Below are 53,556 nucleotides of genomic sequence, written 5' to 3'. Positions count from 1 at the left end.
AAGAATAAAAGCGAGAAGCCGCATGTGTTTCAAACACATGCGGCTTCTCGGCGGTATAGAGGATCCAGAACCTACTGTGCCGACGCCTCAGCAGAACCTGCAGCAGTCGCCTCCGCAGGCGCAGCAGCCTCAGCAGAAGCGCTCGGGCTCAGTGACGGAACCGGTGAAGCAGAAGCAGTACCCGGAGCACGACGCACCATACGCCAAGTGCCGTCCTGGTAGTGCGCCACAATCTGGCCAGTTACCGGCTTACCCGGGTACTTGAACACCTCGGTCAGCGGCTGTACACGATCATTGGTCTTGCTGTACACACCAGCCCCCTCAGCACTATCAATCACCATCTCAGTTGCCCAAGAGTAGTAGCCGGTGCGGGTGTCCTTAGTCGGGCGGTCAGTAGTCAACGACAGAATCACCGGACGCTCCGAACCGATAACCCAGCCGCTCTCCGAAGCGTACATGCTCTGGAAGAACTCAGCCACGGTTGAGTAGTCGCCGGTATGGTCAATGTTCGTGAAGCGTGCACCGTCACCGGTCAGCAGCAGGTAGTTCAGGGTAGCCTGCCAGTACGCAATGAACGCGTGTAGACCCTCAACACTGTTCTCACGCAGCTTCGCCGGCTCTACCGGAATCGCAACGTTGACAGCCTTGTGTTCCTTGGTGCCGGGCTCAAAAGTGCCGGTGGAGGAGTAGTCAGCAAGAACGACCTCACCCTTCATGCTGGGACCAGCCTCAACGGTGGTGGTTACCTCCGCAGTGGGAGAGACGGATGCGGTAGCGCTCGCGGTCGAAGACTCGGTAGCGGATGCGCTCGTGGTCGCCGAAGATTCGGAGGACTTCGAGGAGCATGCGGCAAGAAGCGCTGCGGTGCCCAGACCTAGAGCGGTCAGGGCGGTGCGGCGAGTGTACATGGTAGACATGGGGCTCTTTCTGAGGTGAATAAAGTATGTGGCGGAAATGAACTAATTCCAGGGTATCGCAGGGGAGCGGTCAGCCCAATGTTGTGTGTGCCTCCATCGCGGTAAAAGTGGCGGTAGATGACGAAAAACACGGGGCCCAAGGCTTCTCATACGACTGCGATATGACCGAGGTCCTAAACGGAGGCGCCGGATCTGCTCACGCTTGAAGTGGGTGAGCATGTTGTAAGTTTGGCTGGTTCATTTCTAACCGTCCAGGCACCATCCTGATACTTCAAGATAAAGAAAAATTCATAAAATCACCGGGGGCTGCTACTCAATGAGGCCATGGTGAGTTCCCCACTATCTGTATAGTGGATTTTTGCTTCCTTGCTGTAACGGCCAACACCCAGCCAGCGGTACTGTTGTTCGTCAACCTTCTGTGGGGTCTCCTCGGACAGATCAGCTATGAGTGGCGTCTCGGTGCCGTATATCCACTCCTCATCCTTTGCGTATAACTCTACGTATGCTTCCATTTTCTGCACGTAGATGGTGTCCAGGTTCACGACCTTGAGCGGTTTAGCGTCACCGGTGATCACCATATAATTCAGGGATGCGACCCAGTAGCCTATAGCAAGGTACATACCTGACCTCGTCTTACGCTCCATGCCATCGGGAGGGGCGGGCATGGGCGGGTTTTCTACTTTCTTCGTGGAGCTTGCGGGGCGGTACGTTCCGGTGGACTTGTAGCTATTGAACTTCAATTCGCCCTTGTGGGGGAGCAGCGGGTCAACTACGCTCGGATCATCCAGCGGGCGAATATTGCTTGCGCACGCAGTCAGAGCCGCATGAATACCGGTCGCACCAACTCCAGAAGAGTACGTCGAGTGAAGAAGATAGTCATCAGAAGCTCTTCGTTGGATCCAATACAGAACAAATAACGACGCCGTGCACCAGAGCAGACGTAAACGCCCTGTAAAGACTTATCAGTACGTCAATGTATATACGTTAAGCGCACCCAAGCGCCGCTCCTCCTACCCCGAATATCCGTAGGGTTTTCCCCTGGGTGTTCCCTGAGACTCCGCAGAGTTACGGCAGAGATTCGGCACAAAGAAACCCCGCCCACGGTGCATTACCGCAGGCGGGGGAGAAGCCTACCTCAAGCTGTTATGTCTTAACTCAGTAGGATGAGAGTCTTAGACAGCAGAAGAGCTAGAGGAAGAACCGGAAGCCGACGAAGGAGAATCTTCGTCGCCGGTGAGCATAATCCACTTACCGTCCTTGTACTCCACGGCAACCTTCATTAGCTTGCCATTCGGGCTAGAAGCGGTCATAAAGGGCTGGTCAGACGTATCCTCACGATGAATCTTCGCATCGGCGCTGTAGTTCATGTATGCCGGCCAGGTGTAACGACGGGTACCCTTACCGGACGCCTTCTGTGGAGAACCACTAATGAGCTCAAGAGTAACCGGGGTATCCGTACCGTAGATCCAGCCCAGATCGCTCTCGTACATGAGCGTAAGTTCCTGCAGACTCCTCGCATACACATCTGCAGGGTCAGCCTTCTTCATCGGCTCAGTATCGCCGGTCATCAACGCATAGTTAAAGCTCGCCAGCCAGTAGCCAATGAACGCATACATGCCATCAACGTTATCTTCGTTCATGTTTGCCGGAACGAGAGGCTTGGGCACGTTCTGCGCCTTCTTTTCGGCAGTGGCGGGAACGTATTCCTCGTTCTTCTCGAAGTTATCGAACTTCACAAAGCCCTTATAGGACTTGTCCGAAGAAGCAGATGCGGAAGCAGTAGCCGAAGCGTTTCCGGAAGCACTCGCGGAAGCGGAGCTAGATGCCGAACCTTCAGCCAGCGGGCGGATATCTCTAGCGCACGCAGTCAAGGCAGCCAGCACGCCGGCACCGGTCGCACCCAGTGCCACGCGGCGGGACATACCAGCAGAAGTGAGGGAAGGGCTCGTCATGATCAGCCTTTCATAGGAAGTCAACAAAGGAAATTGAGTGAGTTGACACCCCCATCATACCCGGCGTACCTTATAACAACCCCAAAACGCAGATGAACAACAAATAGCCGGGCGCATACGAAGACACCCCGTAGCTGCCACACAATAAAAGACAGCTACAGGGTGAACAACGGAATACACCTCGACTGATCCGGAAGCACCGGCTAACGGAGCAGATGCGCAAAATTACGGCGTGCCTGAGCCACCTTCGGGCTCACCACAAACGCACAATAACCTTGCGCCGGATTCAACGCGTAATAATTCTGGTGATACTCCTCAGCCTCATAGAACACGCCCAGGGGCTTAATCTCCGTAACAATGGGGGAGGGGTACAGTTGCTGAGCACGCGCCACCGCACGCTCAAACGCCTCACGCTGCTGCTCATCCGCGTAGAAAAGCACTGAACGGTACTGCGAACCGGTATCCGCGCCCTGACGATCCCAGCTCGTCGGATCGTGACTCGTGAAGAAAATATCCAACACCGTATCCAGGTCAATCACCTGCGGGTCAAAACTGAGCTTTACCGCCTCCTGATGCCCGGTCGTGCCCGAACACACCGAACGATAATTAGGGTCGGGAGTATCGCCGCCCGTGTAGCCGCAGACGCTCACCTCAACCCCGCAGAACTGGCGGTACACCGCATCCAGGCACCAGAAACAGCCGCCAGCAAGCACAACATCAGTCATGATTCCTCCTCAAATAGTGAGCCTCGAACTAACATTTAGAAATCCACACTACCTAAAGAACACCGCAGAGCCACAGAATATTCCTAAGCAGACGCATGCTTCGGCGTAAACCGCCACCTGCCACAATAGAGGTATGACTGAAAAACTAGAAACCCCCACCCTTGCAGAAGTCATCGACGCCTTCCACACGCTCTTCCCGCCGCAGCTCGCTGCCGGATGGGACGCATCCGGCCTCGTCGCCGGACGTGGCGCTGCTAAAGTGAGCACTGTTCTCTTCGCAGTAGACGCCCTCACCGCCACCGCCGAAGAAGCCGTAGCTGAAGGCGCGCAGCTACTCATCACCCACCACCCGCTGCTGCTGCGCGGCGCAAAGTTCATCCCCGACAGCGACTACAAGGGCAACATTCTGCACACCCTCATCGAGGGCGGATGCGGCCTGCTTGGCGCGCACACCAACGCAGATGCCGCCGTTGAAGGCGTGAATGAAGCACTCTGTGAGGCTATCGGCCTGATTGATTGTGAACCGCTTACCGAAGCACAAACCCAGGTACTCGACGAACAGGAACACACGGTAGGCACCGGTCGCCTCGGCACCCTACCCGAAGAAATCACCCTCAAGGAACTGGCAGAACGCCTCGCTGCGGTGCTGCCCGCAACCGCCGGTGGCCTGCGCATCGCCGGACGCGCCGACCAGCCAATCCGCCGCGTCGCCCTCTGCGGCGGTGCCGGTGACTCTCTCTTCGGCGCCGTGCGCGCCACCGACGCGCAGGTGTACATCACCGCCGACCTGCGCCACCACCCCGCCAGTGAATTCCGTGAAACTGCACGAGTTGACGGCAGCAACATCGCTCTGATTGATTGTTCCCACGCAGCCAGCGAATCCCTGTGGTTGCAGTCGGCGGCAAACCGCCTGCGCGCCCTGCTCGCTGAGCGCGGCTTCACCATCGAAACGAAGCTGTCCACGCTGAACACCGACCCGTGGGACTTCACCGTCTCCACTGGCGTGGCAACCGGTCAGGAGGCGCACTCGGCAAGCACCGAACCCGCTGTCACATGGACCAGCCTGACTGAACAGTAAACGCTCAAAGTAGCGGCTGAAGAGCTGCCAAGAGCCAAGAAATAGACACAGTAAAGCCCGGCCTGTACGCGTCCGACAGGAATCTTTCATCAAGGATTCTCAAAAGAACGTAAAGGCAGGGCATTACTTTTTTTTGGGGGGGGGGCACCCTGCGAACGCGAGCGGTCTAAACGACCTTACGTAGCGCGAGCCTGGAATGCGCCGATCAGAGTGACCAGCTCACCATGACTGACCATGTGCTGAGCATCGAAAGCGCCGCAAATGTGGGAAAGTGGTTTTACAGGGGGGGCGATACAGGCTTAAGCCCCTAGAAAATAGTTAAAAAATCTTCAATATGATGTAAAAAATAGGCGAAAACAAATAATTGGGCAACCTACTGCTCATGCACCAACAGAGTCAAAACACCCGCCTTACGCGCCGTCGGCAGAGTGCACTCCACCGACCAGTCCTCGCTGACCGCCTCCAAAAATTCGGCAATACCCGCTGTGGAACCACCAATAGGACGAGCCGCCAAACCCGGCTGAATCAGGTAGCGCGCAAACAGGCCACGGTAATGCTTCGCCATATGCGAGACGACCTTACGCGACCCATCAGCCGCCACACGCTCCACACGAACCGCCAGAGTCTGTGACGGGGAAGTCACCCACGACTTCGCGTAGGCTGCAGAACGGCAATCCAGAATCAGCTGGTCCTTCGCGGTCGCCTCCAGAGCGGTACCTAACGCGCCCTTCCAGAAGGAGGCAAGCGCACCCACCGAACCCAGCTTTACGCCCATCGACAGGCGGTAGGCGGGGATCGCGTCCTCGGGGCGCAGAATACCCCACAGCGCCGAAGAAATTAGTAGCGACCAGTGCGCGGCATCGCGTTCGGCGGGGGAGAAGCTTGCATAATCCAGTGCTTCAAAGAGCACGCCAGTGTAGGTGCGGATCGCGGGCTGTGCTGGTTCGGTCAGCAGGCGCGTATTGCGTTCCACCTCTGCTTTGAGAGAGGAACCCACCTTGAGCTCCGCCAGAGCGTCTACGCCGGCGCTTACCTGCGCCAGCTCCTCCAGAACGCTCTCACGCTCAGCCGTAAGCTCAGGGAACGAGAGGTCAGCAAAGCATACGGGCGCGTTACCAGTGGGGGCGGAGGTTTTACCTTCGGAGGGGGGAAGAAGAATCAGCATCTCTCCAGTGTACCCGCGAGACGCCGGTGTGCCCCCAACACGCCCCTGTGTACCCGTGAGGGAGTCCGGGACAAGCCACCTCCAAGGTTGTGCGTATAATGGGTTGGGTGAAACGGGCCGTCCGGGCAATCGCGAGGCATACGTGTTTCGAGGAAAGTCCGGGCTCCACAGCACAGGATGGTGGATAACATCCACTCGGGGTAACCCGCAGGCTAGTGCCACAGAAAGTAAACCGCCGCGGTTCGCCGCGGTAAGGGTGAAAGGGTGGTGTAAGAGACCACCAGCGGGCGCGGTGACGTGCCCGGCTAGGTAAACCCCATTCGGAGCAAGGTCAAACAGAATACGCCATGGTAGGGTAGTGCGCCCGATCCCCGTTAGCTTCCTTCATGGAGGTGGGGTGCGTATTCGGGTAGGCTGCTTGAGACGTACGGCAACGTACGTCCTAGATAGATGATTGCCTCGAAATGCCCCTTCGGGCGGCGTTTTAGACAGAACCCGGCTCATAGGATGACCCGTTTCACGTTGCTGTTGACTGATGAAAAACATCATCGACTGATCGAAAACGAAGACCGCGAATGCACGCTCAAGCGCATTCGCGGTCTTCGTTTAAAACTTCTCGAAAGGTCTCTGACCTCCAGAAGTGCTCGTGATTAGTGACCGAACGGATCCGGGTCTACGCCGGGCATCCAGGAGTTACCGTCGACGGTCCAGCCTTCCTTCTTCACGACCTTCTTCATCTTGCCGGTCCACTTCTTGTTCAGGCGGTTCACGTACAGCTTGCCGTCCAGGTGATCGGTTTCATGCTGCATGCAGCGTGCAAACCACCCGGTTGCCTCAAACTGGACGGGGTTGCCGTGCTCGTCAAGACCGTTCACGGTCACCCACTCGGCACGCTTGAGGGGGAAGCCGTAACCGGGGAAGGACAGGCAACCCTCTTCCTCCTCGTAGGGGTCCGGGTCAGCGGTAGAAATCTTGCCCAAGGTCAATACCGGGTTGATGATGCAGCCGCGCGGGGGAACGCCGTCCTCATTCTCCATCTTGTAGGTGAAGATGCGCAGGCCCACACCAATCTGCGGTGCCGCTAGACCCACACCGTTGGATGCGTCCATAGTCTCGTACATGTCAGCCACGAGCTCCTTGAGCTCATCATTAAACTCGGTGACGGGTGCCGCTGGGCGGTGCAGAACGGGGTTGCCGTGAATAACGATGGGGCGAATAGCCACGGAATCATCCTTTGCTTGTGTTGAACGGGAACTGTTGGGTGGGAACTTAACGGATGCGCCTACCTCGTGAAGAATTACCTCGTGAAGATGTGGTGCGCCCTGTTCCCGCTCGCTAGTTTAAAGTGCGGGTGTAAAAGCTCTGTTCCGGTACACCGTGTGCGGGCAAACCGAATCGAGGGTAAACGAAAGGGCCGTTACGGATAACCATAACGACCCTTTCCATCGGGGTGATCGACGGGGGTTGAACCCGCGACCTCCTGGACCACAACCAGGCGCTCTGCCAACTGAGCTACGACCACCATGTGCTTCGCTTGGTTTCCCTTGCGATACGCAACGGATACTACTGTACAGGAGATTCAGAAACCTGCCAAATCAAAAAGCCGTGATGCTTGTTACAGTCCGTGCTTACGCCTTGGATGCCTCAGAAACGGACGCCTCAGCCTCGCACTCAGCCGCCTCACGTGTGGCTCGCTCAGTCTCCACCTCACGCGCAATCTGCGCCGAAGCAATCGCATCCGGGCCCTGCGGCACAAAAATAGTGCGGCGGTAATACTTCAACTCATCAATCGAGTCCTTGATATCACCCAGTGCGCGATGGTTACCGGTCTTCGCCGGGGCGCTGTGACGAGCCGCCGGGTACCAGCGCGACGCCAGCTCCTTAATGGTCGACACATCAATTACACGGTAGTGCAGGTGCGCCATGACCTCGGGCATGTAACGCTCCAGGAAACGCTTATCCATGCCCACCGAGTTGCCGCCCAGCTGCGCCTTGCCCGCCACCGGAACATACTTCTTGATGTAGCGAAGCACCTGCTCCTGCGCGTAATCCATTGACACACCGTGCTCAATATCGGGCAGTAGACCCGAGGCCTCATGCATCGAACGCACAAAGTCATTCATGCTCTCCAGCGCGCCGGCAGGAGACTCGTCACCGGGCTTAATGACGAACTCAACACCGGAACCCAGAATGTTCAAATCGGCATCCGTGACCAGAACGCCCACCTCGACGAGAGCATCATTCTCCACGTCCAAGCCGGTCATCTCACAGTCAATCCATACAATACGTTCACTAGAAATACTCACCCTCCCACTCTACCCCCAAACACCGCCGACCCGGTGGATAGCACATCACAAAAGGGTGCAAGAGGGCGCAAGAGGATGCACAAACGGCAGCATCGAGGGAGAACTGCGCCACTCTGCGTGCCCCTGAGGTATGTTCACAAGCTTCTTCATAACAGTGATTCTCACAAGTGCATCCAAGGGCTCCGGTATGATAAAAGCCAGAAGGACGATGCAGACAGAAAGGGAGTTATGCGCGCACTAAAGGAGCTAGCACACTGGCTCACCACCCCCAGCGCACACGACGCACCTCTCTCACCCAAACTCTTGGACTACGTCAATAATCATCGTCTGCGTACGCTGATTATCGGCACTATCGGCTCCATCATGGTCACCCTCGGCTCCTACGCCGTCGGTTGGCTCGCCGACAGCTCTAACTTCTGGCGCTACGACATTATCCGCGCCATCCGATTCGAAGCCGCATGGGTCATTACCGGTATTATTATGCTCGCCCTCGGCGCCATGATCATGTGCCGTGAATGGCTGCGCATCTACCAGAAAATGGGTGACTGGAACGAACCCAACACCATGCGTTGGATGATTGCCGTCATCACCAGCTGGTCTCTGCCGCAGGTCTTCGCCTTCACCATCTACAGCCGCGACATGTTCTCCTACTACGGGCAGGGCATGGTCATGGCGCACGGCCTCAACCCGTACAAGCACGGTGTCTCCGAGATCTCGAACTTCATGCAGAACGGTGCGGACCCCATGTGGGCGGAATCTCCACCCCCGTACGGACCGGTCTCACTCAAGCTCGAAGAGTGGATTGTGCACCTGGCGGGGGAGAACATCGACCTCTCCCTCTTCTACTTCCGCCTGCTTTCCGTGTTCGCGGTCATCGGCATCCTCTTCTACGTGGCAAAACTCGCTAAGGCACACGGCTTCAATCAGGTCCGCGCCCTCTGGCAGATCGGCCCGAACCCGCTGTTCATCGCATCGTTCATCGCCAGCGGCCACAACGACTCACTCATGACCATGTTCATGCTCGGCGGCCTCTACTACGCCAAGCGCTACCGCGACACCTGGTGGGGCGGCCCACTCGGCGTGACCTTCGTAGCCCTCGGCGTTGCTGTCAAGCCGCTTGCCCTCGTGGTGCTGCCCTTCGTGGGTCTGCTCTGGGCGGGTAAGAACGCCTCCTGGCCGCGCAAGTTCATCTTCTGGGCCCTCTCCGGCGTGCTACTGCTTGCTGAAATGACGCTCATGGGCTGGGTAACCGGACTGGAATTCGGCTGGATTAGGGCACTGTCTACCACCGGCGGCCAGTACATCTGGTACACCCCCTTCGGCCTGGTCATCGGCGCCGCCTCCCTGTTCGTTCAGGGCGACGCCTTCGAGGTCATACGCAAGCTCATCGAGACCGTCGGCAAGGGCATCGGCATGCTCGGCGCTATGGCAATGGCATTCGTTGGACGCGACCGCAACATCGTCCGCCATGCCGGCCTCGCAATCCTGTTCATGCTCCTGTGCAGCCCCATGATTCAGCCCTGGTACCTGCTCTGGGCAATCCCGATGCTCGCCGCAACCGGTCTGCGCTCGCACTTCCAGCTCATGTGGTACTTCATCACCACGCTGTTCTTCATGGCGTACGGTGTGAGCGACCAGCTGAACGTATCGCCCTACCTGCGTGACTTCAACCAGGACATGGGCCGACTCATCGCGACCGTCATCTGCCTGGGCTACATCATCTACCTGGTGGCCCTCGACCCGGCAACCCGCCGCCTGGTGTACGTGAGCCTGCACCCCACGCAGATTCGCCGCACCGCCATCCGCCTGTGGTGGCAGCTGTTCCCCGGCGCATCAAGCCGTCGTACCCGCCGCCGCGAGGTGAAAAAGGCAGAACGGGAAGCCGCCAAGATAGGCTCCTAGCGTGAATTCCCAGCGCGAACTCCCGGTGTAAATCCCGGTCGTGCTTACCGGATGTCGGGCCAGCCGGATGCGCTGCCCAGTGGACCGGCCCCCGCGTGAGAGGCGCGGTGCAGGAGAAGCATAAATTCTCATGTACCCTAGAGGAAGGCCTCAGTAGCTCAGAGGATAGAGCAGGAGCCTTCTAATCTCTTGGTCGGGGGTTCGATTCCCTCCTGGGGCGCCACATGCAGAAACCGCCCCGCACCCTAAACTCAGGGTGCGGGGCGGTTTTCTTTATAGTTTTTGCGTTGGTGTGCCGCGAGGTGCCGGGAGGCTATTTCTTGGCTGGGATTACTTCTTGGTTGGGTTGGTGCCCTTGCAGGAGTTAAGGACGCGCTCCATAACCTTCTTTTCCTCCGCGGTGACCCACAGTTTGTACTTCGCCTTCACGTGCACCTGGCGTGCCACGTAGGTGCAGCGGTAGGCGGTGTTGCTCGGCAGCCAATCGGAGGCGTCTGCATCGGACTTCTGCTGGTTTGCCGGGCCGTCTGCAGCGAGCAGGTTTTCTGGGTCGTTCGCCAGTTGGCGGCGCTGCTCTGCGGTCAGATCCTGCGCACCGGTCTGCCACGCGTTCGAAAGAGCCACCACATGATCAATCTGCACGGCTGCGGAGGTCTTCTTGCCGCGCTTGAACTCAATGGTCTTGCCGGTGTACGGGTCATTCAGAGTGCCGCTAATTACGGTGCATGCGTGGGTCCTGACCTTGAAACGAAGGTTGGTCAGATCGCGGCGCAGAATGTCGTCGCGAGTGTTGCACTTGTTACCGTCAACGTCATCCCAAGCGGGGCCGAACTGTTCACGAGAGTAGCCAGCCTTCGACGCGCGTTCCTTCACCTGCAGGGATACCAGCTCGCTCTTCGCGGTCGCCAGATCCGGTGCGAGCGCGGTCGCGAGATCAACCGCCTTGTACGGGTTCTTGACCTCGGCGAGGGTTTCTGTGGCAACGGTGGTTTCTCCCTCATCGGTGGCGGAGGTCGTCGCCTCCGAACCGAGCATGCCGTCCACACCGTTCTTACTCACGTAGACTAGGCCAATAATCAGCAAGATAACGGCAAACACAGCGAGCAGACCGTAAATGAGACGCTTTTTCTGTGGGTCCATCGAGTCGGGCAGCTTGGGCAGGTTGCGTTGAATCCGCTGAAGATCCTGTAGTGTGGGCAGGTCGTTGCTGTTGATGGGCTTTTTGCTCACGGAAACTCCAGGGGTAGATCGGGATGCGGCTGAGTGCACCGCATCATCAAGGATAGAGCGCGTGGGATAGAAATAGTTAACGTGAGGGCAAAAAAATAGCCGCCCCGACGCTGAAATGCCTATCATGATGCCGGGTGTGGTGGGGTTTTGTGGAGGTAGCTTTGGGGGCCGCGGGCGTGATGTCGGATGGGGAGTAGTCGTCATATTTCTGTGGGGAGTGCACTGCCTGCGGGTAGATTTTGAAAAAACGGGGTGAAAAGTTCAAAAACTCTATCCACAGGCGGTACCCAAAACCGTAAAACGTGAGGTTATCCACAGAAGCGGTAACCGCCAGGTGCAGAGTCGGGTCAATGCTGGCAGGGTGGAGGAACCCACCCACTAGTTTCTAAGGAGAAACCATGAGCGACACCATCCTGATCCGTGGATTCACCGCTTCCGACCCGACACTGAGCACCCTGCCCAATGGGGTGCCCGTCGTGAACTTTCGCCTCGCCAGCACCCCGCGTTGGCAAGACGCTACCGGCACCTGGAAAGAAGGCACCACCAACTGGTACACCGTGAAAGCCTACCGCCGCCTCGCCCAGAACATCGCCACCTCCATTGAGAAGGGGCAACCGCTGGTCGTGAGTGGCCGCCAGCGTATTAGCCGCTGGAACCGTGAAGACGGCACGCAGGGCACCACGGTAGAAGTGGATGCCCTCGGTATCGGTCACGACCTGAACTACGGTACGAGCACCTTCGCCCGCACCGTGGAGAAGCGTACGGTCAACGAGGGTTCCATGCAGGGGGTACCTCAGCAGGACACGACGCAGCAGGGTACGCCGCACTCGGGTGCACCATTGCAGGAGGCGCCTCAGTACACGCAACAGTATGCTCCTGTGCAGAACGGCGCATCCGAGGGTGGGGGAGTGCAGAGTGACGAACCCCCCTTCTAAAAGTGTTCCCCGGATGCTTGCATAAACGCGGGTGCATTGGGATAATGGAGCATTGTGTTGACATCGGGCACGCCCCTGCCGCAGGGGGAAGAGCGACCAACGATGTCAACCTTCGGGCACCAATCCTGTCCGAAGCATAAAGTTTTCTGTCCCGCAGTGGGGCAGAGCAATCTGAGTCTATTTGACCTGCGGCAGATGGCTCTGGAGATCTACAACTATGCAGACTCTTGACTTCCTCGACAAGAAGTCCCTCCGTGACGACATCCCCGCATTCGGCCCCGGTGACACCCTGAACGTTCACGTTAAAATCGTTGAAGGTAAGAACCACCGTATCCAGGTCTTCAAGGGCTTCGTCGTTGGCCGCCAGGGTGCAGGCGTTCGCGAGACCTTCACCGTCCGCAAGGTTTCCTTCGGCGTTGGTGTTGAGCGTACCTTCCCCGTTCACTCTCCCTCCATCGAGAAGATTGAAGTTGTGACCCGCGGTGACGTCCGTCGTGCAAAGCTGTACTACATGCGCGACCGCCACGGTAAGGCTGCTCGTATCCGCGAGAAGCGCGAGTTCTAATCTTTATAGATACAGAATTCTGTTGCAAACCGCTCCCCAACCGCATTCCGCGAGCAAGGAGCGGTTTTTGCATATTCTGAGAACCTTGCCGCTCTCAGAAAATAAAAGCCCAAGAGCGCAAGCACTCTCGATACAATAGCTAGGTACCGTTTCACCCGAGCTAGGTATCTCTCAAACGAAAGGCTCACTCCAGCATGGCAGACGACAAGAACACTGCGAACACCAGCCCCTTCCCTGAGGGATACCAGCCTCAAAGCCGCCGCGAGCGCCGAGAAATGGAAGAATACTTCACACGTCTCGCCGCTGAGAAGGCCACAGCTGAGAATGCAGCTACTGAGCAGAGCGCCGCAGAGAATGCGGACGCTACCGGGGCGACCGAATGTAATACCGAGAGCACTCGTGAGCTGGTAGCTAGCGCCGAGGCAAGCGCCGCCGTGACTTCTTCCTCCGTGAAGGAAGCGAAGAAGAACGCCGCGGTGAAGAATACCGAGCGTGAAGAAACCGGCGATGAGGAGACTACCGCAGATGTGGAAACTACCAAGGACTTCTCCGAAATGACCCCCAAGGAACGCCGCAAGGCAAAGCGCGCCGAACAAGCAGAGCTGACCTACTCCCAGGCGCAGGAAGAAGGCCGACTCGGCGAATGGCTCTGGGTACAGGCACGCGAGGGCGGCACTGTCATCCTCTACGCGCTGGTCATCGCATTCCTGGTCAAGACCTTCCTGCTGCGTGGCTTCTACATTCCCTCCGGCTCCATGGAGCAGACCCTGCAGGTGAACGACCGCGTGTTCATTAACGTGGCGGGCTCCTACTTTAGCAATCCCAAGCGCGGCGACGTCATTGTCTTCAAGGACTCTCAGGGTTGGATTCCCTCCACCCAAAAATCCAGCAACCCGCTCAAGGACGGCCTGTCCTTCATGGGTATTCTGCCGGATACCTCATCGAACTACCTAGTCAAGCGTGTTATTGGTACCCCCGGTGACGTGGTCGAAAGCGACGGAAACGGCAAGGTCAAGGTCAATGGTGTAGAAATTACCGAACCGTACCTGTACCCCGGCAACCAGCCCTCGGAGATCCCCTTCAAGGTGACCGTGCCCGCCGGCAAGTACTTCGTGATGGGTGACCACCGCAGCAACTCCGCCGACTCCCGCTACCACATTAGCGACGGCACCGCGTTCATCTCCAAGGACGACGTGCAGGGTAACGTATTCGTGGTGGCGTGGCCGCTGAACCACTTCGGTCTGCTACAGGATCAGAGCTCAGTGTTCTCCTCGATTCCCGAGCCGACCTCCACCCCGAGCGAGTAAGCGAGCTTGGGAATGATGGTGAGCGCTCAGAAGAGTGCAAGGAAACCCGCTCAATCTAAGCCTGCGAAGACAACACCGCCTGCCGCCGACCTCGAATACGAGCAGCAGCTCTTCGCCTCCGGCACCCGCACGGTTGCCGGAATCGACGAGGTGGGCCGCGGCTCCATGGCGGGCCCGGTCACCGTGGGCGTCGCAATCCTCACCCCGGACGCCACCCTCGAAGTGGGCGGGCTAATCGACTCCAAAGCACTCTCACCGGCACGCCGCGAATCCATGGTTCCCGAAATCCGCCAGTGGTGCGCCGTGGCAGTCGGCCACGTGGAACCGGCAGATATTGACCGGCTCGGCATGACCCTCTCGCTGAGACTTGCCGCTCAGCGTGCGCTCGCTGAGCTGGCGCGCCGCGGATACCGTGCCGACGCCGCCCTGCTGGATGGTAAGCACGGCTGGTTTACCCCTCCGCAGGAGGACCTGTTCAGTGCGCTGGCACCGGACCCGGCGCAGGCACACTATAACGCACTGCTCGCCCAGGCATGGGAGGGCGCAGGTGAGCCCGCGCAGATGCCGGTGACCATGGTCATTAAGGGCGACTACAAATGCGCCTCCATTGCCGCCGCATCGGTGGTTGCGAAGGTGGAACGTGACGAGCTGATGGTCCAGCTGGATGCCTGCTACCCGGGGTACGGCTGGGCAAACAACAAGGGCTACGGATCCGCCGCTCACCGCGAGGCGATTAGCGTGCAGGGCCCCAGCCCGCAGCATCGACTGTCATGGTCGCTTCCGGCGACCGCCGAGCAGATTAAGGCCGCCGCGACACAGCGCGGCTAGGGCGCGTGGCGTTCCTGAAGACCGCGCCTCGGAAGCTGGCGAAAGCCTAACGTGCCACCGCTGAATCAGTACTAAGAAAGCCCAGGAAAGGAAGAGTAATGAGCGCAGAAGACCTCGAAAACTACGAGACCGACGCCCAAATGGCGCTCTACCGCGAATACAAAGACGTCATGTCGCTCTTTAGCTACGCGGTAGAAACCGACCGACGCTTCTACCTGGCAAACCAGGTGGACGTCACCCCGCAGGTGCAGGACGGCACCCTCTACTTTGAGGTGAGCATGAGCGACGTGTGGGTGTGGGATGTATTCCGCTCCAACCGCTTTGTGAAGAAGGTGCACGCATACTCGGTGCGTGATGTGAACGTGGAGGAGCGCCTGCCCAACCAGGAGTTCACCGTGCCGGAAATGCCGGACTTTAACGCCTAGCTCAGGCCTGATTCACCGCCTTGCCGGAGGTAAGCGCACCAGTGCCGAGCTGCTGGGCGGCAGAACTTAGGTGATGAAACCGCGCGATGAAACTACGCGAATATGACGCGGTGAATTGGCACCCGAGCGGCGTTTTTGAAAAATATGCCCCAAAATTTCAAATAAATAGCTGTGGATAACCTCTAATTCCTTCTGAGAACTGAGGTTATCCACAGTTTTTCGTTAACCACGTTCGGGCACGCGCGCGGCGGGCACAGTAGAAGCACTACCGCTATCTACCGGGAGAGACCCATGACAACAGCCCGAATAACAGCCCACGCCACAACCCAAAACGCACCCAACAGACTCCGAATCCACCGAACCCCACCCCGCGCCCACAGCGTCGGTAGATGGGGCGAGGAACTGACCGCCCGCATCCTGGAGACGAATGGCTACCGGATTCTGGAGAGGAATTGGCGCCCGCCTGCCGGACTGGAATACGAACAAATCCGCGGTGAGCTCGACCTGATCGCCATTGACCCCGAGGACGAACTGGTTTTTATTGAGGTCAAGACCCGCAGCAGCGAAGATTTTGGGCACCCGTTCGCGTCTATTGACCGCGATAAGGCGCGCCGCACGCGCTCGCTGGCGATTCTTTGGTGCAGGCTGCGCGAGAACCTGGATTTTCCGCGCTTTCGCATTGACGCAATTGCGGTGACTGGATCCTGCGAAACCTTCACCTTCGAGCATCTGAAGGCGGTGGCGTAATGGGATTCGCACGCACCTATTCCGTGGCGCTCGTGGGCTTGCGTGGGCACATTGTTGACGTCGAGGCTGATATTTCACAGGGCCTGCCCGGCTTCGTGCTACTGGGCCTGCCCGATACCGCCCTTAACGAGTCGAAAGAGCGTGTACGCTCCGCCGCGAAGAATACCGGCATCACCCTCACTCAGCACCGACTCACCGTGAACCTGACCCCGGCGACCCTACCCAAGCGCGGCTCTGCGTTTGATCTAGCCATTGTGGTTGCGGCGCTACAGGCGGAGAAGAAACTGCACCCCAGCGGCGATAGCGTTTTTTTGGGTGAGCTGGGACTGGACGGAACGCTACGCCCCGTGCCGGGCATCCTGCCGGCAGTCAAAGCTGCCGTGGATGCCGGACACCACCGCGTGATTGTGCCCGCCGAAAATGCTGAGGAGGCGGCGCTCATCCCCGGCGCGCAGGTGAGCGGTTTCCGCTGCTTGGCAGAGGTTTTTGCCGCTCTCGGCGCGGAGAGTCAGAAGCTGACCTACCCGCCCGCCCCGCAGACTGAGGCGAGCGTACCGGTAGTGAAACCGGCTGAAATTCCCTCGGATATGAGCGATGTCGCCGGTCAGTCACAGGGCCGTTTCGCCCTGGAAATTGCCGCTGCGGGTGGTCACCATATGCTGCTGACCGGACCGCCTGGTTCGGGTAAAACCATGCTGGCGGAGCGCCTGCCGAGCATCCTGCCGACCCTCGACAACGATGCCGCGATGGAGGTGACCGCGATTCGTTCCCTCTGCTCGGCGGGGGAGCACCTGAGCGAGCTGGTGCGTCAGCCGCCGTTTGAGGCGCCGCATCATAGCGCCTCCGCGCCAGCGATTTTGGGTGGCGGCAGCGGCATTCCCCGCCCAGGCTGCGTGTCTAAAGCGCACCGCGGCGTGCTCTTTCTCGATGAGGCGCCGGAGTTTAAACGCACGGTGCTCGATTCGCTCCGTCAACCCCTGGAGTCGGGGACCGTGACTCTGGACCGTTCGAGTGCATCGGCGACGTATCCGGCGCGTTTTCAGCTGATTCTGGCGGCGAACCCGTGCCCCTGTGGCATGAACGTGGGTACCGGTACGGAGTGCACGTGTGCTCCGCGTGAGCGTCGCGCCTATTTTGGGCGGCTGTCCGGCCCGCTGGTGGACCGTATTGACGTGAATGTGACGGTTCCGAAGGTGTCGTCCACGGAGCTTGCGGGCGGTCAGGTGAATGAGAGCTCGGCGCAGATTCGCGAGCGCGTTATGGCGGCGAGGCAGGCTCAGCGGGAGCGCCTGGAACCGTACGGGTTGAAAACGAATGCGGAGATGAACGGCAAAATTTTGCGAGGTCCGCTGCGTCTGGATGCGAAGCTCACCGGCGAGCTGAACGCCGCCGTGGATCGAGGAACGCTGACGGCTCGCGGCTATGACCGGGTGTTGCGTATCGCCTGGACCCTCGCTGATTTGGAAGGTGCCGCCTACCCGAGCCGGGAGCATCTGGATGTGGCGCTTTTCCTGCGGCAGCAGGGGCAGCTGAAATAGAGACAGTTGACATAGCGTGCTGGTTTATAGAAGGAATCACCCACGAGAGGAGAAGAACGTCATGAGTGAGAAGAAACTGAGAAAACGAGTTGAAGATACCGAATTGAAAGATTATGGGCTGAGAGAAACAGCACTGGAAGAGCAAGCGCCAGAAGAGAGCGCGGCTGAGGATTTTGTACAGGAGGTACTGCAAATCCGCCTGCCCAGTCGCACTCTGGATGTGCACGCCCTGGTGCGTGAGAGGGCGGCTCATATCCTGTCGCTGGGGCAGGAGCCTTCGCCGAGCCCATACAACGGGGCGCGGTTGCCGGGATTCCTCGCCTCCTGCCTGAACCCGGTGTATCTGGAAGAGATGAATCAGCAGAAACTGAGCCGGGAGGAACAGCCGGGAGAGGAGCTACAGGGTGAGGGGCTACAGAGCGAGCGCCCCGAACCGGCGGTGGGCACAGCCTCCAGCGGCTCTGATCCTGTACATCTGTTCACTCCTGAGCCCCTGTTCAATCCCGCCCTCAGCGCGCCGGAGCTTGAGGCGGCGTGTCGTGAGTACATCCGCTGCTGCACCGCTCAACTGATGCGCTACGCGGAGCCCGCCGATGAGCTCGTGGTCGAATCCCTCGCCAGCCTGGGTGCGCCGCTGACCCTGCACTACCTGTTGACCGGGCATATCCCGGATGAGTACACCTGGGAGAACGGCGAACCGGACGAACAGCTCAGTGAATTTCTGCACTCGGTGGGTGCGCCTGCGGCAGGGGAGTCCGCCCTGTTCTCCAGCGCGAATGGCTACTACACGCCGGGTGAGCATCAGATGAGCCGCGATAAGTTCGGCAAGTTGCTCGCGACCCGCCGCCTGCGCTGGAACCGCCGCATGGAACGCACCCTGTACGCGGAGGCGCATATGGCGGCAACCTGCGGGGCGTGGCTGGTCACTCCTGCTGATCCGCTGTGGCCGCCGCAGCTGAACGATTTGGGGCCTGCTCGACCATACGGGCTGTGGTGCCGAGGCGATTCGCGGCACCTGCTGGATTTGGCCTCTACCCCGAGCGTGGCGCTGGTCGGTTCGCGTGACCCGAGCATCTACGGTACGGAGGCGACTACCCACCTCACTGCTGAGCTGGCACGCCACGGGTACACGGTGATTTCTGGCGGTGCGATGGGTATTGATATTGCGGCGCATCGGGCGGCGCTGACCCAGCAGGGTAGCGACCTGCCGACCATCGCTTTCATGGCGGGTGGGTTGGACCGGCTGTACCCGGCGCAGAACTCGGATGCGCTGAACATGATTATTGACCGAGGGCTCATCATGAGCGAGGTAAGTGTGGGTAATACCCCCACGCGGTGGCGTTTTCTGGAGCGTAACCGACTGATTGCGGCGTTAGCGCGGCATACCATTGTGGTGGAGGCACGTTGGCGTTCCGGTGCGCTGAATACGGCTCGTCACGCAATGGAGATTGGGCGTACTCTCTGGGCGGTTCCGGGCCAGATTAACTCGCCGAATTCGGTGGGCACGAACCGTCTGCTACGTGATGGACTAGCGCAAACACTTACCGAGGCCGCCGACATTCTCGAATACGATGCCGCCGCGGGTTTCGAGCTGGGCACCGAGCACGAGAGCGAGTGGGATCAGGCTGCCTCCTCTAGCACGCTGGATGAGCTGACCGAACGGCAGAGCAGGGTCTGGGATGACTTGAGCCCGCGCTCCTACCGTGGCGTGGACGAGATTGCCGCAGCCCTTGGGTTGAGTGCTCGCGACGTGATGGCTGATCTGTTCCACCTGGAGCGCTGCGGCCTAGCGGAGAGTAGCGGAACAAGCTGGAGAAAGGTCCGCCCGGCTGTTGCAGCGTAGAAGAGCCCCTGAACACCCCTACTGAACACCTGAGGCAGTAGCGGGTTGTGAGAGCCGGTCATGACAGGGCGGCATGTAGAGGAGACTGAACCTCTCTACAATTGGGGTAGGCCTGCGCGTACTGGTGCGGAGCCTACCCCGCCGCCCTATCGGCAGATGCGTGGGGAATAGAAATACAACGTCGAGAAGCATCAATACCGCTAGACCCAGGAGCCGGAACCACGAAAGGAGGGACGCATGACCCCCGCCCGCCAGCACGAAAACTGGGCTGAAAACCGGAACGAGAACCCGGAAGAATACCGGGACGAGAACCGGGATGATGCTCCCTCTGCGACCCTGCCGGTGACCTATACCCGCAGCCTCGCCGCAGATAACCCACAGAGGCACGGTGAACGCCTGGATTCAGCCCTGCCCGGCTCCGCCTTACCTGAATCAGCGCTGGGTGTTTCTGGCGAAGTATTCCGCCCCGCCCTGGACCGTTTTGAGCGTTTTCTGCGTTATGAGAAGCACCGTTCTGAAGAGACGATTCGTTCCTATATTTCGGATTTGGAGGGCTTTTTCGGTTATATGGCGCGCCGCGGTGTGCGGCATCTGGAGAGTATTGATGCGTCCCTGATTCGTGAGTGGTTGGGTTCGCTACATCTGCGGCAGGCGGCTCGTTCTACGGTGGCTCGCCGCGGCTCGACCCTGCGTACGTTCTTCACCTGGGCTCAGGATGAGGAACTGGTGCACGCCAATCCCACGCGCGGTATGCGCACCCCCAAGCGGGAGAATCACCTGCCGCCGGTGCTGAGCCAGGAGCAGATGAACCAGTTACTGACTACTCTGCAGAAGCGCCGGGTGCAGGATCCTCGTGATGCGCGCCTGCTGCGCCTGGAAGCTGTGGTTGAGGTGCTGTACGCCTCGGGCATGCGTATCTCTGAGCTGACCGGCCTGGATTTGCAAAGTGTGGACCGGGCAAATAAGACGGTGCGCGTGCTGGGTAAGGGCAATAAGGAGCGAGTGGTGCCGTTGGGTACCCCGGCGCTCAAGGCGTTGAATCGTTGGGTTTCGTATGGTCGTCCGCAGTGGATTCCGGAGGGCGCTCAGGGCGTGACGGCTCTGTTTATTGGTCCTCGGGGTGGGCGTGCGAATGCCCGTCAGATTCGTGAGGATCTGACCCGCTTGCTGCGCACGGTGGAGAACACAACCGCCTCGGGTGCGCACGTTTTGCGTCATTCGGCGGCGACTCATCTGGTTGATGGTGGTGCCGATATTCGTTCGGTGCAGGAGCTATTGGGGCATTCGTCGTTGGCGACCACGCAGATTTACACGCACGTGTCGATGAAGCGTCTGGCGGAGACGTATGCTCGGGCGCATCCGCGAGCATAGGGGTGGAACCCGAAAGTTAGCTGTCTCTCTATTTGAATCTTGCCCGTGCGGGTTGTACGAATGGGTGAATTCAATCTAAGCTATACACTGTTCAATGTCTATCTGGATATCCTGTGCACCCTAAACTTTCTGCACAGCGATGTTTATGCAAAGCCGCTGAACAAGGTAGCATAGGTAACAGACTAACCGTGGTATCCGTCTCTACGGAGGCACCGCGTACGAGTATTAAAAACTAGAAAGGTCGCACCGCATGCGCGCACTCGTTTGCCCCGGACAGGGTTCTCAGAAGAAAGGCTTCCTGAGCCCCTGGCTCGAGATTGAAGGTGTGCGTGAGCACCTGGAACGACTCTCCGAAGCGGCAGGCATCGACCTAATTCACTACGGCACTGAAGCCGAAGAAGAAACCATCAAGGACACCGCAATCGCCCAGCCCCTCATCGTGGCTGCAGGCATCGTCACCGGTCGTCTCGCACTGCACGAACTGGACGGTGAAGAGCTCATCTTCGCGGGCCACTCCGTCGGCGAAATCACAGCAGCGGCACTTGCAGGCGTACTCAGCGACGAAGACGCAATGCGTTTCGTGCGCGTGCGCGCCAACGGCATGGCGGAGGCGGCAGCCGCCTCCCCGACCGGCATGGCTGCAGTACTCGGAGGCGTTGAAGAAAACGTCCGCGAAGCCATCGACGCAGCAGGCCTCGTCGCAGCAAACTCCAACGGCGGCGGCCAGATCGTAGCCGCAGGCCCCATCCCCGCCATTGAAGCATTCGCCGCGAACCCGCCCGCACGCGCACGCGTCATCCCTCTGAAGGTCGCTGGCGCATTCCACACCGAGGCAATGGCACCCGCCGTGCCCGCACTGGAAGAGTTCGCCGTAGCCCTGCAGGTATCCGACCCGACCTCCGCGCTGCTGACCAACCGCGATGGTTCCGCAGTGGCATCCGGTGAAGAGTTCGTCAAGACCCTCGTCTCCCAGGTGACCAGCCCCGTGCGCTGGGATTTGTGCATGGCAACCCTGGTTGAACGTGAAGTCACCAGCATTATCGAGATCGCCCCCGCAGGCACTCTGGTCGGCCTGGCAAAGCGCGCGATGCGTGGCGTGCCCGGCACCTCCATCAACGCTCCCGAGGACCTCGCCTCACTGAAGGGCTAAACGCCAGAGGAGAGAACCCAGCTCTCCCTGCGCTAGGAACCCTTCACACTAGACATGCACTTTAGACATGCGAGGCACACAGTGCCTTGCGAGCATCAGCACTAAGGATTGAATACGTGACTACCCTCAAGCAGTACGAAATCAACCGCTACTCCCGCATCCTCGGTTACGGCGCAGCCCGCGGTGAGGTCATCGTCCCCAACGATGACATCGTTGAGGCAATCGACTCCTCCGACGAGTGGATAAAGCAGCGCACTGGTATCGCAACTCGCCACCGCGCCAGCAAAAACCAGTCCGTAACTGACCTCGCCATCGGTGCCGCCAAGGACGCCCTGGCGGCATCCGGTGTAGCCGGTGAGGACATTGAGGCGGTCATCATCTCGACCATCTCGCACCCCTACGCAACCCCCTCCCTGGCAACCCTGGTCGCCGATGCAATCGGCTCCAAGTGCCCCGCATACGATATCTCCGCAGCGTGTGCAGGTTTCTGCTACGGCATCGCCCAGGCAGACGCCCTCGTCCGCGCAGGCACCGCAAAGCACGTGCTGGTCATCGGCGTTGAGAAGCTCTCCGACTTCATTGACAACACCGAACGCACCATCTCCTTCCTGCTCGGCGACGGCGCAGGCGCAGCAGTCGTGGGCGTTTCCGACGAACCCGGTATCGCTCCCACTGTATGGGGTTCGGACGGCTCCCGCTGGGGCACCGTTGGCATGGACCGCTCGATGCTAGACATTCGCAACCGCGACTTCGTAGCAAACCCCGTGCAGGAAGGCGAAAAGATCTGGCCCACCCTGCGCCAGGACGGCCCCTCCGTCTTCCGCTGGGCAGTATGGGAAATGGCAAAGGTCGCCAAGCAGGCACTCGAAACCGCCGGCATCACCCCCGACGAGCTTGGCGCGCTCATCCCGCACCAGGCAAACGCCCGCATCATTGACCAGATGGTCAAGACCCTCAAGCTTCCCGACACGGTGGCAGTGGCACGCGATATCGTTGATGCTGGTAACACCTCCGCCGCATCGGTTCCCCTCGCCGCACACCGCCTGCTTAAGGAGAACCCGGAACTCTCCGGCAAGTTCGCCCTGCAGATTGGCTTCGGTGCCGGCCTGGCATTCGCAGCTCAGGTAGTCGTCCTTCCCTAAGGAAAACCACAAGAGCCCGATGCTCACCGCCCCTCATAACCGGCACCACGCCGGTGTACGAGAAAGAAAATAAAGCGGGAAAGCATCCCCTAAACTCCGAGTTGCCGCATGCGTACACCACGTAGACACGATAAACTCGGTAATGCACACGTACCCCCACCCGGCGGGTGCGATGACCATCGAACAACAAAGGAGCCCCTGAATGGCTAACAAGGAAGAGATCCTCGCAGGTCTGGCAGAAATCGTTAACGAAGAGACCGGCGTTGAGGTTGAGGACGTTCAGCTAGACAAGTCCTTCACCGAGGACCTGGACATCGACTCCATCTCGATGATGACCATCGTCGTGAACGCTGAGGAGAAGTTCGAGGTGACCATCCCGGACGAAGAGGTCAAGAACCTCAAGACCGTTGGCGACGCAGTCGAGTTCATCGCGAACGCTGCCTAAGCTATCACCAATAACGATGCGGCGCGGGCTCTCACCGGCCCGCGCCGCATCGCTGTTTACCCAACTAACCCAATACACCCCGGGAATACAGCGAGGAACCCGCAGTGCGGACCCCACGCGGAACACACACGTATACCCCCCGGGACCTACAGGTTTTTATCCACACACCACCGGATAAACCACCAAATCGACCACCGAAGAGAAAGTGCCACAATGTCTCGAAAAGTGCTGGTGACCGGCCTCGGCGCGACCACCCCCATTGGCGGCGACGTCCCCACCACCTGGGAAAACGCAACCAAGGGCGTATCTGGTGTATCTACCCTTGATTACCCCTGGGTCAAGGAATACGACCTGCCCGTATACATTGCAGGCCAGCTCGCCGTGCCCGCCCTCGAATCCGGCCGCCTCACCAAGGTAGAAGCAAAGCGCCTGGATCCCTCGGGTCAGCTCGCCCTCATCGCCGCACGCGAAGCATGGGAAGACGCAGGCTTCACCGGCCCCGACGCCGACTCTGCAGAAGAAGTTGACCCCGAGCGCACCGGCGTAGCCTTCGGCACCGGCATTGGTGGCGTGTGGACCCTCCTCGACGCATGGGACACCCTCCGTGAGAAGGGTCCCCGCCGCGTCCTACCCATGACTGTTCCGATGCTCATGCCCAACGGTAACGCAGCAGCAGTCTCCATGAACCTCAAGGCACGTGCCGCAGCGCAGACCGTCGTCTCCGCATGTGCATCCTCCACCGAGGCCATGCAGCTGGGTGCCGAAATGATTCGTAGCGGCAAGGCTGACGTGGTCATCGTTGGTGGCGCTGAAGCAGCTATCCACCCGCTACCCATGGCAGCATTCGCCAAGATGCAGGCACTCTCCTCCCGCAACAACGAACCCGAAAAGGCATCCCGCCCCTACGACGTTGACCGCGATGGCTTCGTCATGGGTGAAGGTGCAGCAGCACTCATCCTCGAATCTGAAGAGCATGCCAAGGCACGCGGCGCACGCGTCTACGCGGAACTAGCAGGCACCGGCGTATCCGCCGACTCCTACCACATCACCGCACCGGACCCCGCAGCACTCGGCGCAACCCGCGCACTGCGTGAAGCCCTCGAAGATGGCAACATTGACCCGAAGACCGTCGTGCACATCAACGCGCACGCCACCAGTACCCCTGCCGGTGACCTGCCTGAAGCAACCGCAATGCACGAAACCTTCGGCGAGCACACCAAGAACATCGCCGTCTCCGCAACCAAGTCCATGACCGGCCACCTGCTCGGCGGTGCGGGTGCCCTTGAGGCTGTGCTGACCGTCCTGGCTCTGCACCACCGCATCGCACCCTGCACCATCAACCTGGACAACAAGGACCCCCAGATTGACCTGGATGTGGTGACCGAGGCTCGCGAGCTACCCGCCGGCGACATCGTGGCACTGTCGAACTCCTTCGGTTTCGGCGGTCACAATGCTGTTGTAGCGTTCCGCTCAGTAGAGGGCTAAAACTCTTCGACAGCCTCATAGAAAGGGCACGTCGGAAATGCTAGCGGGGGAGTGCCCTCTCTGCGGCGTCCCTAATCATCAATAACCCAGCCGCCTTGAGGATGGAGTCCCGTCGCATTCCCGAGAGGCACCCTCTGGAGGCTTGGCAATAAACAGGGGCGCCTGCGATAGATGTCTATCGTAGGCGCCCCTGTTTTCGTATGAAGTTTTACCTGCGGGTTAGTTGTTTGAGAAGTTATACCGTACACCGCTCGCGGGGGAGTGCCCCCACCTCGCGTGTCCGGTACACACTCTAGGTCGCCTGCTCCTCGGGGAAAGATATAAAGGGGTAGCTTCTCGGGGTAGTTTGCCTCAGTCCGGGGCATATGAGGTCGGTGTGGGGCTGAGTTTCGTGTGCAGCTCTCCTGAGTGTGGGTAGGCAGGGTTTTACACGTTATAAACGGGTGGCGTATTCGCTCCTGTACTGCGAATACGCCACCCAAACACACCACACTCCACAAGACAATGCAGAGCGCACGGGATCAACCATCCCGTAAGGTTCCCGTAACTCCCATCGCGCACCGCGGTAGGCGACGACAGAAGAATGGGAGTTTATGACCGGTTGACACACACAGAGCCCCATAGAAAGGTGGACGCTGTGCGTTCTTCTGGAAGTTTATCGGAAGAGCTCCCCTGCCGGTTCCGCTTTTCTAGCTTCAAATGGCAGAAGCTTAAGGGTTTGATGTGAGTGCTCGGATGGTCCGAATCATGTCGTTCCCAACGGAACCGGTTTATCGGTGATGGGCGCTCCTGTAGATAAGAATAACCTTAAACCACCCCTGAACTAATCCTTAAACCAATAATTTAACCTTATTTTATAATTCCTTGTCGTAAAGGTAGTGATGGGTGTTCAATATGCTCTGGGTAATCCGCTGGAAACCGCTGTAACTCCTTGGCCTGTTTAGCACTCTCCACCGTTATGAAACCGTGATAAATCATCCCCGAAAAGTTGAAGAACAGAACTCCTAAATGACTCCACAGGTGACTGTCGATAGAAGCAAGCTGATGGGTCTTGAAAACGTACTCGGAACGTGGTCACAAAACGTCATCTTGTCACGGAAGTTATCCCAGAGAAAACAAATTAAAACCCCGGCGTGCGCTGTGGCATAATCAGTATCAACATCGTGCTCCGGGGTCGGTGAAATTCCGAACCGGCGGTCACAGCCCGCGAACCACTCTCGCAGGCAGGCAAAGAATCATACGAATCTTCGCATCCGGGCAGGACGCCAAGACTCCGCTAGAGACGCCCGCTTGCAAGAGAGGCCGAACCGGTGAAAATCCGGTGCCGACAGTACAGTCTGGATGGAAGGTAGCACGAGCAGAAAAAGGCAGGAGCGCACTCCGCCGAGCCTCCCGAGAAACCTCGAGGTAGCGTGTAGGGTGCACCGAAGCAGTTATTTGAGAAAACTGTTGCTCGAGAAAAATACTTGAGAAAACCGTTGCCCAAGGGCACAGCGGTTTTCTGTATGACGGGGGAGAGGCACCTTTCGTAGGTGCCGGTACATTATTCCCCTCGACCGCAGTCACTGATTTCAGCCATGGTAGGCTGATTCGCCGCTCACGCCTCAGCACGGATACCGGGCACTCCCTAAGAAGCCCGCGTTAGCCGCGCCTTTTTCTGTTCCTCTCCCCGGAGCCGCCGCAGATGCGCACACAGCGCATCCGACACACGGTCCAACTCAGAGAGGAAAGAAACAATGGACATTGTGCGGTGGCTCTTCGACGCACAAATTCACGTGGGGGACCAGTCTCTCCTCGTGCGCGAAGTTCTCGGAAACGCATTCGGCTTGGCATCGGCGCTCGGTGGCATGCGACGCAAAGTATGGGCGTGGCCCGTCGGCATTCTCGGCAACCTACTGCTCCTCACCGTCTTCCTGGGCGCCCTCGTCGGCAGCCCGCACCCCGTGACCATGCTCGGCCAGGCAGGCCGACAGGTCATGTTTATTGCCGTGTCCATCTGGGGCTGGCACCGCTGGCGCGTAACCCGCGCCTCCGGCGGTGACGCCTCCGAAGGTGTCGCGGTAATCCCCAAGTGGGCTACCAACACCGAACGCACAGGCCTGGTCGTCGCTATGGTTGCAGGTACTCTGCTGCTCACCCCCATCTTCCGCGCCCTCGGCTCCTACGAACCGGTCTGGTCCGACGCCTGGATCTTCACCGGCTCACTGCTCGCCACTTACGGTATGGCGCGCGGTTGGGTTGAATTCTGGCTCATCTGGGTTGCCGTTGACCTGGTCGGTGTGCCGCTACTGTGGAACGCAGGCTACTACGCAACCTCCTTCATGTACGTGTTCTACGGATGCTTCACCCTGATTGGCTTCTTCGTCTGGTGGCGCACCCGCAACCTGGAGGCGCAGAAGACTCAGGTGCAGACCCAGTTCCCCGACGTGGCCGTTGAGGTAACCGATGTACAGAAGGGTCGTGCTTAAGATGTCGCAGAACCCCTCGCTGCAGGTGCTGGCGAGCGCACACCAGCCCGCAACTGTTGCCCCGAGTGTATCTTTGCCGCACAACGATTTGGACTACTCCGCCGCGGAGTACGGGCACCTTGCCGGGCTGGCCGCCGCACGCACTCTCCAGCTGCCCGGCCCCGAGCAGACTCTCAGCCACGCAGAAGCTATGACCCTGGCACTGCAGGCGGCACGCCAGGGTATCCGCGGCGCGAACCCGCTTGTCGGCGCCGTTATCACCGACGCGCACGGGCACGTGCTGCACGTGGGCTACCACCGAGGTGCAGGCACCCCGCACGCCGAAGCCGACGCTCTCGCCGCCGCCCGTGCTGCGGGAACTGACCTTACCGGCGCCCGCATGTACGTGAGTCTCGAGCCCTGCAACCATACCGGACGCACCGGCCCCTGCTCCCACGCCGTCGCCGAGGCGGGTATCAGCGAACTCTACTACGCCTACAGCGACGACACCGAAAATGCAGCGGGAGGCGCCGCCTACCTGCGCTCGCAGGGCGTCACCGTGCACGCCATGGAGGAATTCGCGAACGCATCCTACCTGCTGAATGAGCGCTGGTTTATTGCCGCCGCCGAACGCCGCCCTTTCATCACCGCAAAGAGCGCCTCCACCCTGGATGGGTTTATTGCGGCAGCTGACGGCACGAGCAAGTGGATTACCGGCCCCGCAGCGCGCATTGATGGGCATCTGATTCGTCACCGCTCCGACGCCGTTATGATCGGCACCCGAACAACTCTCATGGACGACCCGACCCTGGATGCGCGCGACGCCAACGGGGAACGCTTCAAGAAGCAGCCGCTGCGCGTGGTTATGGGCAAGACCGAGATTGCCGAGAACTACCGTGTGCGCGGTCTCAACCCGCCCGAAGGCGTGGAGGCGGACCCGCAGAACTTCCTGCAGGTCTTCACCCACGATCCTCGCGAACTGCTCGACGAGCTGTACGCCCGCGGGGTACGGCACCTCATGATTGAGGGCGGCCCCGGCATGGTCGGCCTCTTCGCCGGTGAAGACCTCATCGACGAGATGGTCTGGTACCGCGCTCCCATGATCATGGGGCAAGGTAAGAGCGCCGTGTACCGTCTGTTCGTGGACACCCTGGCGCAGGCACTGCGCATGAAGCTGGATGACCTGGGCATGTTCCCGGCGGTGCGCGTGCTCGGCAATGACACCGCAACGCACCTGGTGCCGGCACCTCGCGGAACTGCGCAGGACTCCGGGTAGCGGCGCACCCCGGCGAAGCTGGATGCCTGCCACGCGCCCGAACCGAGGCTGGACTAGTCGCGGCTGGACTAGCATCCGCCTGGGTTGAGCGCGGGCGGGGGAGTAGTACCTCAAGGAGAACCTCCGCCTGCGCCCGAATAGTTGGCGCTGGCTAGTTCATGCCAGCTGATTCATACCGGCTGGTTCGCATGCTGGCACAAAACCTCCCCGTCACGGGGAATATTCGAAAAATACGTATAGTTATACCGACGAACAAACCATCGCCGCCCGTCGCCCTCAACGACGACGCCCCGGCGGACACGGCGAGAAAAGGAAAGCACACATGTTTACCGGAATCATTGGCGCCCTCGGCACCGTAGAATCCATCACTCCCATCGAAGGTAGCGACGCAGCCTACCTGACCCTCAACGCCGGAGATGTCGTCGCCGACCTCGAACACGGCGGATCCCTCGCCGTCAACGGTGTATGCCTCACCGCTATCGACCTCGACCAGCTACAGCCCGGCCAGTTCCGCGCCTACGCCATGGGCGAGACGCTGCGCCGCACCAACCTCGGCAACCTGAACCCGGGTGACACCGTCAACCTGGAGCGCTGCCTGCCCGCCGGTGGCCGCTTCGACGGTCACGTCGTGCAGGGTCACGTGGATGCGGTGGGCACCCTCGCATCCGTTACTGCGCACGAGGCATGGAGTACCCTGCGCTTCAACTTGCCCGCCGACCTGGCACCCCTGCTCGCTGAGAAGGGATCCATCGCTGTTTCTGGAGTGTCTCTGACCGTCACCGCAGTATCTGAGCCCGGCGAAACCCCCGCGTGGTTCGAGGTTGGCCTGATTCCCGAAACTCTGAAGGCAACCAACCTCGGCGCTCTCAAGGTCGGCGACAGCGTGAACCTTGAGACCGATGCGCTCGCTAAGTACGTGCAACGTCTGACCGCGTTCGCTGGCGTACCGCAGACCGGCCCTGCACACTCCGGTGAGCAGGTTGCGCCGCGCCGCGCCGACGCCGCAACCGTCCTTGACAGCGTGCAGACCGCAGTGGACGCTATCGCCGCAGGTCGCGCCGTAGTCGTCGTCGACGATGAAGACCGCGAAAACGAAGGCGATATCATCTTCGCTGCCGAGCACGCAACCCCCGAGCTGATGGGCTTCATGATCCGCTACACCTCCGGCGTGGTCTGCGCGCCCCTGAGCAATAAGCGTGCCGACGAGATGAACCTGCCGCCCATGGTTGCCAACAACGAGGACCCCAAGGGCACCGCATACACCGTCTCTTGCGATGCGGCATCCGGCGTGAGCACCGGCATCTCCGCGGCAGATCGCGCACGCACCGTGCAGATCCTCGCGGATACTTCCTCCACCCCGGCTGACATCACCCGCCCGGGCCACATCTTCCCGCTGCGCGCCGTTGACGGCGGCGTGGCGGAGCGTCCCGGCCACACTGAAGCCGCAGTGGAACTCTCCCGCGCGGCGGGCCTGTCCGGTGTGGGTGTTATCGCCGAGGTCGTGCACGACGACGGTTCCATGATGCGTTTCGACGCCCTGCGCGCCTTCGCCACCGAACATAACCTACCCATGATCTCTATCGAAGACCTCATCAAGTACGTAGATAAAGCGTAGGAGAACGCATGAGCGAAAACCCTAACACCCAGGCAACGCCGGGCACCTCCGTAGCGGGTACCTTGGCAGGTCCGGTCATCCTGGTCGAGCCGGTTGAGGCGCAGGCTGAAGAGCTCAGCGCCAAATCCCTGAGCATCGCCTCCCAGCTCGCTGAAGGCTATCGAGTCAGCCCCCTCGACATGGTGCCCAGCCCCAGCCCGCTGCTGGTCGAAAGCACCGAAGAGGTCGCCGTACCCACCCCCCAGGGTCTGTTCGGTTTGCGCGCCTGGCGATTTGCAGATGGTGCCGAGCACCTCAGTGCCCGTGCCCTCGACCCTGATGGTGCCCCCGTACCTGCCGAGGATGGGGGAGCGCCCGCAGTACGTGTCCATTCTGAATGCGCCACCGGTGACATTTTCGGTTCCTTCCGATGCGATTGCGGCCCCCAGCTGGAGAACGGCCTGCGCATCCTCAACCGCACCGGCGGGTACCTCATCTACGTGCGCAACCACGAAGGACGCGGCATCGGCCTGGTCAACAAGCTCCGTGCCTACGCGCTGCAGGATGCCGGACTCGACACCCTCGACGCGAACCTGGTGCTCGGCCTGGACGGCGACATGCGAGACTACTCGCAGGCGGCACTGATCCTGCAGGAACTCGGTGTGAACGAGCTGAGGCTCGTGACCAACAACCCCGCCAAGCGGGAGGCGCTCGAAAGCCTCGGGCTGCAGGTTACCGAACTCATCCCGGACGAAATTCCCGCTCGAGTCGAGAACGCACACTACCTGCAGACCAAGCGTGAGCGCATGCGCCACATGCTCAAAAGCGCATAGCGCACAGATTAGAAACCCTGCAGATAGCCCGTGTAACCCCCTGCACACTAAACTTTTCAAAAACCCACAACCCACAAGGAGAACACAATGAGCGGCGTAGGCGCAGCAGATATCACCCTCAACCCCGAAGACTACAAGGACTTCAAGCTCGCAATCGTAGCGGCAAGCTGGCACACCCAGGTCATGGACGGCCTCATCGACGGTGCGCAGCGTGCAGCACGCGACGCAGGCCTCGAGCCGACCCTCGTGCGCGTTCCCGGTACCTTCGAACTGCCCGTCGCAGCAACCCGCCTCGCTGAGAAGTTTGACGCAATCGTCGCGCTCGGCGTGGTGATCCGCGGCGGCACCCCCCACTTCGACTACGTCTGCCAGGGCGCAACCAACGGCCTGACCGACGTGTCCGTGCTGACCGGCCGCCCCATCGGCTTCGGCGTGCTCACCTGCGACAACGAGCAGCAGGCACTCGACCGTGCAGGCCTGGAAGGTTCTAACGAAGATAAGGGCTACGAGGCAACCGCAGCGGCACTGCAGACCGCAGCAACCCTCAAGCAGTTCAGCAACTAACACCACTGAACGGTACGCGGCTCAGTTTCACGAAGAGACCTATTGACTCTTCACCGTGAAACTGGGTTGCAGCACCGGTTAAACTGAAACAATCCGCGCACCGGGCTTACCGGGCTTTATCAGGCATAATCGGGCGTCTATGAATCTGGCATGTATGCACCAGAAAGATACACGCCGGCACATACGGTAAACCCCCGCGCGGCAGCTAAGGGACACAGCACACCGACGCGCTCCCACCCCAACACCAAGGAGTACAGCAATGCAGGATTTGGGTACTATCACCCCCAGCCTCGAAGAATTCCGCGCCCGCGCAGCCAGCACCCGCGTCATTCCCGTACACATCAAAATCCTCGCCGACTCACTCACCCCCATCGGCATCTACCGAGCCCTCGTACTCCAAAACGACCAGGGCGAACCGGTCGAAGCAGCCCACGGTACCTTCCTGCTCGAATCCGCCAAAATCTCTGCAGAAGGCGAATCCGCAGCCTGGGACCGCTACTCCTTCATCGGCGCGTCCTCCCGCTCCACTCTCACCACCGTCGACGGCGCAGTCCACTGGCAGGGACGCACCCCCGCTGGCGCACCCGTCGACGGCGACCCCGTAGAAGCCATCGCCAAGACCCTGCAGATGCTCTACACCGAACCCGACCCGACCCTGCCGCCGCTCACCTCCGGATTGGTCGGCTACCTCGGCTGGGACGTCGTCCGCCACTGGGAGCACCTACCCTTCCCGCCTGCTGATGACGTGAACCTACCCGAATTTGCACTCAACATGGTCTCCGACATGGCAATCCACGACAATAAGGACGGCACCGTCCTGCTCGTCGCCAACGCCATCAACTTCAACGGCACCAGCGAAAACGTCGACGGCGCCTACGAAGACGCCGTCGCGCGCCTGCACAGCATGCTCCGCCGCCTACAGCGCGGCGCCGCAGCCACCACCTCCATTCTCTCCGGCGTGGCAGACGTAGACCGTAAGGTCCGCGAAGACGTCACCCTCACCTGGAGCGAACAAGGCTTCAAGGACGCCATCGACCGCTCCAAGAAAAACATCATCGACGGCGACGTCTTCCAAATCGTGCTCTCACGCCGATTCGAAGCCGAAACCAACGCCAAGGCCCTCGACGTGTACCGTGTACTGCGCCAGTCCAACCCCTCGCCGTACATGTACCTCTTCAACTTCGAAGATAGCAACGGCACCCCCTTCCATATTGTCGGATCCTCCCCGGAGGCGCTCGTCACCCTCAAGGACGGCATCGCCAGCACCCACCCCATCGCCGGTTCCCGCCCGCGCGGCGCAACCCGCGAAGAGGACCTCGCGCTCGCTGAGGAGTTGCTCGCAGACCAGAAGGAACGCTCTGAACACCTTATGCTCGTCGACCTGGCACGCAACGACCTCTCGCGCATCGCCAAGCCCGGCACTGTGTCCGTCGACCAGTTCATGATCATTGAGCGTTTCAGCCACATCATGCACATTTCATCCGCCGTTAGCGCCGAACTCGACCCGCAGTTCAGTGCCTACGATGTGCTACGTGTCGCCTTCCCGGCGGGCACCCTTTCCGGCGCGCCCAAGCCGCGCGCCATGCAGCTCATCGACGAATATGAACCCACCCGCCGCGGCGTCTACGGCGGCGTGTGCGGCTACTTTGACTTCGCCGGCAACATGGACATGGCAATCGCCATCCGCACCGCCGTACTCAAGGAAGGCACCGCCTACGTACAGGCAGGTGCAGGCCTCGTCATGGACTCCAACCCGGACTCCGAAACCCTCGAAACCGTCAACAAGTCCGCCGCCCCGCTGCGCGCCGTGCTGACCGCCTCCGGCCTGGCACCGCTGGACGCAGACGCAGCCGTCAACGCCACCAAGTAACCCAAGGAGACACCATGAGCACCGTTCTCGACGAGATCATTGTCGGCGTCCGCGAAGACCTCGCCGCCCGTGTACAGCAGGTTCCCCTTGAGGAAATAAAGAAGCGCGCCCTCGCAGCTGCACCCGCCCGCGATGCACTCGACTCCCTACGCGGCGAAGTACCCGGCGGCGGCAACGGCACCACCGCACGCATTATTTCTGAGGTGAAGCGCTCCTCACCCTCCAAGGGTGCACTCGGCGAAATCCCGGACCCCGCCGCGCTCGCCGCACGCTACGAAGCAGGGGGCGCCGCAGCAATTTCCGTGCTCACCGAACAGCGCCAATTCAACGGCTCCCTCGCCGATCTTGACGCAGTCCGCGCCGCCGTGAACATCCCCGTGCTGCGCAAGGACTTCACCGTCGACGAATACCAGATCTGGGAGGCACGCGCACACGGCGCCGACCTGGTGCTGCTCATTGTTGCAGCCCTCGACGAGCAGACCCTGTGCGAGTTCCTCGAACTCACCGAATCGCTCGGCATGAATGCCCTCGTCGAAACCCACACCCCCGAAGAAATCGAAGTCGCCCAGCGCATCGGCGCCAAGATTGTGGGCATCAACGTGCGTAACCTCAAGACCCTCGAAGTCAACAACGAGCACTACGCATCCCTCGCAGCGCACCTGCCCAACTCCGTCATCAAGGTCGCTGAATCCGGTGTCGCCGGCATCGAGGACGTGCGCGCCTACGCCGGCGCTGGCGCTGATGCCGTACTCATCGGTGAAGCGCTGGTACGCTCCGGCGATCCGGAGGGTACCGTGCGTGAATTCTCCAAGGTGCCTGTGACCCGATAGGTCGTTCTCTTGTCATAAGGCCGGTGTCTGCCATGAAGCAGGCACCGGCCTTACTCTTTCTTAACGTCATATTACCCGCAAGTCGTGCGTTCACATTGAGATGCAGTCAGTTCGTTGATAGTCTACCCAAGGATAGTTCACCAAACTGCACTACATATATTGATTGGGTAACACGCACCACATCAAATGGACGCGGTGTCGGGACATCCATCATGCGTCCACACTACACTCGCGAGAATACTATGCCTCAAGCCCCAGAAAAATCTGTGTCCTTCATCGAACGCACCCTCTCTTCCGGTTCCTCCACCCGTCCCGTGCCCACCCTCGAAGCATCGCGTTCCTCAGCTGAAACCCTGGGGAGTAACACCGAGTTAACCAACCTCCAGAAGCTGGCCGCCTACCGCACCTGGATGCCCGCCCTCATCATCTGGGCACTAGCCTGCGCAACCCACCTCGGCACCTTCGCGTACTCGCTCGCAGAGGACCAGCGAAACCCCCTCAGCCACGAGAACAAGAGCCATAATGGTTTCCTCTCCTACCTCAACATATGGGACGCCGGCTGGTACCGGGGAATCTATAAGGAGTGGTACCCCACCGAGTTGCCCCTCCGCGCCGACGGGTCAGTATCCTTCAACTCCTGGGCGTTCATGCCCCTCCACTCAATGATCAGCGGTAAAGTCGCTGACATTTTCGGTATCGAGTACCGCCTTGCCGCGGTCGGAGTCAGCCTCGCCGCCGGCCTTGCTCTGGCGGTCGTGCTCTACCGTCTCTTCGTCGGTAGCCTGAACTGGCGTGACCGTGGGGTCTTCGACACTCGCGCACTCGTTGGCGATGAGAGTCGAAACCGCATCGCGTTGTGGGCGCTCGCCGTGTACGCGTTCAGCCCCGCGAGCCCCATCTTCGTCACCGGTTATGCTGAGGCTCTTTCTACTCTGCTCCTTGCCCTGAGTGTTTGGTGTGTGGTGCGTAGCCGCTATATCCTGCTCCTTCCCGTGGCTCTTCTGACGGCGCTGTCGCGCCCTCTGGGTGTACCGCTCGGTGCATTTGTGGGCCTGTGGTGGCTGTGGTGCACCGTTTCTGACTATCTCACCCGCCGCACCGGTGAACCCTCGCAATCCGTACTATCGGACGTATGGGCTGCGTTCCGCGGACGCATCGGTCAGCTCCTCGGCGCGCTACTGGTCTGCAGTTTCGCTTTCGTGCACCCCCTGCACGCAGCTCTGCGCACTGGACGTATGGACGCCTACCTCGCCACAGAACTCGGCTGGAGCTTCCGCAAGGTCGAAGACGGCCACCAGTACTTGGCCCAGTGGGTCCACCAGTTCAACCTCTACGTCGTAGGCTCCGTACCCGCCATCATCATGTGGGTTACCCTGGTGCTCCTCATCCTGAGCTTCTACTGGTGGATGTCACAGAAGTTCACCCGCACCCTGCTACACCCCGCCCTGTGGCTGTGGACCGCCTGCTACGCCGGATACCTGTTCATCTTCTGGCTCCCGACGTCATCCACCCTACGTATTCTGTTGCCGCTATTCCCCCTGTCGCTGCTGATTGCAGCCTACCTGCCGAAGAGCCGCATGTACCGCCTCCTGCTGGTGCTGATGGGTCTGCTCGGCTCCGCCCTGTGGATGCGTCTGCTCTGGGGCGGCCCGGACATTATTGGTCCCGTCTGGCTGTTGCCCTAAAAATGGGTTAGTTGTTTGAGATGGCATACCGGACGCCGCTCGCGGGGGAGTGCCCCCTCTTCAGCGCCTGGGGGGCGCTTCGAGGACGGAGCCCCTGCTTCGCGTGTCCGGTACGCCCTCTAGGTCGCCTATCCCTCGGGCTGGTTGATATAGGGGGTTGGTCTGGGGTTAGTTTCTCGGGTTAGCTCGCCTTAGTCTGGGGTATATGAGGTTGGTTTAGGGTTGGGTGTTGCTGGTAGCTCACCTGATTCTGTGGCTATATGTCCTGTCGGATTTTTTATCTATTTCCCGAACATAAGCCTGGTACATGAAAAGTCGGTGCCTGCTACGAAGCAGGCACCGGCTTTTCACCTATTAGAGAGCTCTTAGCGGCCCGTATAGTCCGCGTCCGCGATATCCTTCGGCCAGCGCGCCTTACGGAACGGCGCCCACGTGAAGGCTGCCGCCACAAGCAGCAAACCACTGATGATGAATGCTGGAACAAAGCCCCACGCATCCGCAATCAACCCAGCCACCAGCGGGCCCAAAATCATACCGAAATCACTAAACATCTGATACACTGCCAACACCTGACCACCACTGCGGCGAGTACCAATCACATCAGACACCGCAGCCTGAATCGACGGGCCCATAAATGCCGCACCAATACCCAAGCACCCCGTCAACGACACAAACACCCACGCCACCGGCGCGAACCCCATAAACGTCACCGCAGAACCCGCCAACAGCAGACCCGAAAACGCCATCACACGACGACCAAAACGATCGGAAAAACGACCCGAGAACGTCTGCGTCAACGCATTACCCAACGAGTTCGTCGCCATCGCCAAAGAAGCCAATAGAGTACCCGCCACTGAATTCGACATATCGCCGCCAGTCGCCAAGTACGCCGCCGCCAACGGAATAATCGACGACTGCACACCAAACACCGACCAGCCAATCGCCCAATTTGAAACCAGCGCAGAACGGTAATTTGAGAACTTCAACGCGTCACGAACCGTCATCGCCGGCAGATCGCTCTCACCCGAAGAAGACTCAGGCTTAGCGCCCTTACCGGATGCACCAGCAGGTGAATCCGTCAGCAACTCATCAGCCGACTCAGAAGTAGGGGAAGGTGCCGCTGACGGCAACGACCCGGCGCCCTTACCCTCAGCCAGCGCCGCCGCCTCCATAATGGCGTCGCGCTCCGCCTCCAGAGCCGCCTGCGAAGGCATCAAGAACCACACAATCAGGCCCGCCGACAACAGCGAAAAACCATACACAATGAACGGCGCACGCATACCAAAGGGTGCCAGCGCGCTCGCAATCACCGGACCCAGCAGGTTACCCAGCAGGAACGCCGTCGCATAATAGCCCGAAATACGGCCACGCATATGCGCCGGGGACAGACGCACCAGCAGACCCATCGCAGAGACCGTGAACATAACCGAGCCGATACCCGCCACCGCACGCGAACCCAGCAGCACCCAATAATCCCAGGCGAACGCAATCATAAACGACGTCACCGACACAATCAGCATGCCAATCGTGTACACCGGACGTTCACCCCAACGGGTAATCATCTGACCCGCCGACGGCGCAAAAATCAGGCGCGTAATAGCCAACGCAGAAACCACCATCGTCGCCATAGCGACCGTGGCATTAAAATTCTGCGCATAATTTGGCAGCACCGGCGCCACCAAACCAAAACCCACCGCAATCATGAACGACGCAGCAATCAGAACCTTCAAACCGGTTGGCACGCGGTTCGGATCAATCGTGCGCGGGTCAAAAACAGGCGGTGTTTTGGCAGGGTTCCTCATGCTCGTCCTCGAAATAGTGCGGTGCCTTACGGCAGCCGCGGGCCCCACCCGCAACTGCCCATCATGTATTCGGCTAAAAAACTTAACAGTGTCCAGTCTACTCGCCGACAGCCGGGCACGCGCGTCGCCTCGACCAGTCAAACCGCCCAAACCGGTAAGCTAGTAGTGTGAATGAAACGATGATAATAATCTGCGCAATCGTGCTGGGTGTACTGGTTATCGCCGGTGTAGTTTTCGCCATTCTGCGCCGACCCAAGAAGACCGCGAATCTGCAGTCTTTGCGTCAGGAAGCGGCAGAAGCCTCTGGCGGTTCGGCGGAAGAACCTAAAAGCCTGGCACCTCGCGCTATTGAACTTGATATGCCCGACCCGTCCGCGGGGCGCCTGGTCCGCCTGCGTGCCCGTCTGGCACGCTCCAACAACATGCTCGGCCAGGGCCTGCTGGCTCTGCTCTCCCGCGACCGCATCGACCAGGATGTCTGGGACGAGGTTGAAGAAACCCTGCTGCTCGCCGACCTCGGTTCTGAGCCGACCACCCGTCTAGTGGAGGCGCTGCAGCAGCGTGTGCGCGTTGAGGGTACGAGCAACCCCGCCGCCGTGAAGAAGATGCTCCGCGAAGAGCTTGTGAAGATTGTTCGCCCCGACATGGACCGCGAACTGAAGACTGCCGGCAGCGATGGCAACCCCGGAGTGGTGCTAGTTGTTGGCGTGAACGGCGTGGGTAAGACCACGACTGTCGGCAAGATCGCCCGCGTGATGGTCGCTGACGGTCAGTCCCTGATTCTGGGTGCTGCGGATACGTTCCGTGCGGCTGCGTCTGAGCAGCTGACCACCTGGGGTGACCGCGTGGGCGTGAAGACCGTGCGTTCCGAGAAGGAAGGCGCCGACCCTGCATCCGTTGCATTTGATGCTGTGAAGGCTGGTAAGGAGCAGGGTGTTGACACTGTGCTCGTGGACACCGCGGGCCGTCTGCAGAACAAGTCCGGTCTGATGGATCAGCTCGGCAAAATCAAGCGCGTTATCGAGAAGGAAGCGCCGGTCACCGAGGTTCTGCTCGTGATTGACGCGACCACCGGCCAGAACGGTATGGTTCAGGCGAAGGTCTTCGGCGATATCGTGGATGTCACCGGTATCGTACTGACTAAGCTCGACGGCACCGCAAAGGGCGGCATCGTGGTTGCTATCCAGGAGGAGCTCGGCGTTCCCGTCAAGCTCATCGGCTTGGGTGAAGGTCCGGACGACCTAGCGCCGTTCGACCCGGAAGCGTTCGTGGACGCACTGCTGGACTAACATCCTCATATTCCGCCGAGAAGCCACATGTGTTTTGAGAAGCCACCAAAGACGTGGCTTTTCGAAACACGTGTGGCTTTTCGCGGTTAACGGGCGTGTAATGATGGCGGGCAGTATACGAGGCGAGACTCTGGGGTATTCTGAGGGATATTCTGAAACTAGAAGATGAAACACCCCTCAGACGGCCCCGATCATCGCACACCATACAACCCAATTCACCCCGAAGTTCAGCGAAGGAGTTACCATGGCAGCCACCAACCTCCTTGGAACTCTTCCCGACCCCAACTACTGGCGCCTACCTATGCTCCAACGGCGCGTGCGACGGCCTTGCCCAGCTCGTTACACCGTACAGCCTTTCCCACACCCAGCTGGCTGAGGCTACCGGCATTGCTGACGAAGCTACCGTGAACAGCTGGGTTGAAGCAGCGCCGCCCCGACCTCTCGGCGGATGCTCCCGCGCCCCTGGAACCCGCGCTGCGGTACCTGGATGGAACCTACCTTCCCGACCCCGCAAATTGGCCTGGCGATAACGCCTACGACCTGGGTTGTGGCTGTTAATTTCGCTGCGTGACGTGTCTATGTTGTGCGGTTTTGTTTTCACAGGTATGAGCAATACAGAACAAATGTGCATTATGATGCAAAGTCTGTTGAACGGGTTCCAAAATGACGTCAGAAAACTTTTTCAACATGCACATGGGACGCATATAACACGCTGGGGATAGGGGGAGAAAGTGGCTGAACGTTTAATCCGTCCTGTAGACTTTAAATGATTGAAATTTGATAAAGGAGAAGAGTTATGTCAGAGCTGACCACTCAAAATCAGGCGGAGGAGCAGGGCCCGGCCCGCACTGTCGTCGTGGCAGAAGATGAGGCATTGATTCGCCTCGACATCGTCGAAATTCTGAAGGACCAGGGTTTCGATGTAGTCGCTGAGACTGACAACGGCAAGACCGCTGTCGAGCTAGCGCAGAAGCACCGCCCGGACCTGGTCCTCATGGATGTGAAGATGCCGATTATGGACGGCATCACCGCAGCTGAAGAAATCGCGAAGGAACAGATTGCTCCCGTCGTTCTGCTGACCGCATTCAGCCAGAAGGAACTCGTTGACCGTGCCGTTGAGGCAGGCGCTATGGCGTACGTTGTCAAGCCGTTCTCCCCGAATGACCTGGTTCCCGCAATCGAGGTGGCAATCAGCCGCTACGAGCAAATTCGCGCCCTCGAGAAGGAAGTTGGCACCATCCGCGACCAGTTCGAGACCCGTAAGCTGGTTGACCGTGCAAAGTCGCTGCTCATCACTAAGATGAACCTGACCGAGCCGGAAGCATTCCGTTGGATTCAGAAGACCTCCATGGACCGCCGCCTGTCCATGCGTGAAGTTTCTGACACCATCATCAAGCAGCTCTCCTAAATACGAGACATACACAGTACACATCGGTATAGGTATGAACGTACGCTACGGCGAAGACTAGGAATCGCCCGTATGCGCCTTCGGTTGGTCAGCATCTGACCTGCACCTTTTCTGACACGCTAACGCCCCATCCCTCACAATGAAGCTTAAGGACGGGGCGTTAACGTTTTATCTTCTGAAGCTCACACCCTGCCAGAGCAGTCGGAGCGTTTCTATGTCAGTGCTGCAGGCAACTCAGTACCACAAGAGGCGCAGCGTCGGACAGGCTTAGCGCATGTAGCGGCTCAAATCGTCTTCGTTATTGTTGGGGCCGCTAATCGGGCGGTCCGTGGGGGATCCAGCCCAGAGCATGCCGCCGGTACCGAGCATCACGCCCAGCCACCAGAAGCTACCGGGGTTATTAATTGCGGTCACCAGGCACACCAGCATCACACCGATTGCGATGGGCAGGACAATGCGCTTGGCGCGCACAATCTTCGGGTAACGCTTGAAATAGGGGGTGCGCTCGCGGGCCATGGTGCTCCTTCTGGTCGTACCTTCTGGTGGGGGTGCTGTGTACCCCGTGCTTCTACGATTTTAGGCTACTTGCTGAGGCTGTAGGACTTCATGCTGCGGGAGATTATGCAGTGGGGCGGGGGATCAGCATGTTGGTGATACGTGCCGTGCAGGTGGTGCGGCCGCGCTCATCCACAATGTCGATGGAGTGGATGCACAGGGTGCGTCCGAGCTTGACGGCGGTGCAGGTGGCGGTGACCATGCCGGAGACTGCCGGGCGCACGTGGGTTGCGTTGATGTCTACACCGACTGCTACGAGGTCTTCACCACCGTGCACGCCCGCTGAGAGTGAACCGAGGGTTTCGGCAAGGACCACGTTGGCGCCGCCGTGCAGCAGACCGATGGGCTGGGTGTTGCCGGCGACGGGCATGGTTGCGACGGTGCGTTCTTCGGTGAGTTCCTGGAACTTAATGCCCATGGCGGGAATAAGCTCGCCCAGGCCGTGGGGGAAGTAGGAGTGCAAGTGTTCGGGGATGCCACTTTCGATTAGCTGCGCCTTGATTTCTTCTGCGGTGAGGGTGGTGGGTGCTGCCGCACGGACGGGTGCGTGCTGTGTGTTGTTTTCAGTCATGCCTTCCAGTGTACTCCCCGGTTAGGGTGCCTTTGGTGCAACGGTCGGTTTCTTGGTCAGCGTCCGGGTATGATTCAGCCCCGCCTCCTAAACGGGGAGGCGGGGCTGAAAAACGCTATGTGAGCGGATGAGAATTAGGCGGAAATAGCTTCTGCCTTTTCGATGTCCTCGTCGCGGATTTCTTTATCGGGGTTCACGCCGCTTGCCTTGGAGATACGCTCAGTCAGGGCTGCGATGGTTGCGTCACCGGTCACGTTGGTTGCGGTACCGAAGGAGTCCTGAGCCAGGTATAGGGCAATCATCAGAGCAATCATGGAGGTGTCAAAGCCAAGCATGGACTGCAGCAAACCGATTGCGGTCATCACGCCACCGCCGGGAACGCCGGGAGCGGCCACCATCATCACGCCAAGCACCAGAATCATGGGGATCAGGCTACCAAAATCAGGGTGCTGACCGGTCATGAACAGCACTGCCACCGAGCAGGAGGTAATGGTAATCATAGATCCGGAAAGGTGGATGGTTGCGCACAGCGGGATAGCGAAGTCCACTACGCGGGGAGAGATGCCAGCCTTCTTAGCTGAACGCACGGTCACCGGGATAGTTGCAGCCGAAGACTGGGTACCGATTGCGGTGAAGTATGCCGGGAGCATGGTCTTGAGCATCTGGATGGGGTTACGGCGGGAAATTGCACCAGCCACCGAATACTGCAGGGCCAGGGTGACCCAGTGCAGGATAATCACCATGACAAAGACGAGGCCGAAGACCGAGAGAATCTTCGCTACCTGACCGGCGAGGGTCATGTTCGCGAACACGCCCACAATGTGCACCGGCAGCAGGGGGATAATTACGTAGCCGAGCATCTTTTCAACGATGACCTGGAAGTCCTCGAAGAGGTTCAGCATCGCACGGGTCTTCAGCGCGGTAATGCCCAGACCCAGGATGAAGGAGAGAATCAGCGCGCTGAGTACCCCCATAATCGGGGTTAGCTCGATGGAGATGTAACCCTTGGACAGTGCGTTCTCCGGGTTGTCGAATGATGCCAGCTGCTGACCCTGCAGAATGATGGGGTAGAGCAGCAGTGCGCAGGCCAGTGCCAGGAAGCCAGCAAGAATGCTGGAGATGTACGCCAGACCCACGGTGATACCGAGCATCTTACCGGCGCCCTGAGCGAGGGAACCAATGCCGGGCACGATGAAGCCGATAATAATCAGCGGAATCGCGAAGCTCAGGAAAGCGCTGAATACGGTGGAGAAGGAGACGAAGATCTGCACAATGAGGTCAGTGGGGATGGCTGCGCCGGTGGCGTCATTGATGCCGCTAATCATTCCGGGGGTCAGCATGCCAATCAGCACGCCCGATGCGATGGCGATAATAATCCACGCGAGGAGGGGGAGTTTTTTGAGTACCTTCATAGTTTCCTCAATGAGGGTTCGTTGTGTTAAGTGCGGGAGGCGCCCTCACAGTCCGGTGAATCCTGTCGGTGAATTCTGGGTAGAGTTCTGCCTATGAATACACGGGGTGTGGGGGTTTCCTACGCTGGAGGCGATAATAAGGTTATATATTATCCGGAAACTGTATTATTATCCACCTTACACAGTGGCTTGGGGCACAATCTTTGGGAAGAAAACTCACCAAACACACCCCACCGGTACCTATATATGAGGTAAAACTCTTTCCACACACCCCATTATTCCGCTATATGGCACAGCACTGGCACCCAATACGGCGCGGGCACCCCCCCCACAACACTGACCAGACGCCATCACAAAACCAGCCATCACGAAACCCTCTGTCACGAAGTTAGCCACCGAGAAAACTCAGACTCGATACACTAGAGGGGTGACTACAGAGAACAAAACCCTCCTGCTCATTGACGGACACTCCCTCGCCCTACGCTCCTTCTTCGGTATCTACACCATGGCCGAAAAGACCGGACAGCACATCTTCGTGCGCAGCGACGGCCAACACACCGAAGCCGTCCACGCCTTCCTCTCCACCCTGCTGAGCATCATCAAAGACAACCAGCCCAGCCACATCGCCGTAGCCTTCGACCTGCCCGGCGGCACCTTCCGTACCGCCGAATACGGCGAATATAAGGGCGGTCGCAACGCCATCCCTGAAGCCTTCAACGGCCAGATCGACCTCATCAAAAAGATGCTTGGCGCGCTCAATATCCCCGCGCTCACCTACGAAAACTACGAAGCCGACGACATCGTCGCAACCCTCACCCACCGCGGTATCGAAGCCGGCTACCAGGTCCTCATCCTCTCCGGCGACCGCGACATCTTCCAGCTTGTCACCAACGACGTCACCCTGCTCTACCCGGTCACCACCGGCCCCTCCAAAGGTATTCAGCGCATGGACCCCGCCGCCGTCGAAAAGAAAACCAAGGTGCCCCCGCACATGTACCCCGACCTTGCCGCCCTCACCGGCGAACAGGCGGACAACCTGCCCGGCGTGCCCGGCGTGGGCCCCGGCTTCGCCGCCAAGTGGCTCAGCGAATACGGTTCCCTCGATGCCATCATTGAAAACAGCGACAAAATTGGCGGCAAAAAGGGAGAGGCGCTACGCGAAAACATCGACAACGTGGTGCGCAACCGCCGTCTCAACCAGCTTGTCAAGGACCTTGACCTGAACGTCACTCTCGAAGACGCCGCATTCACCCCCGACCTGGATGCACTCAACACCTTCTTCGACGAAGTAGAGTTCCGCACCATCCGCAAGCGTGCAGCCGACACCCTCGGCCCCATCGTGTGCGCCGCAGGCTCCACAAGTTCAGCCGCAGAAGCAGGGGAGGAGGGTGCTACCAAGAAGGCACCCACAGGCCCCGTCTACGCACCCATTGCTACCAGCGCACCCACCAAAAACGCAGACGCAGCGGCATTCCGCGCCTTCTGCGCCGCCGCAGCCGAAGAAAACTACGGTAGTGACGAACAGGACGCGCCCATTGCCGTACCCGAACGCCTCGAAGGTGCCGTGACCCTCTACCCGGTCACCAACCTGCCCGTAGCGCGCCCTGCCATCGGCGATGCACCCGCCGTCAAGGTCACCAAAACCAAGATCCGCGCCGCCGAAGAAAACCCCGAACTGCTCGGCATGCTCCTCACCAGCAAGAGCATCAGCCTCTGGATTGACACCCGCACCATCGACCCGGAACTCGACGCCGCCCTCGCCGCCTGGCTCTCCGACGAAGCAGCCCGCAAAATCGTCATGGACCTCAAAAACCAGCGCAAACTCCTGCGCGCCTACGGCTACGAACTCGCCGGCGCCGTCGAAGACCCCGCACTGTCCTCCTACATGTGCGGCTTCATCCCCACCGCAACCCGTAAGCTCTTCTCCGAACGCATGGAAGACCTCGCCGAACGCTACCTCTGGATCCCCAAGGGCCCCTACGCGCAGCTCGTCTTCCAGCCCGAAGAAGAAGAGGCAGCACCCTCCCTCTTCAGCCTGCCTGGCGAAGCCGAACCCGTCGAAAACCTACGCTACTTCACGCAAATCAGCCGCATCATCCACGAACTCGCGCGCCTGCTGCACTTCGAAATGGAAGAGCACGGCCAGCTGAAAGTCTACGAAGAAATCGAACTGCCGTTGCTCTACGTCCTCGCAGACATGGAACAGGCAGGCATCGCCGTCTCTGACGCACTCCTGACCGAACTGCACGACACCTTCTCGGCACGTGCCGCCCAGTCACAGGACGCCGCACGCGCCATCATCGGCGACACCGTCCAAACCGACGACGGTGAAGAACCCCTCAACCTCGCCTCCGTCAAACAGCTGCAGACCGTGCTCTTCGACAAGCTCGCCCTGCCGCACACCCGCAAAATCAAGTCCGGCTACTCCACCGACGCCGAATCCGTCACCGAACTGCTCACCAAAATCTCCCCTGAGTCCGACGGTGCCGCATTCCTCGGTGCGCTCGCCGCCTACCGCGACAACATCAAGCTCGTCCAGACCGTCGAAGGCCTGCAGAAAGCAGCCGCTGACGACGGACGCGTGCACACCACCTTCCAGCAGGGTGCCGCCTCCACCGGTCGACTCTCCTCAACCGCACCGAACCTGCAGAACATCCCGATCCGCACCGAAGAAGGCCGCCGCATCCGTGGTGCCTTCATCGTCGCGCCCGCACCCATTGATGGTGTGGAGTACGAGGGCCTGCTCACCGCCGACTACTCGCAGATTGAAATGCGCATCATGGTGCACCTCGCCGCCGACGAGAAGCTCATCGCAGCCTACGAAGCGGGGGAGGACCTGCACCGTTACGTCGGCTCCGAAGTCTTCGGTGTAGTACCCGAAGAAGTCACCCCCGAGCAGCGTTCCAAGGTGAAGGCAATGTCCTACGGCCTGGCATACGGTCTGTCCCGATTCGGCCTCGCCAAGCAGCTGAACATCAGCTCCGACGAGGCAGGCGAACTGCGCACCAACTACTTCAAGCGCTTCGGACGCGTGGGACGATTCCTGCGCGGTGTGCTCAAGCAGGCACACCAGGACGGCTACACCGAAACCATTTTCGGCCGCCGCCGCGTGCTGCCCGACCTGGACTCGCCCAACCGCGTACGCCGTGAAGCCGCCGAACGCGCCGCCCTCAACGCCCCGATTCAGGGCACCGCCGCGGACATCATTAAGATCGCCATGATCAACATTCACCGCCGCCTGCGCGAAGAGGGCCTCAAGACCCGCATGCTGCTGCAGGTGCACGACGAAATCATCCTTGAGGTCGCCACCGGTGAGCGTGAAGCCGCCGAACGCGTGCTCGTCGAGGAGATGAGCGGTGCCGCCTCCCTGCGTGTTCCTCTGGATGTGCAGGTCGGCTGGGGTAAGTCCTGGCAGGAGGCGGGCCACTAGGCTCAGCTCCTCAGTTCCCGCTTGGAAAATAGTGCTCATTCTGGGGGCCACTTGGAAAGGCGGTGCTCAGCTTTGCTCCGCACGGAAAGCGGTATTCGTCCTCGTTCCTACAGGGGCACCCCCACCCTTCCCAGGTTGAGAGGAACGAGGACGAACGTTGTCCCCTCATCACCCCCTCCGCAAACTGCAACTCTAAAACCGCAAATAAGTACGGGAATCCCGGGCGCGTAACCATTGACGACACGCCCGGGATTCCCGTACACTATTAATCGCGTGTACCAACGTACGGGTTTTCTATGCTCTTTTTCTCCTTAAGAAAACGGGGAGAAAACGGGCATAGACCGCTCGCACACCCTGCCTAGAGCATCTGCTTCCGGTGGGGTGGTACACATGTAAGTATCCGTCAGCTCGACGTTTCCTCACCTCGTTCAAAGGCGTTAGCGGCCCTATGCCGTGCGCGCCGGGGTGAAAAAGTGAGCCGGTCGACGCCTCCACCCGGGGGTGTTGAACGGCGAACCGGCAGCGTCGACCTATTAGAAACCCAATTGGAGCCCTCACTACATGAGCACCAACATCCCTCAGGTCGCAATCAACGACATCGGCGACGAGCAGGCATTCCTCGAGGCTGTCGAGAAGACCATTAAGGTCTTCAACGACGGCGATCTCGTCTCCGGCCAGGTCGTTAAGATCGACCACGATGAGGTTCTGCTCGACATCGGTTACAAGACCGAAGGCGTCATCCCCTCCCGCGAGCTGTCCATCAAGCACGACATCGACCCCTCTGAGGTTGTCGAGCTCGGCTCCGAGGTTGAGGCACTCGTCCTCACCAAGGAGGACAAGGAAGGTCGCCTGATCCTCTCCAAGAAGCGCGCACAGTACGAGCGTGCATGGGGCGACATCGAGAAGGTCAAGGAAAACGACGGCGTCGTTACCGGTACCGTTATCGAGGTTGTCAAGGGTGGCCTTATCCTCGACATCGGTCTGCGTGGCTTCCTGCCCGCATCCCTCGTTGAGATGCGCCGCGTCCGCGACCTCGCACCTTACATCGGTCAGCAGATCGAAGCTAAGATCATCGAGCTGGACAAGAACCGCAACAACGTTGTTCTGTCCCGCCGTGCATACCTGGAAGAGACTCAGTCCGCTGTTCGCTCCTCCTTCCTCAACGAGCTGGAGAAGGGTCAGGTCCGCGAGGGCGTTGTCTCCTCCATCGTCAACTTCGGTGCATTCGTGGACCTGGGTGGCGTGGACGGTCTGGTTCACGTTTCCGAGCTGTCCTGGAAGCACATCGACCACCCGTCCGAGGTTGTCGAGGTTGGCCAGCCCGTTACCGTCGAGGTTCTCGAGGTGGACCTGGACCGCGAGCGCGTGTCCCTGTCCCTCAAGGCAACCCAGGAAGATCCGTGGCAGGCATTTGCTCGCACCCACGCTCTGGGTCAGATTGTGCCCGGCAAGGTCACCAAGCTCGTTCCCTTCGGTGCATTCGTGCGCGTTGAGGACGGCATCGAGGGCCTCGTCCACATCTCCGAGCTGGCAACCCGCCACGTTGACCTGGCTGAGCAGGTCGTCTCCGTTGGTGAAGAGGTCTTCGTTAAGATCATCGACATTGACATGGACCGCCGCCGCATCTCCCTGTCCCTCAAGCAGGCAAACGAGGGCGTTGACCCCAACGCTACCGAGTTTGACCCCGCTCTGTACGGCATGGCTGCAGAGTACGACGAGGCTGGCAACTACAAGTACCCCGAGGGCTTCGACCCCGAGGCTAACGAGTGGCTGGAAGGCTTCGACGCACAGCGCGAGGCTTGGGAAGCACAGTACGCAGAGGCACAGGCTCGCTTTGAGGCTCACAAGGTTCAGGTTGCTAAGGCTCTCGAGGCTGACGCAGAGGCTGCAGCAGCAGCTCCCGCAGCAGCTGAGCCCGCACCGACCTCTTACTCCTCCGAGGAGCCCGCTTCCGCAGGTACCCTCGCATCGGATGAGGCACTGGCTGAGCTCCGCAAGAAGCTGACTGGCAACTAATCTGCCGCTCAGATGAGCACTCATCAGGCGTAATAGCCGATAGGTAACCCCGGCGTAGGGTGCCTAGAGCAGAGGAACCCCCTCATCTCCCGTTTGGGAGGTGAGGGGGTTCTTTGCGTTATTGGGGTTTTGGAGCTGGGCGCGTTGGGAGCCGGAGGGCGTGTGCCCGGTGTTGCCGGGGAAGATTTTTAGGTGGCTTTTAGGCGGCAATCATTTGCGCCCACACGGCGTGCACCTGCTTGGCGGTCTCCTCCAGCGAGCCGCCATTATCAATAATCCAGGTTGCAACCGCCTCACGCTGCTCGTCGGTTGCCTGTGCGGCGATGCGGGCGCGCGCATCCTCCTCACTCATACCGCGCGAAGATACGAGGCGTTGCAGGCGAGTCGCTAGGGGAGTGCGCACCACGACCACACCCTCAAAGGCGGACGGGTCGCCGGTCTCCACAAGCAGGGGAATGTCCTCAAGTACCACGCCACTAAAACCGGGTTCGGACTGCGCCTGCTCCACCAGCTGTGTGGCACGCTCACGAATAGCGGGATGCACAATTGCGTTCAGACGCAGGCGCGCCTGCTCATCATTGAACACGATACGCGCCAGGGCGGGGCGGTTGAGGCGGCTGTCCTCATCGAGCAGATGTTCACCGAACTCTGCGACCGTGCGGGCGAGCACCGCCTCGCCGGGCTCCATGAGGGAGCGGGAGATGGCGTCCGCATCTACCAGGAATGCGCCCTGCTCAACGAAAAGGGAAGCGATGGTGCTTTTGCCGCTGCCGATACCGCCGGTGAGGGCGTAACGGCGCAGGGCAACGGATGCGGGGAAAGAAGGCTGGGGCATGAGACGGTGCTCCTGACGGGCTGTGCCACAATAGATAGGTACTGATCAGAGGAGGACACATGCAGGAAGAAACTCGCGCCAACCGATACCTTGTGCCGCGCGGCGATGAGCCCTATGAGAGCCTCCTCGAAATTAAGCGTAGCGAATTTATTGGTCACATCAAGCGGGTGAGCACCGTTGAGGAGGCGCGCGCCTACATTGAGTCAGTGCGGAAGACCTACCACGACGCCCGCCACGTGTGTTCGGCGTTTATTATTGGTGCTGACCGCGATATTCAGCGTTCTTCCGATGACGGTGAGCCCGCCGGTACCGCCGGTGTGCCGATGATGCAGGCGCTACTGGCGCGTCAGACCCGCGAGGATGGCACTACCGACCTGTCGGATGTGGTTGCGGTGGTCGTGCGCTATTTCGGTGGCATTAAGCTCGGTGCCGGTGGTCTGGTGCGTGCCTACACTGATTCTGTGGTGCAGACCCTGGATGGCGCATTATTCGATTCGCGTGAGCGTCTGCGCGTGGGTAAGGTGCCCAGTTCGCATGCGGATGCTGGCCGCCTGGAGAACGAGATCCGTGCCGCCGGTCTGAATGTGCTGGGTACCGAGTACAGCGCGGAGGGCGCCATGATTTCCCTGGGCGTGTTTGACCGCCCGGAGGAGCTGGCGCGTGCCGAGGAACTGGTGGTGAGCTTGAGTTCCGGCGCGGCTAGCGTGACCTGGGGCGATACGCAGTGGGTGGATTTGCCGGTCTAGGTTACTGGCCCCTAGATTTCCGTTCCCAGATTTCCTCCTAGATTTCCGGGCTAAAGCGTTTGCGGAAAGCTCTCAAAATCTAAAAGATAGCTCAACCTTAGTTAATGGTTACTCTAACCCTAGTATTTGCCTGTTTTTGTTGCTAGGGTAGAAGGAGTGCCAAAAGGCTTATCCAATATCTGAGGTCGTGAAAACGTGACGCAGTCGGGAACCTACCGAGAACAAGCAGGCAAAAACTCATCAGAGCAGTCCGCGGGTAGCCGCGGCGGCACCGCAACCCTCAACCGTCAGGGCGCGCGCCTCCCCACGAGGGGCACCGTCGAGCAGCTTGAACCCGCCACCGTCGCCCAGCTGCTCAACGCCTACCACCAGCAGAACCTCGGCACCCTGTTGGGTGTGCTCACGCAGCGTCCGGCAGAATTTGCCCGCCAGCTTGGCAGGCTCTGCCGCGTCTTCCCTGAACATGTTCAGGCTATCGCCCAGGCGTTCGGCATCGTGGGCCGTGCCCTGCCCATTGACGAGCTGGTGCGCCTGCACAACCGCTACTCTAACGCCGCTCGCGGAGTTGGCGAACACCTTAGCCTGGATAACTCCGGTGTGGCGCACCTGGTTCAGAGCCCCGCACTGAGCCGTGAAGGTGCGGGCCACCTGCTCATGGCGATTGAACTATGCCTTGCCGGCAGGATGCGCGGGCTCACCATCGCTATGCCCTCCACCGAGGCATTCACCCCGGCTGAGCAAGCGCCGAGCCTCGGGTCCTGCAATCCCGCCCTGGACGGTGCGCTCAATGCTTTTGAACCGGCAGGCTGGGAGCCATTCCCCCTGAACGGCAGCGAAGTTCTGCTTGCGACCGGTGTGCGCGATGTACCCGACGGCTACGAACTGTCCCTCTGGCTGCTCGATGACGACTATCGGTGCCGCGCCCGCATTGAGCGAGGTACCCCGCAGGTGTGCGTAGCAAGCTTCTACGATGAAGAAGTCATCACCCGAACCGTGGAAGAAACTGGGTCGGGTGAAGCCGGTCTGGTTGAGAACTACCGCGTGGAGGAATACGCGGAACTGGACTTCCTGAACGCCATGGACCGGCAGGTACGCTACGTGGCGGTCACCGCTGCCGTGGGGGAGCCGCTGCTGTCTGTGCTGAACGAGAAGAGTGCGGCGCCGAATAGTATTCCCGCCCCTGCCGCTTTTGCGAACGGTGCAGGCGCCTCCCGGTTTGAGGGCAGCGCTCGTCCGGATATTCGCACTGCCGCTGTGGTCGGTAAGGGCCTGCGCACCGTCAATCACCGCGGCATGCTGCCGGTATTGGGTGTGCCGAACCGCACCGTGTGCGCTGTGATTGATCTGTATAAGCAGCGCATCTGCGTGCCGGGTGTGGGTATTCCGCGCGGACTGAGCGTGGAGGATGAAGAGCGCACCATGCAGCTGATTTTGAGCGCCCTGAATGGGTACCTTCCACTGACGAACCGGGCGCTGATGAGCCTCGCCGGAGCGACTGTGGAGGTGCACTAACGCTGTGGCACCCCCACCGCTGCAAACCAATAAAATACCGCCCGGAATCATGCTGTGAGCGCTGTTCCTAAAAGCACCGTTATCGTGCGGGAGAATGCTTCCGCTCGGTTCCTGCCCGGTAGCGCATATGAACTAGTCGAATACCCCTTATCTTTTGCGCTACCTCTTTTATGAACTTGGGCACTTTCATGGTGATGGCTTGTTACCTGTCGTGTCTGGACTATTGCGCCAGTAGAAAAGGGCGACCAATCCGAGGGCACATCGGGCGGCTTTCCCCTAGGATGGATACATGAGTTACGCACCTGAAATTAACCGTGTTGTTGCCCCCTTTGAAGTAGTCAGCCCCTTCCAGCCTGCCGGTGATCAGCCGAAGGCTATCGCCGAGCTCACCGAGCGTGTGCAGAACGGTGAGAAGGACATTGTGCTGATGGGCGCTACCGGTACCGGTAAGTCCGCGACCGCAGCCTGGCTGATTGAGGCAGTGCAGCGTCCGACTCTGGTGCTCGTACAGAATAAAACTCTGGCGGCGCAGCTGGCGAATGAGCTGCGCGAGCTGCTGCCAAATAATGCGGTGGAGTATTTCGTCTCGTACTACGACTACTACCAGCCTGAGGCGTACGTGCCGCAGACCGATACGTTCATTGAGAAGGACTCCTCCATCAATGAGGAGGTGGAGCGTCTGCGCCACTCGGCGACGAATTCCCTGCTGACTCGCCGTGACGTGGTGGTGGTTGCGACCGTGTCCTGCATTTATGGTCTGGGTACGCCCGAGGAGTACATTGAGCAGATGGTGACTCTGCGTCGCGGTGAGGAGATTGACCGCGATGAGCTGCTGCGTCAGTTCGTGGCGATGCAGTACGCGCGTAACGACATGGACTTTCACCGCGGCACGTTCCGTGTGCGCGGCGATACCGTCGAAATCATCCCCATGTACGAGGAGAACGCAATCCGCATTGAGTTCTTCGGTGATGAGATTGAGGCGATTTACACCCTGCACCCGCTGACCGGCGAGGTAATTCGCGAGGAAGAAGAAATGTATGTCTTCCCCGCAAGCCACTACGTCGCCGGTGCTGAGCGTATGGCGAAGGCTATTACCTCCATTGAGGATGAGCTGCGCGAGCGCCTGCAGACCCTCGAATCCCAGGGCAAGCTGCTGGAGGCGCAGCGTCTGCGCATGCGCACCACCTACGACCTGGAAATGATGGAGCAGATGGGCTTCTGCAATGGCATTGAGAACTACTCGCGCCATATTGACGGTCGTGCCCCCGGCAGCGCCCCGAACTGTCTGTTGGATTATTTCCCGGATGATTTCCTACTAATTATTGACGAATCGCACGTGACGGTCCCGCAGATCGGTGCCATGTATGAGGGTGATATGTCCCGTAAGCGCACGCTGGTGGAGCACGGTTTCCGTCTGCCGTCGGCGATGGATAACCGCCCGCTGAAATGGGAGGAGTTCCTGGAGCGCATCGGTCAGACGATTTACCTTTCGGCAACCCCCGGCAAGTATGAGCTGTCGCAGGCTGATGGTTATGTGGAGCAGATTATTCGGCCGACGGGCCTGATTGACCCGGAGATTGTGGTTAAGCCGACCAAGGGGCAGATTGATGATTTGCTTGAGGAGATTCGCGTGCGCGTTGAACGTGATGAGCGTGTGCTGGTTACGACCCTCACCAAGCGCATGGCAGAGGATTTGACGGAGTACCTACTGCAGCACGGCGTGAAGGTGCAGTATCTGCATTCTGACGTTGATACGTTGCGCCGTGTGGAGCTTCTGCGTGAGCTGCGCCTGGGTACCTTTGATGTGCTGGTTGGTATTAACCTG

General features: G+C 59.8%; 44 protein-coding genes, 2 tRNA genes, 1 other RNA gene and 1 riboswitch. Of the genes, 33 read left to right on the top strand and 14 right to left on the bottom strand.

Going from position 1 to position 53,556, the window contains the following annotated elements; all coding sequences use genetic code 11:
- Nucleotides 1-71 precede the first annotated feature (71 nt).
- The 4 genes from O3648_RS05870 to msrA form a co-directional block, all read right to left on the bottom strand.
- On the bottom strand, nt 72-917 hold the full coding sequence (locus tag O3648_RS05870) for a DUF6318 family protein (RefSeq protein ID WP_279740631.1): 846 nt from the start codon (nt 915-917) through the stop codon (nt 72-74).
- A gap of 296 nt (nt 918-1,213) precedes the next feature.
- Entirely contained in the window at nt 1,214-1,657 is a 444-nt protein-coding gene (locus tag O3648_RS05865; protein ID WP_279740633.1) for a DUF6318 family protein, read from the bottom strand.
- Nucleotides 1,658-2,089: 432 nt separating this feature from the next.
- Nucleotides 2,090-2,869: a DUF6318 family protein gene (locus O3648_RS05860; RefSeq protein ID WP_371569037.1), complete on the bottom strand. Its 780-nt coding sequence runs from the start codon at nt 2,867-2,869 to the stop codon at nt 2,090-2,092.
- A gap of 203 nt (nt 2,870-3,072) precedes the next feature.
- The gene (gene msrA, locus O3648_RS05855; RefSeq protein ID WP_279740637.1) at nt 3,073-3,594 is read right to left on the bottom strand and encodes a peptide-methionine (S)-S-oxide reductase MsrA; all 522 of its coding nucleotides are present in this window, start codon (nt 3,592-3,594) and stop codon (nt 3,073-3,075) included.
- Nucleotides 3,595-3,727: 133 nt separating this feature from the next.
- On the opposite strand from msrA, the gene O3648_RS05850 reads away from it, so the two are divergent.
- A complete protein-coding gene (locus O3648_RS05850; RefSeq protein WP_279740639.1) occupies nt 3,728-4,672 on the top strand; it encodes a Nif3-like dinuclear metal center hexameric protein in 945 nt (314 codons plus the stop codon).
- A 373-nt stretch (nt 4,673-5,045) separates the two neighbouring features.
- Here O3648_RS05850 and O3648_RS05845 read toward each other — a convergent pair whose 3' ends face one another.
- The gene (locus O3648_RS05845) at nt 5,046-5,837 is read right to left on the bottom strand and encodes a YaaA family protein (RefSeq protein ID WP_371569033.1); all 792 of its coding nucleotides are present in this window, start codon (nt 5,835-5,837) and stop codon (nt 5,046-5,048) included.
- A 113-nt stretch (nt 5,838-5,950) separates the two neighbouring features.
- On the opposite strand from O3648_RS05845, the gene rnpB reads away from it, so the two are divergent.
- Nucleotides 5,951-6,356, top strand: an RNA gene (rnpB, locus tag O3648_RS05840) — RNase P RNA component class A.
- Between the two features lie 131 nt (nt 6,357-6,487).
- Here rnpB and def read toward each other — a convergent pair.
- The 3 genes from def to orn form a co-directional block, all read right to left on the bottom strand.
- Nucleotides 6,488-7,060 (bottom strand): peptide deformylase, encoded by a 573-nt coding sequence (gene def, locus O3648_RS05835; protein WP_060823562.1) that lies wholly within the window; start codon nt 7,058-7,060, stop codon nt 6,488-6,490.
- A gap of 226 nt (nt 7,061-7,286) precedes the next feature.
- A tRNA-His gene (locus O3648_RS05830) sits at nt 7,287-7,359 on the bottom strand.
- Between the two features lie 106 nt (nt 7,360-7,465).
- Nucleotides 7,466-8,143 (bottom strand): oligoribonuclease, encoded by a 678-nt coding sequence (orn, locus tag O3648_RS05825; RefSeq protein WP_279740645.1) that lies wholly within the window; start codon nt 8,141-8,143, stop codon nt 7,466-7,468.
- Nucleotides 8,144-8,371: 228 nt separating this feature from the next.
- On the opposite strand from orn, the gene mptB reads away from it, so the two are divergent.
- Both mptB and O3648_RS05815 read left to right on the top strand, forming a co-directional pair.
- Nucleotides 8,372-10,045: a polyprenol phosphomannose-dependent alpha 1,6 mannosyltransferase MptB gene (mptB, locus tag O3648_RS05820; RefSeq protein WP_279755056.1), complete on the top strand. Its 1,674-nt coding sequence runs from the start codon at nt 8,372-8,374 to the stop codon at nt 10,043-10,045.
- A gap of 147 nt (nt 10,046-10,192) precedes the next feature.
- Nucleotides 10,193-10,268, top strand: a tRNA-Arg gene (locus O3648_RS05815).
- Between the two features lie 107 nt (nt 10,269-10,375).
- Here the strand turns inward: O3648_RS05815 and O3648_RS05810 are convergent.
- The gene (locus O3648_RS05810) at nt 10,376-11,275 is read right to left on the bottom strand and encodes an HNH endonuclease family protein (protein ID WP_279740648.1); all 900 of its coding nucleotides are present in this window, start codon (nt 11,273-11,275) and stop codon (nt 10,376-10,378) included.
- 398 nt (nt 11,276-11,673) lie between these two features.
- Here O3648_RS05810 and O3648_RS05805 point away from each other — a divergent pair, with 398 nt between their 5' ends.
- The 21 genes from O3648_RS05805 (at nt 11,674) to O3648_RS05705 (ending at nt 36,155) form a co-directional block, all read left to right on the top strand.
- Nucleotides 11,674-12,210 carry a single-stranded DNA-binding protein gene (locus O3648_RS05805; RefSeq protein ID WP_279755055.1) on the top strand — a complete coding sequence of 179 codons (537 nt, stop codon included), beginning with the start codon at nt 11,674-11,676 and terminating at the stop codon, nt 12,208-12,210.
- 217 nt (nt 12,211-12,427) lie between these two features.
- Nucleotides 12,428-12,775: a 50S ribosomal protein L19 gene (gene rplS / locus O3648_RS05800; RefSeq protein ID WP_049337710.1), complete on the top strand. Its 348-nt coding sequence runs from the start codon at nt 12,428-12,430 to the stop codon at nt 12,773-12,775.
- A gap of 194 nt (nt 12,776-12,969) precedes the next feature.
- Nucleotides 12,970-14,082 (top strand): signal peptidase I, encoded by a 1,113-nt coding sequence (gene lepB, locus O3648_RS05795; RefSeq protein WP_279788613.1) that lies wholly within the window; start codon nt 12,970-12,972, stop codon nt 14,080-14,082.
- A 15-nt stretch (nt 14,083-14,097) separates the two neighbouring features.
- On the top strand, nt 14,098-14,910 hold the full coding sequence (locus tag O3648_RS05790) for a ribonuclease HII (RefSeq protein ID WP_371569041.1): 813 nt from the start codon (nt 14,098-14,100) through the stop codon (nt 14,908-14,910).
- 98 nt (nt 14,911-15,008) lie between these two features.
- Nucleotides 15,009-15,335: a DUF2469 domain-containing protein gene (locus O3648_RS05785; protein ID WP_279788610.1), complete on the top strand. Its 327-nt coding sequence runs from the start codon at nt 15,009-15,011 to the stop codon at nt 15,333-15,335.
- Nucleotides 15,336-15,626: 291 nt separating this feature from the next.
- Complete coding sequence (locus O3648_RS05780; RefSeq protein ID WP_279740659.1) at nt 15,627-16,082, top strand: YraN family protein; 456 nt, start codon at nt 15,627-15,629, stop codon at nt 16,080-16,082.
- On the top strand, nt 16,082-17,620 hold the full coding sequence (locus O3648_RS05775) for a YifB family Mg chelatase-like AAA ATPase (RefSeq protein ID WP_070686964.1): 1,539 nt from the start codon (nt 16,082-16,084) through the stop codon (nt 17,618-17,620). Before O3648_RS05780 ends, O3648_RS05775 begins: the two co-directional genes overlap by 1 nt.
- A 61-nt stretch (nt 17,621-17,681) precedes the next feature.
- Entirely contained in the window at nt 17,682-19,463 is a 1,782-nt protein-coding gene (dprA, locus tag O3648_RS05770; RefSeq protein WP_371569027.1) for a DNA-processing protein DprA, read from the top strand.
- Nucleotides 19,464-19,700: 237 nt separating this feature from the next.
- On the top strand, nt 19,701-20,834 hold the full coding sequence (locus O3648_RS05765) for a tyrosine recombinase XerC (protein ID WP_371569026.1): 1,134 nt from the start codon (nt 19,701-19,703) through the stop codon (nt 20,832-20,834).
- A 250-nt stretch (nt 20,835-21,084) separates the two neighbouring features.
- On the top strand, nt 21,085-21,984 hold the full coding sequence (locus O3648_RS05760) for an ACP S-malonyltransferase (RefSeq protein WP_371569023.1): 900 nt from the start codon (nt 21,085-21,087) through the stop codon (nt 21,982-21,984).
- Between the two features lie 116 nt (nt 21,985-22,100).
- Nucleotides 22,101-23,126, top strand: a complete 1,026-nt coding sequence (locus O3648_RS05755) for a beta-ketoacyl-ACP synthase III (protein WP_371569021.1) — start codon at nt 22,101-22,103, stop codon at nt 23,124-23,126.
- 202 nt (nt 23,127-23,328) lie between these two features.
- The gene (locus O3648_RS05750) at nt 23,329-23,571 is read left to right on the top strand and encodes an acyl carrier protein (protein WP_005507475.1); all 243 of its coding nucleotides are present in this window, start codon (nt 23,329-23,331) and stop codon (nt 23,569-23,571) included.
- Between the two features lie 213 nt (nt 23,572-23,784).
- Nucleotides 23,785-25,056: a beta-ketoacyl-ACP synthase II gene (gene fabF, locus O3648_RS05745; protein WP_279740668.1), complete on the top strand. Its 1,272-nt coding sequence runs from the start codon at nt 23,785-23,787 to the stop codon at nt 25,054-25,056.
- Nucleotides 25,057-26,215: 1,159 nt separating this feature from the next.
- Nucleotides 26,216-26,415, top strand: a riboswitch (FMN riboswitch).
- Between the two features lie 377 nt (nt 26,416-26,792).
- Nucleotides 26,793-27,524, top strand: a complete 732-nt coding sequence (pnuC, locus tag O3648_RS05740) for a nicotinamide riboside transporter PnuC (protein ID WP_279740670.1) — start codon at nt 26,793-26,795, stop codon at nt 27,522-27,524.
- 1 nt (nt 27,525) lies between these two features.
- Nucleotides 27,526-28,779 (top strand): bifunctional diaminohydroxyphosphoribosylaminopyrimidine deaminase/5-amino-6-(5-phosphoribosylamino)uracil reductase RibD, encoded by a 1,254-nt coding sequence (ribD, locus tag O3648_RS05735; RefSeq protein ID WP_279755059.1) that lies wholly within the window; start codon nt 27,526-27,528, stop codon nt 28,777-28,779.
- 322 nt (nt 28,780-29,101) lie between these two features.
- On the top strand, nt 29,102-30,394 hold the full coding sequence (gene ribB / locus O3648_RS05730; protein ID WP_371569016.1) for a 3,4-dihydroxy-2-butanone-4-phosphate synthase: 1,293 nt from the start codon (nt 29,102-29,104) through the stop codon (nt 30,392-30,394).
- 8 nt (nt 30,395-30,402) lie between these two features.
- Nucleotides 30,403-31,206: a GTP cyclohydrolase II gene (locus tag O3648_RS05725; RefSeq protein ID WP_371569014.1), complete on the top strand. Its 804-nt coding sequence runs from the start codon at nt 30,403-30,405 to the stop codon at nt 31,204-31,206.
- A gap of 87 nt (nt 31,207-31,293) precedes the next feature.
- Complete coding sequence (ribH, locus tag O3648_RS05720; RefSeq protein ID WP_371569012.1) at nt 31,294-31,770, top strand: 6,7-dimethyl-8-ribityllumazine synthase; 477 nt, start codon at nt 31,294-31,296, stop codon at nt 31,768-31,770.
- A gap of 259 nt (nt 31,771-32,029) precedes the next feature.
- The gene (locus O3648_RS05715; protein ID WP_279755048.1) at nt 32,030-33,640 is read left to right on the top strand and encodes an anthranilate synthase component I; all 1,611 of its coding nucleotides are present in this window, start codon (nt 32,030-32,032) and stop codon (nt 33,638-33,640) included.
- Between the two features lie 14 nt (nt 33,641-33,654).
- The gene (gene trpC / locus O3648_RS05710; protein ID WP_371569011.1) at nt 33,655-34,470 is read left to right on the top strand and encodes an indole-3-glycerol phosphate synthase TrpC; all 816 of its coding nucleotides are present in this window, start codon (nt 33,655-33,657) and stop codon (nt 34,468-34,470) included.
- Nucleotides 34,471-34,736: 266 nt separating this feature from the next.
- Nucleotides 34,737-36,155 (top strand): hypothetical protein, encoded by a 1,419-nt coding sequence (locus O3648_RS05705; protein ID WP_371569010.1) that lies wholly within the window; start codon nt 34,737-34,739, stop codon nt 36,153-36,155.
- Nucleotides 36,156-36,520: 365 nt separating this feature from the next.
- Here the strand turns inward: O3648_RS05705 and O3648_RS05700 are convergent, their stop codons facing one another.
- The gene (locus tag O3648_RS05700) at nt 36,521-37,957 is read right to left on the bottom strand and encodes an MFS transporter (RefSeq protein ID WP_279755046.1); all 1,437 of its coding nucleotides are present in this window, start codon (nt 37,955-37,957) and stop codon (nt 36,521-36,523) included.
- A 179-nt stretch (nt 37,958-38,136) separates the two neighbouring features.
- Between O3648_RS05700 and ftsY the strand changes: the two genes are divergently transcribed.
- The 3 genes from ftsY to O3648_RS05685 all read left to right on the top strand — a co-directional run bounded on the left by ftsY (nt 38,137) and on the right by O3648_RS05685 (nt 40,654).
- On the top strand, nt 38,137-39,246 hold the full coding sequence (gene ftsY / locus O3648_RS05695; RefSeq protein ID WP_279755045.1) for a signal recognition particle-docking protein FtsY: 1,110 nt from the start codon (nt 38,137-38,139) through the stop codon (nt 39,244-39,246).
- Between the two features lie 417 nt (nt 39,247-39,663).
- Nucleotides 39,664-39,804 (top strand): hypothetical protein, encoded by a 141-nt coding sequence (locus tag O3648_RS05690; RefSeq protein WP_279740685.1) that lies wholly within the window; start codon nt 39,664-39,666, stop codon nt 39,802-39,804.
- Nucleotides 39,805-40,042: 238 nt separating this feature from the next.
- Complete coding sequence (locus O3648_RS05685; protein WP_005509159.1) at nt 40,043-40,654, top strand: ANTAR domain-containing response regulator; 612 nt, start codon at nt 40,043-40,045, stop codon at nt 40,652-40,654.
- A 267-nt stretch (nt 40,655-40,921) separates the two neighbouring features.
- On the opposite strand, the gene O3648_RS05680 is transcribed toward O3648_RS05685, so the two are convergent.
- The 3 genes from O3648_RS05680 to O3648_RS05670 all read right to left on the bottom strand — a co-directional run bounded on the left by O3648_RS05680 (nt 40,922) and on the right by O3648_RS05670 (nt 43,192).
- Entirely contained in the window at nt 40,922-41,170 is a 249-nt protein-coding gene (locus tag O3648_RS05680) for a hypothetical protein (RefSeq protein ID WP_279740688.1), read from the bottom strand.
- A 103-nt stretch (nt 41,171-41,273) separates the two neighbouring features.
- Nucleotides 41,274-41,780: a hotdog fold thioesterase gene (locus tag O3648_RS05675; protein ID WP_279755043.1), complete on the bottom strand. Its 507-nt coding sequence runs from the start codon at nt 41,778-41,780 to the stop codon at nt 41,274-41,276.
- Nucleotides 41,781-41,914: 134 nt separating this feature from the next.
- Nucleotides 41,915-43,192 (bottom strand): dicarboxylate/amino acid:cation symporter, encoded by a 1,278-nt coding sequence (locus O3648_RS05670; RefSeq protein WP_279755042.1) that lies wholly within the window; start codon nt 43,190-43,192, stop codon nt 41,915-41,917.
- A gap of 427 nt (nt 43,193-43,619) precedes the next feature.
- On the opposite strand from O3648_RS05670, the gene polA reads away from it, so the two are divergent.
- Nucleotides 43,620-46,622: a DNA polymerase I gene (polA, locus tag O3648_RS05665; RefSeq protein WP_279755041.1), complete on the top strand. Its 3,003-nt coding sequence runs from the start codon at nt 43,620-43,622 to the stop codon at nt 46,620-46,622.
- 561 nt (nt 46,623-47,183) lie between these two features.
- Nucleotides 47,184-48,638 (top strand): 30S ribosomal protein S1, encoded by a 1,455-nt coding sequence (gene rpsA, locus O3648_RS05660; RefSeq protein ID WP_005506223.1) that lies wholly within the window; start codon nt 47,184-47,186, stop codon nt 48,636-48,638.
- A 199-nt stretch (nt 48,639-48,837) separates the two neighbouring features.
- Here rpsA and coaE read toward each other — a convergent pair whose 3' ends face one another.
- The gene (gene coaE, locus O3648_RS05655; protein WP_279755040.1) at nt 48,838-49,473 is read right to left on the bottom strand and encodes a dephospho-CoA kinase; all 636 of its coding nucleotides are present in this window, start codon (nt 49,471-49,473) and stop codon (nt 48,838-48,840) included.
- Nucleotides 49,474-49,532: 59 nt separating this feature from the next.
- On the opposite strand from coaE, the gene O3648_RS05650 reads away from it, so the two are divergent.
- From O3648_RS05650 to uvrB, 3 genes are all read left to right on the top strand, one after another.
- Nucleotides 49,533-50,219, top strand: coding sequence for an IMPACT family protein (locus tag O3648_RS05650; protein WP_279755039.1), 687 nt, complete (start codon nt 49,533-49,535; stop codon nt 50,217-50,219).
- Between the two features lie 195 nt (nt 50,220-50,414).
- A complete protein-coding gene (locus tag O3648_RS05645) occupies nt 50,415-51,731 on the top strand; it encodes a 2-oxoglutarate dehydrogenase (RefSeq protein ID WP_279755038.1) in 1,317 nt (438 codons plus the stop codon).
- Between the two features lie 289 nt (nt 51,732-52,020).
- Nucleotides 52,021-53,556 (top strand): excinuclease ABC subunit UvrB (gene uvrB / locus O3648_RS05640; protein ID WP_371569003.1); only part of this gene is annotated, 1,536 nt, incomplete at its 3' end.

Source organism: Rothia sp. 27098_8_161 (assembly GCF_041432905.1).
GTDB lineage: Bacteria > Actinomycetota > Actinomycetes > Actinomycetales > Micrococcaceae > Rothia.
Note: the sequence above shows the minus strand (reverse complement) of the source record. Positions and strands in the feature narration are given on the sequence as shown.

Coding starts and splice junctions, on each gene's coding strand:
- O3648_RS05870 (WP_279740631.1), bottom strand. CDS start 917: ATGTCTACCATGTACACTCGCCGCACCGCCCTGACCGCTCTAGGTCTG.
- O3648_RS05860 (WP_371569037.1), bottom strand. CDS start 2,869: ATGACGAGCCCTTCCCTCACTTCTGCTGGTATGTCCCGCCGCGTGGCA.
- msrA (WP_279740637.1), bottom strand. CDS start 3,594: ATGACTGATGTTGTGCTTGCTGGCGGCTGTTTCTGGTGCCTGGATGCG.
- O3648_RS05850 (WP_279740639.1), top strand. CDS start 3,728: ATGACTGAAAAACTAGAAACCCCCACCCTTGCAGAAGTCATCGACGCC.
- O3648_RS05845 (WP_371569033.1), bottom strand. CDS start 5,837: ATGCTGATTCTTCTTCCCCCCTCCGAAGGTAAAACCTCCGCCCCCACT.
- mptB (WP_279755056.1), top strand. CDS start 8,372: ATGCGCGCACTAAAGGAGCTAGCACACTGGCTCACCACCCCCAGCGCA.
- O3648_RS05805 (WP_279755055.1), top strand. CDS start 11,674: ATGAGCGACACCATCCTGATCCGTGGATTCACCGCTTCCGACCCGACA.
- rplS (WP_049337710.1), top strand. CDS start 12,428: ATGCAGACTCTTGACTTCCTCGACAAGAAGTCCCTCCGTGACGACATC.
- lepB (WP_279788613.1), top strand. CDS start 12,970: ATGGCAGACGACAAGAACACTGCGAACACCAGCCCCTTCCCTGAGGGA.
- O3648_RS05790 (WP_371569041.1), top strand. CDS start 14,098: ATGGTGAGCGCTCAGAAGAGTGCAAGGAAACCCGCTCAATCTAAGCCT.
- O3648_RS05785 (WP_279788610.1), top strand. CDS start 15,009: ATGAGCGCAGAAGACCTCGAAAACTACGAGACCGACGCCCAAATGGCG.
- O3648_RS05780 (WP_279740659.1), top strand. CDS start 15,627: ATGACAACAGCCCGAATAACAGCCCACGCCACAACCCAAAACGCACCC.
- O3648_RS05775 (WP_070686964.1), top strand. CDS start 16,082: ATGGGATTCGCACGCACCTATTCCGTGGCGCTCGTGGGCTTGCGTGGG.
- dprA (WP_371569027.1), top strand. CDS start 17,682: ATGAGTGAGAAGAAACTGAGAAAACGAGTTGAAGATACCGAATTGAAA.
- O3648_RS05765 (WP_371569026.1), top strand. CDS start 19,701: ATGACCCCCGCCCGCCAGCACGAAAACTGGGCTGAAAACCGGAACGAG.
- O3648_RS05760 (WP_371569023.1), top strand. CDS start 21,085: ATGCGCGCACTCGTTTGCCCCGGACAGGGTTCTCAGAAGAAAGGCTTC.
- O3648_RS05750 (WP_005507475.1), top strand. CDS start 23,329: ATGGCTAACAAGGAAGAGATCCTCGCAGGTCTGGCAGAAATCGTTAAC.
- fabF (WP_279740668.1), top strand. CDS start 23,785: ATGTCTCGAAAAGTGCTGGTGACCGGCCTCGGCGCGACCACCCCCATT.
- pnuC (WP_279740670.1), top strand. CDS start 26,793: ATGGACATTGTGCGGTGGCTCTTCGACGCACAAATTCACGTGGGGGAC.
- ribD (WP_279755059.1), top strand. CDS start 27,526: ATGTCGCAGAACCCCTCGCTGCAGGTGCTGGCGAGCGCACACCAGCCC.
- ribB (WP_371569016.1), top strand. CDS start 29,102: ATGTTTACCGGAATCATTGGCGCCCTCGGCACCGTAGAATCCATCACT.
- O3648_RS05725 (WP_371569014.1), top strand. CDS start 30,403: ATGAGCGAAAACCCTAACACCCAGGCAACGCCGGGCACCTCCGTAGCG.
- ribH (WP_371569012.1), top strand. CDS start 31,294: ATGAGCGGCGTAGGCGCAGCAGATATCACCCTCAACCCCGAAGACTAC.
- O3648_RS05715 (WP_279755048.1), top strand. CDS start 32,030: ATGCAGGATTTGGGTACTATCACCCCCAGCCTCGAAGAATTCCGCGCC.
- trpC (WP_371569011.1), top strand. CDS start 33,655: ATGAGCACCGTTCTCGACGAGATCATTGTCGGCGTCCGCGAAGACCTC.
- O3648_RS05700 (WP_279755046.1), bottom strand. CDS start 37,957: ATGAGGAACCCTGCCAAAACACCGCCTGTTTTTGACCCGCGCACGATT.
- ftsY (WP_279755045.1), top strand. CDS start 38,137: ATGATAATAATCTGCGCAATCGTGCTGGGTGTACTGGTTATCGCCGGT.
- O3648_RS05685 (WP_005509159.1), top strand. CDS start 40,043: ATGTCAGAGCTGACCACTCAAAATCAGGCGGAGGAGCAGGGCCCGGCC.
- O3648_RS05680 (WP_279740688.1), bottom strand. CDS start 41,170: ATGGCCCGCGAGCGCACCCCCTATTTCAAGCGTTACCCGAAGATTGTG.
- O3648_RS05675 (WP_279755043.1), bottom strand. CDS start 41,780: ATGACTGAAAACAACACACAGCACGCACCCGTCCGTGCGGCAGCACCC.
- O3648_RS05670 (WP_279755042.1), bottom strand. CDS start 43,192: ATGAAGGTACTCAAAAAACTCCCCCTCCTCGCGTGGATTATTATCGCC.
- rpsA (WP_005506223.1), top strand. CDS start 47,184: ATGAGCACCAACATCCCTCAGGTCGCAATCAACGACATCGGCGACGAG.
- coaE (WP_279755040.1), bottom strand. CDS start 49,473: ATGCCCCAGCCTTCTTTCCCCGCATCCGTTGCCCTGCGCCGTTACGCC.
- O3648_RS05650 (WP_279755039.1), top strand. CDS start 49,533: ATGCAGGAAGAAACTCGCGCCAACCGATACCTTGTGCCGCGCGGCGAT.